This is a genomic window from Deferrisoma palaeochoriense (assembly GCF_054656955.1).
This window is the reverse complement of the sequence record NZ_BAAHXI010000010.1, coordinates 1-56,876: the sequence shown is the minus strand read 5'-3', so window position 1 is coordinate 56,876 and position 56,876 is coordinate 1. Positions and strand designations below refer to the sequence as shown.

Sequence of the window (56,876 nt, the reverse complement as noted above, 5' to 3'; positions counted from 1 at the left end):
ACCCGGGTCCCGAGCTCCAGGTGGGTGGCCGGGCCCCAGGCGAGGCCCGCGGCCGGAAACACGAGGATCAGCGCGAAGGCCGCGGCGATCCGGGCGAAAACGGGCATGGACGAAGGTTCCTGAGCGGGCGGCACACCGCCCGCGCGGTTCACTGGGTTCGGCAGGTCGGCGCGAAGTATAAAGCGGGTGTCCGGGGCGGTCAAAGCGGCCGCGGCCCGGCTTGACCCCCTTTCCCGGCCCCGACTAGAATCCCGCGCTTCCCGAAGCGTCTTTGCTCGCCGGCCGGGCGCGGCCGATTCGGCCCGGCGTCCGGATGGTTCACGGCGCCCCCGGCCGCCCTTCGCCCGGGCGGGGACGACGTCGTCACCAGCGCCCCCTGAAAAGCGGTCTGCCATGCCTGCCACCCCGTTTCGAGCCGATCTCACCACCCGCCTGGGTCCCCTGGAACTTCGAAACCCGGTCATCACCGCATCTGGCACGTTCGGGTACGGGGCCGAGTTCGCCGGCTACTGCGACCTGGGGCGGCTGGGGGGCATCGTGGTCAAGGGCCTGAGCCTCGAGCCCCGGCCCGGGAACCCGCCGCCCCGCATCGTGGAGACCCGCGCCGGCATGCTCAATGCTATCGGCCTCCAGAACGTGGGAGTTGAGGCCTTCGCCCGGGAGAAAATGCCGTTTCTGCGGGAGGTGGGCACCCCGGTCATCGCCAACTTCTTCGGAAACACCGTGGAGGAGTACGCCCGGTGCGCCGAGGCCCTGGACCGGGTCGAAGGCCTGGCGGCCCTCGAGGTGAACGTGTCGTGTCCCAACGTGAAGGCGGGGGGCATCGCGTTCGGCACCGACCCGGTCCTCCTCGGACAGGTGGTCAAGGCGGTACGCCGAGCGACCCGGTTGCCCCTGATCGTGAAACTGAGCCCCAACGTGGCCGACATCCGGCCCCTGGCCGAGGCCGCGGTGGACGCGGGGGCCGACATCCTGAGCGTCATCAACACGATCCCGGCCATGGCCGTGGACCTGGAGCGCCGCCGGCCCGCGCTGGCCAACGTGACCGGGGGACTCTCGGGTCCCGCGATCAAGCCGGTGGCCCTCCGGATCGCCTGGGAGGTGCTCCAGACGGTGGACGTGCCGGTGATCGGCATGGGGGGCATCTGGGACGCCCGCGACGCCCTGGAGTTCTTGTGCCTGGGGTGCCGGGCGGTGCAGGTGGGCACCGTGAACTTCGTAACGCCCTGGGCCGCGGTGGAGATCGCCGACGGGATCGGCCGCTACCTGGACGAGAAGGGCATCGGCCGGCTTTCGGAGTTCATCGGCACCTTCGAGGTGGGGCGATGAAGGGGCCGGGCCCGGGACCTTCCGAAACCCGGCGGTACTGCCGGTGGGTGGCCGACGACGAGCTGGCCCGCCGGTTCCACGACGAGGAGTGGGGCCGGGACCCGGGCACCGACCGGGCCTGGTTTGAGCTCCTGTGCCTCGAGGTGTTCCAGGCCGGTCTCTCCTGGCGGCTGGTGCTGCGGCGCCGGAAGGCGCTTCGGGAGGTCCTGGCCGGGTTCGAACCCGGGGTCCTGGCCGGCTGGGACGAGGAGGACGTGGGCCGGGCCCTGGGGGCCCCGGGCATGATTCGAAACCGCCGGAAGCTCGAGGCCGTGGTCCGAAACGCCCGGGCGTTTCTCGACGTGCTCGCCGAGGCCGGATCCTTCGGGGCCTGGGTGGACGGCCTTCTGGCCGCCGGCGGGGAGGACGCCGTGACCCGGGAGTTCCGGCGGCGGTTCCGGTTCCTGGGGCCCACGCTGGTCCGGAGCCTTCTGGAGAGCGCGGGCCGATTGCCGCTGCCCCACGATCCGGACTGTTACGCGGCGGGGGGCGGGGGGTGAGGCTTCCGGGGTTCCGGCGGTTCGAACTGCCCACCCTGGGTCGGTGGGTCGCCCTGAGCGCCTTGGTGGGCGTGGTGGCGGGCGCCGGCGCCATCGGCTTCTACTACGCCACGAATTTCGCCACCGAGTTCTTCCTGAGTCATCTGGCCGGGTACGCGCCCCCCGAGGAGGGGGTGGCCGACGGGGTCCGGATCGACTCGCTCGCCATGTCGTTCCGGTGGTTTCTGGTGGTCATCCCGGCCCTGGGGGGCCTGGTGTCGGGGTGGCTCGTGTACACCTTCGCCCCCGAGGCCGAGGGCCACGGCACCGACGCCGCGATCGACGCGTTCCACAACAAGGGCGGCCTCATCCGGGCCCGGGTGCCCATCGTGAAGACCCTGGCCTCGGCCGTGACCATCGGCACCGGCGGCTCGGCCGGCCGGGAGGGCCCGATCGCCCAGATCGGCGCCGGGTTCGGCTCGTTCCTGGCCACCCGGCTCGGCCTCACCCCGGGCGACCGCCGGGTGCTCCTCCTGGCGGGCATGGCCGGGGGCATCGGTGCCACCTTCCGGGCGCCCCTGGGCGGGGCCCTGTTCGCGGTGGAGGTGCTCTACAAGAACCCCGAGTTCGAGCACGAGGGGCTCATCCCCTCGATCATCTCCTCGATCGTTGCCTACTCCCTCTTCGGTGCCGTGACCGGGTGGGAGCCCCTTCTCGACACCCCCCGGTTTCGGTTCGACTATCCACCCGAGCTCCTGGTGTTCCTGGGGCTCGCCGTGGCCTGCGCGCTCCTGGGCTGGGTGTACGTTCGGGTGTTCTACGGGCTTCGCGACGCTTTCGCCCGGCTCCGGATGCCGGCGGCCCTCAAACCGGTGATCGGGGGGCTGGCCCTGGGGGTGCTGGCCCTGGGGGTGCCCCAGGTGATCGGTTCGGGGTACGGGTGGATCCAGGCCGCGCTCCACGGCCGCATGGCCCTCTGGGTCATGCTCGTGGTGTGCCTGGCGAAGATCCTGGCGACGAGTTTCACGATTTCCTCGGGGGGGTCGGGCGGCGTGTTCGCCCCGAGTCTCGTGATCGGGGCCATGCTGGGCGGCGCCTTCGGGCTCACGGCCGAGTCCCTGTTTCCCGCGCTGGTCCAGGACCCCCGGGCCTACGTGCTCGTGGGCATGGCCGGGTTTTTCGCCGGGGTCTCCAACACCCCGGTGGCGACGCTCATCATGGTGAGCGAGCTCACCGGAAACTACGGGCTCCTGGCGCCCCTCATGCTCGTGTCGGTGGCCGCCATGCTCACGGCCCGGGCCACCACGATCTACGAAAAGCAGGTGCCGGGCCGGGTGGACTCGCCGGCCCACCTGGGGGACCTGGTGGTGGACGTGCTCGAGGGGATCCGGGTGCGCGACCTGGAGGACCAGGGCCGCCGGCCCACCCCGGTCTCTGAGGACCTGCCGCTGCCCCAGATCCTGGAGTGCATCGCGGCCGCGGACACGGCCTACTACCCGGTGGTGGACCGGGACGGCCGGATGACCGGGATTTTTTCGGTGAACGACATCCGCCGGATCCTGAACGAGGACCTGCCCCCGAACCTCGTGATCGCCCGGGACATCGCCGTGCCCCGGGTGATCACGGCCACCCCCGACGAGCCCCTCTCCCAGGTGCTCCGGAAGCTCTCGAGCCGGGGGCTCGAGGAGATTCCCGTGGTGGACCCGGCCGATCCGGGCCGGGTGCTCTACATGCTCTCGCGCCGGTCCGTGCTCGCCCGCTACACCCGGGAACTCGAGCACCGGAAGGGGGTGTACGCCGAGGCGTAGGGGAGGGGGGTCAAGAAACAAGGGAGCGCTGCCGATCCCAAGGGAGAGGACCCCTTTACGGGAAGGAGCGGCGGAACATGGTGCGACAGTGGCTGGTTCGGGCGGCGCTTCCGGTCGTGGCCCTGGTCGTGGCCGGCCCGGCTGGGGCGTGGGGGCTTTCGGGGCTAGAGTCCGTGCGGGTGGAGGTGGCCGTGGAGGAGGGCGCCGACCCGTTGGACGCCGAGGTGGAACTCCTGCGGGCGCTCCAGGAGGCTGGCGTTTCCGCCGGCGCCGCGGCGCGGGCCCGGCTGCGGCTCGACCTCGTGCCCGTGGACGGCGGTTGGTCGGCCGGCCTCGTCCTCACCCAGCCCCTGTGCCTGGAGCGCGATCCCCTGCAGTGCGCCGACCAGCCCACCTGGGTCGAGGTGGCCACGGACCGGAAGGGGGCGGACCCGATCTCCCTCGTGGGAGAGGTGGCCGCGCGGTTCGTGGCGGCCTGGCGAAGAGCGAACCCGAGGGCCTCCGATTAGGCCGCTCCCTCCCTCACCTCCCGGGCCTTGCACTCGGCGCAGAGGTCCGGCTTCACCCACAGGCCCAGTTCGGCCATGAGCTGGGCCTCGCTGGTCCACAGGATGGGGCTCCCGCACCGGGCGCAGGGAACGTCCACGGGAGGGTGTTCCTTCAAGAACCCCTCGCAGCGGGGGCAGAGCCGCTCGGGTTCGGGCCGGCCCAGGCGCTCGTGGAGAAGCTGGTCGAACCGGGTGAAGGTCCAGGTGCCGTCGCACCCCTCCTGGCGGCACGGCACCTCCCGGTCGGCCAAGGCCTCGATCCGCTCCTGGCAGCTCGGGCACAGCCGCCGGGGGGGCTTCCGGCCCCGTCGTAGGTCGGCCAGTTGCTGGGCCGCGGTGTACGTCCAGGTGCCCTGGCACGCGTGCACCCGGCACGGCACCTCCCGCTCGGCGAGGCCCTTCAGGTCTTCCTGGCACCTGGCGCACCGCCGCCGGGGCGGCTCGGTGCCCAGGCCTTTCCGCTCTGCCACGAGTTGGGCGAACGCGGTCCAGGTCCAGGTGCCGTCGCAGCCCCGGACCGAGCAGGCCACCTCCCGCTCGGCGAGTTCCTTCAGCCGGTCCTGGCAGGCGCGGCACAGGCGCTTCGGTGGCTTGCGGCCGGCCTTCCGGTCGAGAAGTTGCTCGAACCGATTGTAGGGCACTTTTCCGTCACAGCCGGGCACCCGGCAGGGGAGTTCCTGGTCCGCGAGTTCCCGGAACTCCCGGTAGCACGCGGGGCACATGCGCTGGGGCGGCGGGCCGTCTCCGGCCGCGAGTCGCTCCTCGGCGCTCCACCGCCAGGTCCCGTTGCAGCCGGACACCCGGCAGGGCACCTCCTGGGCTCCGACCTCCTTGGCCTCCGTCCGGCAGGCCGGACACAGAAGCTCCCGGGGTTCGCGCCCTCGGACCTTCCAGACGAGTTGTTGGAACCGGGTCACCTTCACGGTGCCGTCGCAGCTCGGCCGGCTGCAGGGCCGCTCCTGGTCGGCGAGGTCCCGGTAGAGGGCCTCGCACCGGGCGCACATGCGGGGTCGGGGTTCCCGCTCCCCGCGCCGGAGGGCCTGAAGGACCTCCTCGGCCCTCTGGGTCCAGGTGTTCCGGCATCCCGGGACCCGGCAGGGGATCTCCCGGGGCTGCACGGCGGCGGTGAGAGAGACGCGCATGGTGAATCCCTCCCTGCCCTAACTCGAAGAGCCGGGCGGTTCGGTGATCCGGAGAAGGACGTCGGGCGATCCTGCTCCGCGTTGACGCTCCCCCGGGATCCGGAGCCGAAGCCCGGGCCGCGCCCCCGGGGGAATCCGCACCCGGAACCGCCGGATGCCCCCGGGGGCGGGGAGGGCGATCTCGATGGTTCCCCCTCTCTCTCGGGTTTCCCGGGGCACCGGCAGTTCGTACTCCAGCATGGCCCTCGGCTTCGGCCGAGGCAGGGCCGCCCGCACGAGCCGGCCCAGGAGGCCGGGTTTCCGGGGCAGCGCCTTTCGGGGCTTCGTCCGGGGCGTCTTCGGCGTTCGGGTTCCCGAAAGGGGCTGGAACAGACCGCCCAGCGGGCCGACAAACACGAATCCACCGAAGAACACCCCACCCCCGCCCCCGTGGAACACCCTCCGCAGGTACGCCTCGTCGAACCGAAGGCCCTGGCGTCCAAACTCCTGGGCCATCTGCCGGAACAGCGCCCCGAAGACGGGATGGGTGAACAGATCGCGAAAGAGATCCTCCGGCCGGAACCCGGGATCGAACTCCGGCCGGCCGCGGGCGCGGGCCTCGTCGTAGGCCCGCCGCCGGGCCGGGTCGCCGAGGACGGCGTAGGCCTCGGTCAGATCTTTGAACGCCTCCTCGGCCTCCCGGCTCCCGCCGTTGCGGTCGGGGTGGAGTTCGAAGGCCTTTCGCCGGTAGGCCCTGCGGATCTCCTCGGGGCCCGCGTCGGGCGGGACGCCCAGGATGGCGTAGTAGTCCTTCACGCCGAGTCGCCTCCCGGAGCGCACCTCGAAAAGAACTCGCGAAGGTGTTTCGCCGTCTCGTCCGGGTTCTCCAGGGGGGCCAGGTGGCCAGCCCTAGACACGACGGCCCATTGACCCTTCCGGGCGCGTGCGGCCATCTCTCGGGCCACCTCGGGCGGGGTCAGGGCGTCGTCGGCCCCCGCGAGGAACAGAAGGGGCCGATCGCACCGCTCCAGCACGTCCTCGTAAGAGCCCCGGTCCCGGATGGCCGCCACATCGCGGGCGAAGGCCTCGGGTCCCACGGCCTTGCCCATCTCGATCACGAGATCCTCCAGGGGACCGCCCAGGTGGTATGGGGCGAGCACGCTTGCGGCGAAGGTTCGAAGCACCTGGTCGAAAGCGCCCCGCCGGATGAGTTCGAGCACCTGGTCTCGTTTGGCCCGGCGTTCGGGGGTGTCGCCGAAGGCCGTGGTGTCCACGAGGGCTGCGGCCGCGACCCGCTCGGGCCAGCCGCGCAGTAGCTCAAAGGTGATGTACCCGCCCATGGAGAGCCCGGCCACGAAGGCCGAGGGGACGCCCAGTTCGTCGAGCACGTCCACGATGCGGGCGGCCGCCTCCCGCAGGCGTCCCGCCCCCCAGACCCTCGGGTACACCACACGCCACTCCGGGGCCAGCAACTGTCCCACCGGGCGCCACAGCCGCTCGTCACACCCCAGGCCCGGCACGAGCACGAGCACCGCTCCGTTTCCTTCGACGATCGCGTCCATGGCTCTTCCTGCTGGGCGGCTAAGAACATTCGGGATTCCTGCGGGCCTTACGGCCCGGGTCGCGCCTTGGAAGGCGCTCCCACACCGGGGCCCCCCTCTCGCTGCGTTATTGTCCTGCGTAGCGGGGCCCCGAAGGGGCCCTGGGGAGCATCCAACTGACACCGGGCCCGTCGCCCGCGTTTTGGGGGCAAGGGGCCTCCCGGAGCGCCGGGTGCGGCCTCCGAAAATGCCGCGCAGTACCTCCGTCGCTCGCACTACGAACCCGCCTCGTCTGGGCGAGTGGGCCATGGAACCACCGCCTGGGGCCTGGGCTGCGCGGCGGTTCGGGTGCCGGCACTCGCGCCCGGCCGGAGGGAGGTCCCTTGCCCCGCCCGCCAGCGCGTGCGCCGGCGCTCACGCGTGCCAATAGGTCGCGAACAGGCCGCGCTTCGCGGGTCACGGCAGCTTTCAACCTACACGATCCCGGGCTAAGATTCCAAGACCACTGGCGTCTGCCCCGTTCCCAACGCCCGGAGGGTCCGATGGAACCGCTTCCGCTCCTACGTCCCGAGTTCCCCGCGCTGCTCGTCCCGGTGGCGGGCCGGATGGCCGTGGCGTTCGTCTGCGGAGCCCTGGTGGGTTCCGAGCGGGAGTGGAAGGGGAAGCCGGCCGGTCTCCGGACGAACATCCTGATCTGCCTGGGGGCGGCACTCTTCACCATGGGTTCGGAGTTCATGGCCAAGTTCGTGGCCCACGCACCCCAGGAGTCCACCCGGATCGCGGCCCAGATCGTGACCGGTGTGGGGTTCATCGGGGCCGGGGCGATCCTGCGGAGCGGCCGGGGCGTCGTGGGGCTCACCACGGCGGCCACCATCTGGCTCGTGGCCGCGATCGGGGTCGTGGTCGGGATGGGGTACTGGCTCGTGGGGCTCATCACGGCCGTGATGACCGTGGTGACCCTGGTGGCCCTCGGCCGGGTGGAAAAGCGGCTCATGGGACCGTGCGACATGCGCACGGTCGAGATCGAGTTGGGGCCGGACCGTCCGGTGACCCTGGCCCGCCTGGAGGCCATTTTGGAAAGCGCCCAGTGGCCCACCCGGGTGGACAAGATCGAGTCCCACGACGGGGGCACCCGAGTGCGGTTCACCTACTGCGCCCGCCACCCCTCCCACCGCGGGATCCTCTGGGATTTGGGCCAAATCCTGGACTGATACCAAATTGCGTTCAAAGCTACCGTTTCCTGATTCGGCCCGGCAAGGGGCCTGGTGGAGCGCCGGGCGTGGCTCCTACAGTGGCCGGATGCCGCACTCACGCACGGCCGGAACCAGGCCCCTTGCCGGGCCCCCGGGCTGGGTGTCTGTTTGAACGCAACTTGGTATGAGGCCCTCGCCTACTTCTTCGGCGGCGCCTTCTCGATTTTGACCGCCGCCCGCATACCCCGGTCGGCGTGGCCCGGGATCGTGCAGGTGAGGGGATAGGTGCCCGGGGTCACGGCCACGAAGAAAAGCCGGAGAGTCTGGCCGGGATAGACCTCGAACGAGGTGAACCGCCACGCCTTGGCCTCCACCACCGCGGGCACCTCGGCCTTGCGGGCGGCGATGGCCCGGAGGAAGTCGGGGGCGGCGAAGTAATGCTTCTCGCGGCCCTGATTCACGATTTCCAGGATGTACGGTTTACCTTCACGGAAGGTGAGCACCTGGGGCTCGAACCGGTATTCCGTCATCTCCAGCCGGACCGTCTCGGCCTGGGTCCAGTCGGCGGCCTCGACCCAGGGGGTCGGGTCCTTCACGTAGCCCAAAGGGGCGCACGCTCCCAGGGCCAAAAGGCCTGTCAGCCCGACGAGCCAACACCGCGGCTTTGCCATCTGACACTCCTCCCGTCTCAAGAACGCCATCCAGACCGCCGCGGTCCCCTTGGGGGTCCTGCGGCCCGAGGTCGAAGTCACTCGCCGCCTCGCCCCACCGGCCAAACGGCTCCTGGAAAACGGTTACGGGGGTGGCAGGGCCCAGGAACGCCGCTCCACGACCCGAACGGGCACCGGGCCAATGTCCTCGAACGCCCGGGCCGGAAGACATGACTCGAACACCTCTAGGGTGAGCACGTTTCCCCGGAGCTGGGGACAGTAAAAGGTCAGCACCACCCCGTCGATCCGGCCGCTTTCGTAGAGCCCGGTCACGGCCGGGCGAAGGGCCCGGGCCAGGCGGTGGGCGAAGGCGCCGAGGTCCCGACGGTCGAACCGGCGGAACGTGACCTTGGATTTCGCGAGCACCACCAGTTCCCCGGTGTCTCCCAGCCACACCCCGGCCACATAATACAGCTCCCCACAGCCGGCTTGGAAGCACAGGGTCTCGAGCGGCGCTGCCCAGCCCCCGAGCCGGGGATCGATGTACACCGGCTTCTGGCTGAACGCCGCCGCGGCCGTTCCCATCGCGAGCGAGGCAAAAACGATCCCCCAACGAATCCATCCCATGACCAAACGCCCCTCCCCCCGCTGCGGATTGGGCACACGTCTCCTTCATACCCCTTCTAGGCGGGAATGCAAGGCGGTGGGGGTTACCGCCCCAGGGACTCGGCCCAGCGGCAAAACCGGAGAGCCCGGTAGGCCAGGGCCTCCCGGGCTTCGCACAGGGAAACGGACCGGAACGCCACCTCGTCGCCGGGAAGGGCCTGGGCCAGGAAGGGGAGGTCGGCGCGGATCACGGTGGCGATCTTGGGGTAGCCGCCGACGGTCTGACGGTCGGCCAGGAGCACGATGGGCCGGCCGTGGGCGGGCACCTGCACGGCGCCCCAGGCGATGCCGTCGGAGAGGATGTCGGCCGGGCCCGCGTGCTCGATCGCCGGGCCGTCGAGCCGGTAGCCCATCCGGTCGGCCTGGGCCGACACGACATACCGCGAACCCAGAAACGTCGAGATGCCCCGGTCGGTAAACCGATCGGCCTGGGGCCCGAGGACCGAGCGCAGGAGCAGGGGCCCGGAAGGTGGGCGGGGAAGGAACTCGTCCGGCGCCCTTGCCCCGGTTTTCCACGTCCGGCGGTGCTCCCCTCTGGGCACCGGCAGTTCGTCTCCCGGGGCGAGGGGCCGGCCGTCGAGGCCCCCGAGCCGGGCGGGCAGGTACGTGGACCGGCTGCCCAGCACCTCGGGCACCGCGATCCCCCCCGCCAGCGCAAGGTAGGCCCGGCAGCCCCACCGCCGCCCCGCCGTGCGCAGCCTCGCCCCGGGGGCGGCCCGAAACGAAGTGCCGGGCGCGAGCGGCACCCCGTCGAGTTCGAATCCCAGGTCCGCCCCGGACACCGCCGCCGGGGTTTCCACGAGGAACTCCGCCTCGAACCCGCCCAGGGTGATCTCGAGGGCGGCCGCGCTGGGGTTGTTCCCCGCGAGGACGTTCGCCACCGCCAGGGAAAGGGGATCCATAGCGCCCGACACCGGGACCCCCAGGTGCTCGTAGCCCCGCCGTCCCGCATCCTGGACCGTGGCCAGGGGGCCCGGCCGGAGGATCCGGAGGGCCGGCCGCACGCTCACGCTTCCGCCTCCCGCAGGCGAAAGAATTCCGCCTCGTCGATGGGCCGGAACCGCACGCCCATGCCCGGAAGGGCCCGGGCCGGCGGGTGGCGGCCGGGATCGAACATCCGAAGCGGCGTGCGGCCGATGATCTGCCAGCCCCCCGGGGTGTCGAGGGAGTAGACCCCGGTCTGGGGCCCGGCGATGCCCACAGACCCGGCGGGGACCCGGGTGCGGGGTTCCCGCCGGCGGGGAGTGTGGAGCCGGGGGTCGAGGCCACCGAGGAACAAAAAGCCCGGGGTGAAGCCCAAAAGATACACCCGGTACACGGGCGCGGCGTGAAGTTCCACGGCCTCCCGGGGGCTGAGCCCGTGGACCCGGGCCACCTCGTCGAGATCGGGGCCGTACTCCCCGCCGTAGCACACCGGGATCTCCACCACCTCGGCGGGGGACGCCTGGGAGTCGGGCTCGGGAAGGCGGGCGTAGGCCTCCTCGATCCGCAGGCACAGGGCCTCGAAGGAGATCTGCAGGGGATCGTACTCCACGAACACGGAGCGGTAGGCGGGCACCCGGGCGAGGACCCCGGGGACCGCCCCGAGGGCCTTGGTAAGCCCTAGCACCCGTTCGTGGATCGCCGGCGAGATGGCGTCGCCCACCTCGGCCGTGAGGGCCGTCTCCCCGCAGGGAAGTATCCGGGGGTTGGGCCAGGGCTGGCTCACCGGGCGGCTTCCTCCCCGAACACGGCGGCCAGCGGCTCCACCCGGACGCCGGCGGCCTCCAGGGCCGCCCGGACCCTGCGGGCGAACTCCGCCGCCCCGGGGCTGTCGCCGTGGATGCAGAAGGAGTCGGCCTCAATCGGGATCTCTTCTCCCTCAAGGGTTCGGACCCGGCGCTCCAGGCACATGCGGACGGCCCGGCGGGTGACCTCCTCGGGGTCCTTCAACACGGCCCCCGGGACGGAGCGCGGCACGAGCGTGCCGTCGGCCCGGTAGGCCCGGTCCAGGAACGCCTCCCGGGCCACCGGGAGGCCGGCCCCGCGGCCCGCCCGCTCGAGCTCCGAGCCGGCCAGGGCCATGAGGATGAGTCCCGAACCGGCGTCCCGGACCGCCTCGGCAACGGCCGCGGCGAGCTCGGGGTCCACCGCCGCGCGGTTGTACAGGGCGCCGTGGGGTTTCACGTGCTGGAGCCGAAGGCCCCGGGCCCGGACGAAGGCCTCGAGGGCCCCCACCTGGTAGAGCACCCAGTCGTACACCTCTTCCGGCGTGGCCTCGATGCCCCGCCGGCCGAACCCCAGGAGGTCCGGGTAGCCCGGATGGGCCCCCGGGGCCACGCCTTGCTCCGCGCAAAGGGTCACGGTGCGGCGCATCACGTGGGGATCCCCCGCGTGGAACCCGCAGGCGATGTTGGCCGAGGTCACGACCCCCATGAGCCGCTCGTCGTCCCCCTTGCGGTACGCCCCGAACGACTCCCCCATGTCGGCGTTGAGGTCGATTCGGACTGTCATGACCCCTCCTTCACTATTACTCCGGCGGCCGAATCGAAGGGCTTCGGGGCGTGGGGCCTGCTGGAGCGCCGGACGGAAGCCGGATGCCGCACTCTCACACGACCGGAAGCAGGCGCCACGCCCGGGCGGGCACCCGCGCCCGGCAATGCGTTTGAAGGCATTCGTATCCTCAAAGGCCCAGGTAAGCGGCCCGAAGCCGCTCGTCGTCCAGGAGTTCCCGGCCCGGCCCCTCCACCACGATGCGGCCGGACTGGATCGCGTACCCCCGGTCCGACAGCTCCAGCGCCTCCCGCACGGTCTGCTCCACCAGGAGGATCGTGACCCCTTGCCCCTTGAGCGCGGCCACGGTCTCCAAGACCTCGTCCACCAGTTTGGGGGCGAGCCCCAGGGAGGGCTCGTCGAGCATGAGGATCTTGGGGTCCGACATGAGACCCCGGCCGATGGCCACCATCTGCTGCTCGCCCCCCGACAGGGTGGCGGCCGCCTGGTTCCGGCGTTCCCGCAGCCGCGGGAACAGGTCGTACACCCGCTCCAGGGAGGCCCGGATCTTGTCCTCGTCCCGCACGATGTAGGCGCCGAGCTTTAGATTCTCCTCCACCGAGAGGGGGCCGAACAGCATCCGTCCCTCGGGCACGTATACAACCCCCAATCGGACGATCTCCTCGGTGGGGAGCCCCACGAGGTTTCGGTCCTCGAACCGCACCTCGCCGTCGGCCACCGGCGCCGCCCCCATGATCGCCTTAAGAAGCGTGGATTTCCCCGCCCCGTTTGCGCCCACCACGCAGACGGTCTCTCCTCGCTGAATCTGCAGATCAATGCCGTGGAGCACGGTGAGCTTGCCGTACCGGACCACGAGCCCTCGCACTTCGAGCAAGGGGGAACTCATGATGCGCCTCCCTCGAGGTACCGGGCGGCGTACTTCTCCCCCAGATAGGCCCGGATCACGGCCGGGTCGTGGGCCACCGCCTCCGGGGGGCCCTGGGCGATCACGCGGCCGGAGTCCAAGACGATCACCCTATGGCTCAGGTTCATCACGAGCTCCATCACGTGCTCGATCACGATCAGGGTGACCCCCAGTTCCTGGTGCACGTGGCGGATCGCGCCCATGAGATCCTGGATCTCCCCGGGATTCAACCCCGCGGCCACCTCGTCCAGCAGCAGCAGCCTGGGCTCCGTGCCGAGCGCCGTCGCGAGGGCCACGGTCTTCTGCCCGGCCACCGGCAGGTCCCGGATCGGAGTGCCGGCCAGGTCTGCAAGCCCCAGAAAGGACAGGAGTTCCCCGGCCTTCGCCCGTGCCTTCGAGGGGGAGGCGGTGCGGGCGAAGCAGCCCACCATCACGGTTTCCAGCACCGAGAGGTCGCCCGTGGCCACGAAGTTCTGGAACGTTCGTGCGATTCCGAGGCGGGCGATTTTGTGGGGCGGAAGCCCGGTGATGTCCCGCCCGGCGAACCGGACGGTGCCCCGGTCGGGCTTGTGAAACCCGGTGAGGCAGTGGAACAGGGTCGTCTTGCCGGCGCCGTTGGGGCCGATGAGCCCCAGGATCTCCCCTTCCGAGAGGTCGAAGGAGACGTCCTCGTTCGCCCGCAGGCCCCCGAACTCCTTGGTCAGGTTCCGGACCTCCAGGAGCGGTCTCATCCGGCGGTCTCCCGTTTTGCGCGGTAGCGCTCCACCATTCCCCAGATGCCCCGGGGTTCCACGGCCGACACCACCATGATGATGAGGGCGTAGAGGATCAGGTCCATCCCCACGAGGCCGGCCCGGGCGCCGAACCACTCCTTGAAGTAGCTCTTCAAGGGAATCAGGATCCCCGCCCCAATGATCGGGCCCCAGAGCGACCCGGCGCCCCCGAGCATCGCCATGAGCGCGATCAGGATCGAGAGATCCAGGCTCATGGTGTCCTCGGGTTCGATGTTCTTGATGTAGCAGGCGTGGAACGAGCCCACCAGGCTCACGAAGGCGGTGGCTATGGCATAGGTCTTCACCTTGGCCCAGTGGACGTCGATCCCCAGCGACCGCGCCATGTCCTCGTTGTCCTTGATGAGCCGCAGTTGATAGCCGAGCCGGGATTTACGAAACGCGTTCATGTACAGGACCCCGGCGAAGAAAAACACAAGGATCACGTAGTAGTAGTACACGTCGTCCTTGAAGATCAGGTGCCAGAAGTCCGGGGTTTCGAACCGGTGGGCCGGGATCTCGAGCCCCCGGGCCGCCCCCACGAAGTCCCACACCTCGAAAAGATCTTTGAGAACCAGCGACGCCGCGATCGTGGCGATGGCAAAGTAGTGCCCCTTGAGCCGGAACAGGGGGTAGCCGATGGCGAATGACCACAGGACCGAGAACCCCATGCCCACGGGCATCGACACCCAGAAGGGCACGTCCCAGCGCACGAGGCACACGGCGGTGGTGTAAGCCCCGATCCCCACGTACTGGGCCTTCCCCAGGTCCACCTGGCCGCCGTAGCCGCCGATGGTGTTCCAGCCCATCCCGTAGAGGGAGAACATCAGGAACTGGATCATCGTGGCCATGGCGAAGGACGACGCCGGCAGGAGCGGGAACGCCAGCAGGAACACCGCCACCACCCGGGATACCCAGCGCTCGGCGGGCCGAAAATCCGAAAAATCGAGGGCGGCCCTCAGTGCTTCCATCCGAACAACCCCCGCGGGCGGACGATCATGATGACGAAGTAGGCCAGATACACGAAGGTGTACTTGAACGAGGTGATCGGCACGTCGAGCATCCACTCCCACTCGGTGGCGTAGGACACGAAATCCCAGATGCCGGGGATCTCCATGATCAAGCCGACGACGATCCCGGCGGCCAGCGCCCCCGGCACGCTCCCGAACCCCCCGAGGGCGACGATGGTGAACGCGATCATCGTGAACAGGAGCCCCACGTACGGGTTCACGGCCCAGAAATTCACGATGAGGGCGCCCGCGATGGTTACCGTGGCACCCCCGATGCCCCAGGCCAGCGCGTTCATGCGCTCGGTGGGGATCCCCATATACCGGGCGGCCTGGGCGTTGAGCGCGGTGGCGGTGAGCGCTTTGCCCAGCCGGGTCCGGTTCATGAGGAGCCACACGGCGGCGAACGAAACCACCGAGAGCGCGGCGGCGGCGAGTTTGGTCGCGGGAACGATCACGCCCATGCCGAAATCCACGCTTTTCCCCACCAGAAGCCCGGTGTGGACCCCCCGGTCCTCGGACCCGAAAAAGAGCAGGGCCAGGTTGCGCAGAAAGAGCATCAGGCCGAAGGTGCCGAGGAGTTGGGCCACCATGGGGCCGCGCAGGAGAAACCGAACGAACCCCCAGTAGCACGCGATCCCCAGGAGGTACCCCACCACAGCGGCCACCGGGATGCCCACCAGGGGATCGAGCCCGGTGGCAGCCGCGGTGAGGAGCCCGGTATACATCCCCAACATCAGGAACTCGCCGTGGGCGAAGTTCACGATGTCCATGACCCCGAAGATGATGGTCAGGCCGAGCGCCACCAAGGCCAGCACCATGCCCAGCAGGACGCCTGCCACCAGAGAGCTGATCAAAATATCCATGGGCTACGCCGGTGCGAGAACGGGAGACCGCCGGGCACCCCGGCGGTCTCCACGGGGTTGGGGCCCTACTTCCAGCCCGGGAAGGGGTAGATCATGTCGGCCGTCGCCAGGTCGAACGGGTAGACGATCTCGAGGGTGATCTCCCCCTTGTCGTTCTTCTGATACTGGCCGATCAGGCCCGATCCGAGGACGTTCTGCCCCATCTCCGAGCCGGTGTTCTCGAAATCGATGCCGGCCCAGGGCACCACGAGCTCGGAGCCCGGGATCACGATCTCGTTGGCGGCCTTCTGGATGGCCTTGGGGTCGGTGGACCCGGCCTTGTTGAGCACGTGGTACCAGGCCTGGAGGCCGGTGAAGGCCCGGGCCGAGGCCCCGCCGAGGTCGTGGCCGGTGCGCTCCTTGTAGAGCTTGTTCACCTGGCCGGCCACCTTCTTCACCTCGGCGACCTTGGGCAGGAACACCGTGCGGGTCAGCACGCCCACGATGTCGTCTTTGAGGGTTTCGCGGAACTCGGGCTTCTCGAACCCGGCGTCCTGGCCCCAGATCACCTTGGGCGCGGCCCGCTGGGCCTTGAGGGTTTTGACCATGAGGATCGCGTCCGAGGTGTACGAGGCGAACAGATACACCCCGGCCCGGGACGCCTTAAGGGAGCGCACCTCGCTCGACAGATCGGCCGACTTGGCCGCGTACAGGATGGACTTTCGGACCTTGAACCCGTACTCCTTGGCGAGTTCCTCGATCAGCCCGGACACGTGGGAGCCCCATTCCGTCTTTTCGCAGGCCGAGGCGATGGTCCCGATCTCGTCCTTCGGGACCGCGGGCACGCCCCGCACCTTGCCCTCGGTCAGGCCTTTCAGGAGCTCGAACAGGTCCTTGGTGAACCAGCGGTCATGGGGGGTGGTGCGCCAGAACCACTTGAACCCGCGCTCCGTCAAGGCCGGCGACGTGGACGAGCCGTTGATCATGGGCACCCCGTACTGCTCGCACACCGCGCTCACGGTCTTCGTGACCGAGCTGTGGTAGCACCCCAGGATCCCGTCCACCTTGTCGTCGAGGATGAGCTTCTTGGCGAGGTCCGCGCCCAGGGTGGGGTTGCCCTCGTGGTCGCGGATCAGCAGTTCGATCTTCGCCCCGCCGAGACCGGGGATGCCCGCGGATTTGGCCATCTCCATGTCGATCCCGGGCATCACGTTGTTGATGATCTCGGCGGCGAGTTCCACCCCGGCCCGGAGCTCCCGGCCCGCCGCCGCGGCCCCGCCCGTGAGCGGGTAGATCACCCCGATTTTGACCACCTTGTCGGCCCCCCGGGCCGGCGCGGTCCAGAGGGGCGCGAGGAGCATGGCCGCCGAGAACAACAGGGTCGTGAAGAACGTTCGGGTTCTCATGTCCTCCTCTCCTTTCCGGCGCAGCGCGCCGCGTTCCGTGGGGGGCAACAGGGGCCCTTCCGAACCCACCGGCGGTCAAAAGACCGCCCACTCCCGGTCCATCCGGTCGGTCACCAGCATGCAGCCCGGCGCGTGGGTGATGGCGAGCTCGGGCCGGGCGTTTCGCAGCGCCACCTGGGGTGTGACCCCGCAGGCCCAGAACACCGGGACCTCCCCCTGCCGGATGTCCACCGGGTCCCCGAAGTCGGGGCGGGCGAGATCGGCGATGCCCAGGCCCGCCGGGTCGCCCACGCGGACCGGGGCCCCGTGGACCCCGGGGAACCGGGAGGTGATCTGGACCGCCCTCGGCACGAGGTCGGCGGGAATGGGCCGCATGGTGACCACGAGGTTCCCCCGGAACCGGCCCGCGGGCTCGCAGGGGATGCCCGTTTCGTACATGGGCACGTTCCGGCCCATCTCGACGTGCCGTACGGGGACCCCGGCTTCCAGCAGGGCCGACTCGAAGGTGAAGCTACACCCCAGGAGGAAGGTCACGAGGTCGTCCCGCCAGAGATCGCGGATGTTCTGAACCTCGTGGACCTCGGCCCCCCGAAACACCCGGTACCGGGGGCAGTCGGTCCGCACATCCGCGCCGGGGGCCAGGTAGGCCGGCTCGGTCTGCCCGGGTTCGAGCACCTCGAGCACGGGGCAGGGCTTGGGGTTTCGCTGGCAGAACAGGAAGAACTCGAACGCCCAGGCCGCGGGCAGGGTGACCAGGTTCACCTGGGTGTAGCCGGGGCACAGGCTCGCGGTGGGGGCGGTCCAGTCCCCGGACCGGCAGAGTCGGCGGAGTTCCCTGGGGGAGTTGGGGGTGGCCGAGCGCTTCACGAAACCCTTCCGATCGGGCGGAGGAAGGACGCGCCCCATTCATGACAGACGAAGGAATGGTTGTCAAGAAACGCAGTTTGACTGTGGGTCGCGGCGCCCCCCGCCGATCCGGGGCGACCGCGCCCGGCGATGTGTGATAGGATTCACAGCTCGGGGTGACGGACGCGGCCGGAGCCTATGTCGTCACCCGCAACGGACGAAGCAGCGACCCGTCGGTCGCGCCCGGACCGCGGCGGGAAGAAGAAAGAGCTTTACAAGACCGACCAGTCGGGAGTGATCCGCCCATGGAACTCTTCACGAAAGCCGCCCATCTCACGGCCCTGATCGCCTACGTTCTGGGCGCCCTCCTGTGCGCGGCCGCCCGGGAACGGAGGAACTCGGTCGGGAAGGTCGGCCTCGGTGCGGCCGTGCTGGGGTGGCTCGTTCAAGCTGGGCTCCTGGGGGTTCGGTGGGGGAAGGCCGGGTATCTGCCGGTCACGGGGCTCTTCTCCACGCTCCACTTCCTTGCCCTGTGGCTCGTGGGCATGGCGCTCTATTTCGCCTGGCGGTACCGGGCCCGGGGGCTCTTGCCCGGGGCCCTCGGGCTCGGGGCGGCGGCCCTGTGGGGGGCGTCCTACGGATCCATGGACCTCCAGCCCCTGAGCCCCGCGCTCGACACCCCGCTCTTTCTGATCCACGTGGCCACCTCGTTTGCGGCCTACGGGCTCTTCGGGCTCGCCGCGCTCGTGGGCGCCTACCGGGCCCTGGGGCTTTCGGGGTCCGGCCTGGGGGAGGAGCGCCGGATGCTCGACGAGTGCCTGTACCTGGGGTATCTCCTGTTCACCTGGTGCATGGTGGCCGGGAGCCTGTGGGCCTACCTGGCCTGGGGATCCTACTGGACCTGGCGGATCAAGGGGCTGTGGTCCACGATCGTGTGGTTTTTCTACTCGGCCGTGATCCACGTGCGCCACCGGCCGGCCTGGCAGGGGTGGCGGCTCAATGCGCTCACCATCGGCGGGTTCGGCCTGGTGCTCTTCACCTTCCTCGGGCTCGGGCTCCTGTTCGAGACCTCCCACCCGTTGCGGTAGGGGGAAAGGGCACCACGGAGTACCCGGAGAAAAGGGGGCAAAGGGTGGGACCCCTCCGGCCGGGACAGGCGGTGACGTTGGCCTTTGAAGGCTCTTGGCCGCCTAGCCGCCAAGCAGCCCAGCCGCCCAGCGGAACTCCCATCAAAGGAGCATCATCGTGAAACGCCTGCTCCAGAGCCTTTGGAACCTCGCCGTGGCTCCGGGCACGTTTGTGGTGCTGAGCGTGCTGTGGTGCCTGGACCTCGCGGCGGGGTCGATCCTTGCGTACCGGGCCGATCCCCGGTTCTGGATGAAGATGGACGCCGTGCCCTTCAACGTGTGGCTCCGGGAGGCGGCGCCGGCCCAGTGGCCCGGTTCGTGGTGGGTGTACGGCCTCGTCGTTCTGACCTACCTCGTGGTGGCGAGCCTCGTCCTTTGCACCCTGAACTGGTTCTGGCGGCGGCGCCAGGGGGTGCGAGGGCTCGCGGAGGTCCTCGTGCACCTGGGATTTTTGCTCATCTTCGTCGGGTTCGTGCTGGGCAGCGGGTTCGGTTCGCGGGCCCAGGGACTGCGGGTGCCGGTGGGGGCGGAGGCCGGGGCCGCGGGAACGCCCTACCGCCTCCGGGTCGAGGCCGTGGAGCCGGTGCCCGGACCGGACGGGAGGCCCTGGGACGTGCAGACCCGGGTCAGCCTGTGGCAGGGGGAGGCCAAGGTGGCGGAGGGTGCGGTGCGCACGAACCATCCCCTGATCCACGGGACCACCGTGGTGTATCCCCAGGGGGTGCAGACCGTGGTGCGGGGCGCCCGGGTGGCCACCACCCGGGGCACGGCGGAGGTTTCGGTGGGAGGGGAGGTGGAACTGGCCCCGGGGTTGCGGCTCGCCGCGGTGGGCGCCCTGAGCCCGGGAGAGCGATGGGGCCCGTATTTTGGCCCGGGGGTGCTCGTGGAGGTGCGCGCGGGCGGCGGTGCCGCGGGCCGGGTCTTCCTTGCTCCGGGCATGGGACCGACCCGGGTGGGGGACCTGGGGCTTCGGCTCGTGGACCTGGATCTCGAGCCCAACGGCGTGTACAACGTACACCAGGACCCAGGAGTATGGTTCGTGTTGGTGGGCGCGGTGCTCCTGACTCTGGGCACCATCTGGGCCGCCGCGCTCTACTTCGCCCGCCGGTCCCTGACCCCGGCCTAGCTCCCTTGGCGTTTAGCAAGAGATGTGAAGTATTGTTGCAGAAGAGCAGAAGACCCTTGTGCTTTTTGCTTCCTAGCTTCCTAGCCTTCTAGCTTTCTAGCCGAAAGGAGCCACTCCCATGACCCATCTCGACAAAGGAAAGTTCGCGAAGAAGCATCCGCCCGAACGAAAGCCCCGGCCGGAGGTGGCCGAGGCGGTGCGCAAGCGGGCCGAGGGAGGGGAGATCGCGTGCGCGGCGGCGTTCGCCGTGGCCGAGGAGTGCGGGGCGACACCGGCGGAGGTGGGGCTCGCCATCGACCTCCAGGAGATCTCGATCGTGAAGTGCCAGCTGGGGCTCTTCGGGTATCCGCCCAAGCGGAGCATCGTGGAACCCGCCGCGTCGGTGGATCCGGACCTGGAGGCCGCGATCCGGGCCGCCCTCGTGGACGGTCGGCTTCCCTGCGCCGAGGCGTGGCGCATCGCCGCCGAGCGGGGGATCGGCAAGATGAAGGTCTCGGAGGCCTGCGAGGCCCTCGGGATCAAGATCTCGTCGTGCCAGCTCGGCGCGTTCTGACCCTCGGTCCCCCGGCCCGGCGCATCGCCGGGCCGGGGAGAACACAAGATCTTGTGTTCGAGGCCACCAGAGCCACAGCACGTTGTGTTTTCTCCTTTACTTTCCCCCCCCGATCCCGTAGCATGCCGGCGTCGCCTCCTCCCCTGACGTCGGATGGAGCCGGATGAAGCTCAAAAAGCTCGACCTCTGCGGCTTCAAGACCTTCCCCGAACCCACCCAGATCGTGTTCCACGACGGCATCACGGCCGTGGTGGGGCCCAACGGGTGCGGCAAATCGAACATCATCGACGCGATCCGCTGGGTCATGGGCGAGACGAGCGCCAAGGGGCTCCGCGGCGACGCCATGACCGACGTGATCTTCAGCGGCAGCGACTCCCGGAAGCCCCTGAACCTGGCCGAGGTCACCCTGACCCTGACCGAGGTGGAGGGCGCGCTCCCCGAGAAGTTCGGCAACTACCACGAGGTGGCCATCACCCGGCGGCTCCACCGGTCGGGGGAGAGCGAGTACCTGATCAACAAGGTGCCCTGCCGGCTCCGGGACATCATGGAGCTTTTCATGGACACCGGCGTGGGGCGCCGGGCCTACTCGGTGGTGGAGCAGGGGCGGATCGACGCGATCCTGTCGGCGAAGCCCGAGGAACGACGGTCGCTCATCGAGGAGGCGGCCGGCATCACGAAGTTCCGGGCCCGCAAGGAGGAGACCCGGCGCAAGATGGAGCACGTCCGCCAGAACCTGGAGCGGATCGGGGACGTGATCGGCGAGGTGCGCCGGGAGATGAACGCCCTCAAACGCCAGGCGTCCCGGGCCGAGGCGTTCCGGAAGCTCCGGGCCCAGCGCCGGGAGGGGGAGCGGGCCCTCCTGGTGTTCGAGTGGTCCGGGCTCACCGAGCGCCTGGCCGCCTGCCGCGACCGGGTGAAGGGACTGGAGGCCCAGTTGGTGGAGGCCCACGCCGCCGTGAGCCGGACCGAGGCCGAGGTGGAGGCGGCGCGGTTCGCCCTCCTGGAGAGGGAGAAGGGGCTCGAGGGGGTCCAGAAGGGGGTGTACGAGGTCCGAAACCGGATCGCCCAGGCCGAGGAGCGCTCGTCCTTTCTGCGGCGGGAGATCGACGCCCTGGCCGAGCGGGCGACCGCGGCCGAGACCGAGGCGGCCGACCTCGTCCGGAGGCGGGAGGAGCTGGCGGCCGAGGCCGAGGCGGTCCGGCGGGAGCTCTCGGAGTTGGAGCAGAGCCTGGAGGGCCGGGAGGGGGTTCTGGAAACCCTGGAGGGGGAGCACGAGGCCGCCCTCGAGGCCCAGCGGGAGGCCGAACGGGCCCTGGAGGCCCGCCGGCGCGAGGTGCTCCAGGCGCTCTCCGAGGTCACCCGGCTGGGCCACGCCCTCGACCACGCCGCCCGGCAGGAGTCGGACGCCCAGCGGCGCCTGGCCGAGGCGAACCGGACCGAGGCCGAGGCCCGGGAGCGGCTGGCCGAGGTGGAGGCCGAGATCGAGCTCCGCCAGGGGGAGCTCCGCCGGGCCGAGGCCGCCCGGGACGAGACCGCGGCCGAACGGGCCCGGCTCGAGGAGGCCCTGCGGGCGACCCGTAGCCGGCGCGAGCAGGCGAACCGCCGCGCCGAGGAGCTGCGCCGGAAGCTCCACGGAGACGAGTCGCGGCTCCAGAGCCTGGAGCAGCTCAAGAATCGGTTCGAGTGGTACGCCGAGGGGGTCAAGGAGGTGCTGGCCCAGGCCCGGGCCACGGGCCGTAACGGGGTGCGCGGCGTGGTGGCCGACATTCTGGCCGCGCCGCCGGAGTACGAGGCCGCCCTCGAGGCGGCCCTGGGGGAGCGGCTCCAGTACGTGATCGTGGAGGATCCCGACCGGGGGCTGGAGGCCGTGACCCACCTCAAGGAGCGGCGGGCCGGCCGGTCAAGCTTCGCGCCGGTGGAGCTCCGGCCGGGCCTGGAGCCCGTGTTTCCCCCGGCCGGCGCGCCGGGGGCCCGGGGACGGCTCCTGGATCTCGTCGAGGTGGCCGAGGGCTACGAGGCGTTCGCCCGGGGGCTCCTGGGCGACGTGTTCGTGGTGGAGAGCCTGGAGCACGCCGTGGGGCTGTGGCGGCAAAACGGCATGCGGGCCACCCTGGTGACCCTCGACGGCGACACCGTGAGCCCCGAGGGGGTGATCTCGGGGGGCGCGAAGGCCGGGGAGCAGGCCGGGCTCCTCCGAAAGAACCGCGAGATCCGGGAGCTTCGCCGCACGGTCGAGGCGCTCCGGCGGGACCTGGAGGCGGCCGAGCAGGAGGTGGAAACCCTCGATGCCGAGGCCGCGCGTCTCGAGGCCGAGGGGGAGGCCGCCCGGGAGGAGGCCCACCGCCAGGAGCTCCAGGTGGTGCACCTGGCGCGGGACCTGGAGCGGCTCGCCGAACGGCGCGAGCGGCTGGTGGAGCGCTGCGAGGGGATCGCCTTCGAGCGCGAGGAGCTCCTCGAGGCTCAGGAGCGGTTTCGGGAGGAGCGGCTGCGCCTCGAGGCCGAGCGGCTCGAGGCGGCGGAACACCACCGGCGGGCCGAGGAGCAGGCGGAGGCGCTGGAGGCCGAGGTGGAGGCCCTCCGGGAACGGGCCCGGGTGCTCGGGGCCCGGGTGACCCAGCAGCGGGTGCGGGACGCCGCGGACCGGCAGCGGCACCGGGGGCTTCAGGAGCGGATCCGCACCCTCGTGACGAGCCTCGAGAACGTGGACCGCCGCCGGGAGAAGCTCGCGGCCGAGGCCGAGCGGGCCCGGGCCGAGCGGGCCCAGCGGTTCGAGGAACTCCGCCAGGTGCTCGCGTTTCTCGACGTCGCCCGGCGGGAGCTCGAGACCGCCGAGGGCTCGGCGCGGGAGGCGGCCGAGGCCCTCGACACGGCCCGCGCCCGGGTGGGGGAACTCGAAAAGGCCGGCGCGGCGGCCCGGGCCCGGCTCGGGGAAGTCCAGGAGGCCCACAACGCCGCCGCCCTGGAGCTTCGGGAGCGGGAGGTGGAGGCCCGGACCCTGGCCGAGCGGTTCCGGGAGAAGACGGGCGAATCCATCGACGAGGCCGCCCGGGAGGGCGTGCCCGAGGGGTTCGACCCGGAGGCCACCCGGGCGCTCCTGGAGGACCTCGACCGCAAGCTCGCGGGGTTCGGCGAGGTGAACCTGCTCGCCATCGAGCAGTACGAGGAGCGCAAGGAACGGTTCGAGTTCCTGGAGCGCCAGCGCGAGGACCTGGAGGGGAGCCTCCGGTCGCTCCAGGAGGCGATCCGGAAGATCGACCGGGAGAGCCGAAAGCGGTTCGGGGAGACCTTCGAGAAGGTCCGCGAGGCCTTCCGGGAACTCTATCCGAAACTCTTCCGGGGCGGGGAGGCCGAACTCGTCCTCACCGAGCCCGAGGACCTCCTCACCACGGGGATCGACATCGTGGCGCGGCCCCCCGGGAAGCGCCCCCAGAACATCAGCCTCCTGTCGGGCGGCGAGAAGGCGCTTACGGCCGTCGCGCTCATCTTCGCCATCTTCCAGGTGAAGCCGAGCCCCTTTTGCATCCTCGACGAGGTGGACGCCCCGCTCGACGAGGCGAACATCGGCCGGTTCACGGAGCTCCTGGCCGAACTCAAGACCCGCTCCCAGTTCGTTATCATCACCCACAACCGCTCCACCATGGAGGCGGCCGACCACCTCTACGGCGTCACCATGTCCGAACCCGGCGTGAGCCGGGTCCTCTCCGTCAAACTCCACGACGAAGCCCCGGCCGAGGCGGCCTGACAAAGCGGGGGCGACCCGACCCCGTCTCCGTGGGCTTTTCCCCGGACCCTGGGCCATCCGGATCGGCCGTGGTATGGTTCCCCCAGGTCGGGGCGAATGGGCTGTCGGCGGAAAGGTCGCGCGTGCCGGAACTGTGCCGCTTCTTTGGAATCGTGATTCGGATGTTTGCCGAGGTCGGGGAACCGCACCACGTCCCGCATTTCCACGCGTACTATCAGGACCACGTGGGCGTGTTCGGCATTGACCCGGTGGAGCTGGTGGCCGGGTTCTTGCCGCGCCGGCAGCGGCGGCTCGTGGAAGCGTGGGCCGAGCTACACCAGGAGGAGCTGATGGAGGACTGGCAGCGTCTGCAGCAAGGGCGACGCCCGTTTCCCATCGAGCCTTTGCGGTGAGGGTGACGATGACGCACGGCATTTACAAGGTGACCGAACTGGTTGTGGAGGGCCCGTACACCTTGCGGTTGCGGTTCGACGACGGCGCGGAGGTGACGATCGATTTTCGGCCCGTGTTGGAGGGGGAGGTGTACGGAGAACTGAAAGACCCAAAGGTGTTTCGGCAGGTTCGGATCGACCCGGAGGCGCACACCCTCGTGTGGCCGAACGGCGCGGATTTCGATCCCGAGACCCTTAGGAACTGGGACACGTACCTCCCGGCGCTCGCCGAAAGGGCGAGGCGCTGGGCGTCCCGGGCGGCTTGATGTGGAGGGCGGCACAATGACCGAGACGATCCAACGCTTTCTGGACGCCGTGGAGACCTGCGTGCGACCGCTGACGAAACCCGTGGGCATCCGGCTCGCCGCGGAAGGGGAGGCGGCCCCGCCCAAGACGAAGCGGCCGCTCGAGCACCTGAAACGGCGGATGACCGTGTGCCAGGGGCTCACGGCGGCCCGCACCCTGGGCTGGACCATGGCCTTCGGGGCGGACGACCACGGGTGCCCCATGCCCAAGGTGTTCGCCGGCCACATCCCCCCCGACCGGCTCCTGACCGGCCAGGTGGCCGATTTCTACCAGGCCGACCCCGAGGTGGCCCGGGCCATGGAGGCGAGCTACCCCCGCTGGCCCGAGGGGCGGTACCGGGAGATCTGGCTCGCCCCCCTGGACCGGTGCGCGTTCGAGCCCGACGTGGTGGTGGTGTACGGGAACCCGGCCCAGGTTCTGGCCCTGATCCAGGCCGCGAACTTCGGGGTGGGCACCGGGGTTCGCTCCGTGAGTTCGGGCCGGTTCGGGTGCTCGGCCTGGATCGCCGGGGTGGCCCAGTCGGGGGAGTGCACCTACCTCGTGCCGGGGCCGGGGGAGCGGGTGTTCGCGGGCACCCAGGACCACGAGATGGCGTTCGCCGCGCCCGCGGGCGCCCTGGACCGGGTGGCCGCCGGGTTGAACCACGTGCGCCGGGGCGGGGCCTACCGCTACCCCGTGCCCAACCTGGCGGCCCTGAGCGAGCCCCAGATGCCCCCCAAGTACTACGGGATCGACCCGACCCACGCCCCGGACTGACGGGACGGACCGAACCGAGGAAGGCGGTTTTATTTAATGAAACCGCCTTTTTCTTGACAAGACGGTTTGTGTGCGAAATATTGGGCCGGCCGGCGGGGGCGGAAAGGCGCGCGCATGGACGGGTCGGCCCGAGGGGGGAAGGGCGAGTGGGGGCACCGGGGCTGGTGGGTGCTGGGGAGCGCCGTGTTCGTCCTGTTTGCGATCGGGGCGGTGCGGTTCTCCTATGGGGTGCTCTTCCGGCCGATGATCAAGGAGTTCGGCTGGAGCCGGGAGGTGGGCTCCTGGGCCTACTCGGCGAACATGTGGTGCTTCGCCCTCACCATGCCCCTGTCCGGGGCCCTGTACGACCGGTTCGGGCCCCGCCGGCTCCTGGGGTTCTTCGGCGGGCTTCTGGTCGCCGGGGTCGCGCTATCCGCGGCGGCCACCTCCCTGGGGCCGTTGGTCGTGGGGTACGGCTTCCTGGCCGGGGTGGGGTTCGGCGGACTCGGCCCCACGCTCCTGGCGAGCGTGGTGGGGCGGTGGTTCGCGGGCCGCACGGGACTACTTATGTCGCTTGGGTTCGCCGGCATCGCGGCGGGCCAACTCACCCTGCTTTCCCCCGTGGCCTGGGCGGCCGAGGTTCTGGGATGGCGGTGGGCGCTGGGGGGCCTCGCCGTCCTCTTGATCCTCGCGGTGGGCCTGGCCCTGGTCTTCGTGCACGACGAACCCGCCGCGTTCGGCCTCGGCCGGGTGGGGGAGGGGAATCCGCAAGGCCCGCGGCCGTCGCCCGGTGGCGAAGGGGCCCGGATGGGCCGGGCCGGGGCGGTGGTTACGGCCGCGTTCTGGGTCATCTGCGCCGTCTACGCGATCTGCGGCTTCACCGACTTCCTCGTCGATCTCCACGTGGTCCCCCTTCTCCTCGACCGGGGCGGAACGCTCCTCGCCGGTGGCGCGGTCAAGGCGGTCATGGGGGCCGCCTCGTTCTTCGGGGTGCTCCTGTCCGGGTGGCTCGCCGACCGCATGGACGAGCGCGTTCCCCTGGCCGCGTCGTTCGCCCTGCGGGCCCTCATCTTCGCAGGGGTCCTTCTGCTCCCGGGGTTGGGGCCGGCCGTGGGGTTTGCCGTGTTGTACGGGTTTTCGTTCATGGCCTCGGCCCCCATCACCACGGTACTGGTGCGAAAGCGCTACGGGGTGGCGAACATCGCGCTGCTGACGGGCACCGTGACCTTCGTCCACCACGCCGCCGGCGGACTGGGTGCGTTTCTGGGAGGCGCGGTGTTCGACCGGTTCGGCTCCTACGGGGCGGCCCTGGCCCTGGCCGGGGCGCTCTCGGCCGCGGCGGCCGGGCTCAGCCTGGCGATCTCCCGGGCCCGGGGGGAGGGCGCGGGGGCCGCCTAACCCGGCCCGCCCCCGCGCAAAAAGGAGAGATCCGTGCTGTTTCGGGAGTGCCTGTGTTTCGCGCTGGGCAAGGTGACGCGCCAGATGGCCCGCGCCTACCGCGAGCGGCTCGAGCCCTACGGCCTCACCCAGCCCCAGTTTTTCCTCCTCATCGCGCTCTATGAGGAGGACGACATCCCCATCTCGCGGCTCGCCGAGGCGGTGGCGCTCGACAAATCCACCCTGACGGGCATCCTCGACCGGCTGGAGCGCGACGGGCTGGCCGAGCGGGTGCCCACCCCGGAGGACCGCCGGGTGGTCCACGTGCGGCTCACCCCGAAGGCCCGGGCCCTGGAGGGGGAGTTGCGGCGGATCTACGAGGAGACGAACCGGGCGTTTCTCGTCCGGCTCACCGACGAGGAGCGCCGGGTGCTGGACCGGGTGGTGGCGAAGTTCGAGGAGGTGCCCCATGGGTGAGCGGCGGGTCCACTACGGCTGGGTCGTCATCTTCACCGGGCTCCTCGTGACCATTGGGGCCCACGGGTTCGGCCGGATGTCCTACACCCTGATCCTGCCGGCCATGAAGGACGGGCTCGGGTTCACCTACACCCAGTTGGGGCTCCTCGAGATGGGGAACTTCGTGGGGTATCTGGTGATGGCCCTGGTGGGGGGCATGCTGGCCGCCCGGTTCGGGCCCCGGCGGGTCATCGCCTCGGCCCTGGTCCTCATGGCGCTCACCCTCGCCGGCATGGGGGTGGCCCGGGGGTTCGGGTTCGCCCTGGCCATGCGCACCCTCACGGGGCTCGGGAACGGGGCGGCCTACGTGCCGGCCATGGCCCTCGGGGCGGCGTGGTTTGCGCTTCGGCTCCGGGGGCTCGCGACCGGGATCGTGACCGCCGGGATCGGGGCGGGCACGATGATCGCGGGGCTCATCGTGCCGCCGATCCTCAAGGCCGGCGGCCCCGAGGGCTGGCGCACGGCCTGGTTCGTGCTGGGGGCGGCGGTTCTGGCGATCGCGGCGGTGGCTGCGGCGCTCCTTCGCACGAGCCCGGCCGAGGTGGGGCTTCGGCCGATCGGCGAGGATCCGGCGGTCGCGCCGCCCGCCGGCACCCCGGGAGGGCGGGCCCGGGTGCTCCAGTGGGGGCTCGTGTACCGCCAGCGAAAGGTCTGGTACCTGGGGTTCGTGTACTTCATGTACGGGTTCTCCTACATCATCTACGTGACGTTCTTCGTGGCCTACCTCGTGAAGCAGCGGGGGTTCGGCACCGGGGAGGCGGGGGGGCTGTGGGCGCTGGTGGGGGCCCTGAGCACGTTCTGCGGGCTTTTGTGGGGCGGCATCTCCGACCGGATCGGCCGGGCCCGGGCCACGGCCCTGGCCTACACGGTGCTCGCCTTCGCCTACGGGGTGTATGCGCTGAGTTCGGGCCGGTTCGGCCTCTACCTTTCGGCCGTGGTGTTCGGGGTGACGGCCTGGAGCGTGCCGACGATCACGGCCGCGGCCGCCGGCGACTACGTGGGGCCGCGGCTTGCGCCCGCCTGCCTCGGGTTCATCACGCTCTTTTTCGGGATCGGCCAGGCCCTGGGGCCGGCCGTGGGCGGCGCCCTGGCCGACCGCACCGGGAGTTTCGTGGCCGCGTTTGCCCTGGCGGCGGGCGTGTCCCTTTTGGGCGCCGCGCTCTCCCTGCGGCTTCCCCGGGCCGAGGGTGCGGGCCCATGAGCGCCGCCGAGCGCCCCGGCCGGCTGCCCCTGGGGCCGGTGCTGATCCTCCTGGGGCTGTCCCTGCTCTGGGGCGGCAACATGGCCGCCATCAAGATCGCGGCCCGCGACGTGGCCCCCGTGTTCCAGGCGGGGGTGCGCTCGGCCGTGGCGGCCGGGTGCCTGTGGGTGTGGATGCGGGTGGTGGGCCTCCCGGTCTTCCCGAGCCGGGCCGCCCTGGGGCACGGCGTGGTGGTGGGAGCCCTGTTCGGCCTGGAGTTCGGAGCGATCTACCTGGGGCTCAACTACACCTTTGCCTCCCGGGCCTACGTGTTTCTCTACACGCAGCCGTTTTTCACGGCCCTGGGCGCCCATTTCTGGCTCGGAAACGACCCCATGGACCGGCGGAAGGCCTTGGGTCTCGTGCTCGCGTTCGCCGGGGTCGTGGTGCTGTTCGGGAAGGACTGGGGCGAGGTGACCCTGCGGACCCTGCCGGGGGACCTCCTGCTGCTCTCGGCCGGGGCGCTGTGGGCCGCCACCACGCTCTACATCAAGCGGTATCTGACCGCGGTGGCGGTGCCGCTGCAGACCCTGTTCTACCAGGTCGGGTTCTCGGCGCCGCTCCTGTTTCTCCTGAGCGCCCTCCTGGAGCCCGCGCCGGTGCGGGGCGCCTCCGCGGCCGGGTTCCTCGCCCTGGCCTACCAGTGCGTGGTGGTGGCGTTTCTGAGCTATCTCGTCTGGTTCGAGCTCGTGCAGCGGTACCCGGTGAGCCTCCTAGCGGGGTTTACGTTCTTCACCCCGGTGTTCGGGGTGCTCGTGAGCGGGGTGTGGATCCTGCGCGAGCCGATCACCGCCGCCGTGTTCGTGGCCCTGGCCCTCGTGAGCGCCGGCATGGTGCTCGTGAACCGTCCCCGCCGGGCGGCGGACCTGCCGGTTCCGGAGTGAAGCGGGGCGGCTACGCGGCCAGGCGGCTGAAACCCTTTGGGATTCCAGAGTCACCTCCCTGCCCGGCCCGCGGGTCCCAACTCGGCTCTCCGCCAGCCCCCCACCCATGAGAGGCCCCGTTAGAAAGGAGACTGACCATGCGTAGTCGCTGGCCCACCCTGGGCACCGTGCTCAAGATGCATGCGCGCCACCACCCCGACCGGCTCGGGTGCGCCGACAAGAACCGGAGCTTCAGCTTCAACCAGTGGAACGAGCGGGCTTGCCGGCTGGCGAACGCGCTCGCCGGCGCCGGCGCGGGGTACGGCGAGCGGGTGGCCATGCTGGCCTACAACCGGGTGGAGTGGATGGACCTGTACGCGGCCTGCGCCAAAGGGGGGCAGATCGCGGTGCCCGTGCTCTTCCGGCTCGCGCCGCCCGAGATCGAGCACGTGGTGAACCACTGCGAGGCCCGGGTGTTCCTGGTGGAGGCGCCGTTCGTGGAGGCGGTCGAAAGCCTTCGGGACCGGCTGCCCACGGTCGGCACCTACGTGTACCTGGGCGACGGCCCCGCGCCGGCCGGCTACGTGGGGTACGAGGAGTTCCTGGCGAGGGGCCGGCCGGACGAGCCGGACCGGCTGGTGGACGCGGCCGATCCCTGGACCATCCTCTACACCTCGGGCACCACCGGAACGCCCAAGGGCGTGGTCCGGTCCCACGAAAGCTACGTGGCCCACTACCTCCTGAACAACGTGAACACCGGGGTACGGCCCGACGACAAGCCCCTCCTCGTGATGCCGCTGGCCCACGTGAACTCCATCTATTACTCGTTCTGCTACACCTACGTAGGGGCGCCGGTGGTCGTGTACAACGAGCGGAGCTTCGACCCCGAGGATCTCCTGCGCACCATCGCGGCCCACGGCGTCACCTTCACCTCGCTGGTGCCCACCCACTACGTGATGATCCTCGATCTCCCCGAGGCGGTGCGCTCCCGGTACGACGTGGGCTCCATCCGCCAGCTCCTGGTCTCCTCGGCGCCCGCCCGCCGGGAACTCAAGCTCGCCATGCTCGAGTACTTCCAGGGCGTGGAACTCTGGGAGGCGTACGGGTCCACGGAAACGGGGCTCGTGACCCTGCTCCGGCCTGAGGAGCAGTTCGAGAAACTCGGGTCGGTGGGCCGGGAGATCTACGGCATCGACGAGATCCGGCTTCTGGACGACGAGGGCAACGAGGTGCCGCCGGGCGAGGTGGGGGAGCTCTGGGCCCGCACGCCCCATATGTTCACCGAGTACTGGAAGGACCCCGAGCGCACCCGCAACGCCTTCCGGGGCCCGTGGTTCAGCCCGGGCGACATGGCCCGCCGGGACGAGGACGGCTACTACTATTTGGTGGACCGGAAGGCCAACATGATCATCACGGGCGGGGAGAACGTGTACCCTTCGGAGGTCGAGGCCGTGGTGGCCCAACACCCGGCCGTGCGGGACGTGGCCGTGATCGGGGTGCCCGACCCCAAATGGGGGGAGGCGGTGAAGGCCGTGGTGGTGCTCCGGGCGGGGTTTGCGGCCTCCGACGCGCTGGCCCGGGAGATCCAGGAGTTCTGCAAGGGCCGGATCGCCGGGTACAAGCGGCCGAAGATCGTGGAGTTCATCGCCGAGCACGAGATGCCCCGCACGGCCACGGGCAAAATCCTGCACCGGGTGCTCCGGGAGCGGGCCCGGACGGGGTAGGGGGGCAAGGAGCGACGGCCGGAGGTTGTTACCACGGAGGGCACGGAGGACACGGAGACTCAAGGGCCCTGGGGTTTCCGGCCGCGTCCTGATGGCGGACCTTCAGACCGGCGACCGAAGACCGACGACCGAAGACCGACGACCGAAGACCGAAGACCGATCTTCCTCGGAGGGAACGATGCGCATCGAACGACCGGCGGTGGTGGGGGTGGGGGCCACGGGCACCGTGCTCGCGGCGGCCCTGTTGGAGACGTGCCCCGAGACGATCCTCGTGGTGTCCAGGCCGGAAGCGGCCGAGGCCCTGCGGGCCCGGGGGCTGCGGGTGACCGGTGCGGTGGAGAAGGCGGTGCGGGTCGGGGAGGTGGTGGTGGGACCGGAAGGTCTCGCGGGCCGCGGGGCCGACGCCGTGTTCCTGTGCACCAAGACCTACGACCTCCCCCGGGTTCTGGACGCCCTGGAACCCGCGGTCCGGCCCGGGGAGACCGCCGTGGTGAGCTGCCACAACGGCCTCGGCACCGAAGACGACGTGGCCGAACGGTTCGGCGCGGAGAGCGCGTTCCGGATGGTTCTGAACTACGGGTGCGCCCGGCGCGGGCCCGGCGAGGCCGAGGTGGCGTTCTTCAACCCCCCGAACCATCTGGGGGCCGTGTCGCCGGCGGGCCGGGAGCGGGCGGCCGCCCTGGCCGGGGCCCTCACGGCCGGGGGGCTGGCCACCGAGGCCGTGGACGACATCGGCCTTTCCGTGTGGAAGAAGATGGTCATGAAGTGCACCATGGCCCCGATCTGCGCCCTGGCCGACATGACGCTCCGGGAGGCCCTCACGTCGCCGCCGAGCCGGCGGGTGGCCGATGCCTGCTTCCGGGAGGTGCTGGCCGTGGCCCGGGTCCTGGGATACGACCTCGGGGAGGAGTACCTGGCCCAAGTGGTGGCCTACCTGGAGAAGGCCGGGGTCCACAAGGACTCGATGTGCCACGACCTGGCGGCCGGAAAGCCCACCGAGATCGAATACCTGGGCGCCCGGGTCGTGGCCTACGGCGAACGCCACGGAATCCCCACCCCCACGTACCGGGTGCTCACCGACCTCGTGAGGGCGCTGGAGCAAAGCCGCCGCGGGGAGAAAGGCGGCTGACGGCCGAAGGCCGAGAATTATTCCACCACGGAGGGCACGGAGGACACGGAGGGGGGTGGAGGCGTTCCCGGGCCCTTGGGCCGGGCGCGGGAACGGAACCGCCGGGACCTTGCCCGGTGTGGGAGCGCCCTCCAAGGCGCGACTCGGGCCGTAAGGCCCGAAACGGCCGTGTCACAGCCCGGTTGGACCCGAGGGACCGTAGACGGTAGACCGCAGACTGTGGACCGAAGCTGCCGGAGGCGAGAGCGTGCGGGAACTGTGCGAGAACGTCTGGAACGTGGGTCATCCCCTCTTCGACGTGTACCTGGTGCGGGGCGGGGAGAGGGCCGCCCTGGTGGAGGTGGGGATCTCGGCCGTGGCGGGCCGGGTGGTGGGGAACCTCGAGCGCCTGGGCGTGGAGCCGGATCTCCTGGTGGTCACCCATCCCCACACCGACCACGTGAGCGGGCTTCGCCCTCTGCGGGAGCGCTACCCGGACGCCCGGGTCGTCGTGGCCCCCGGCGCCCGGGAGTTTCTGGCCCATCCCCGGGCCGCCGCCGGGTTCGGGGCCGAGGACCGGTTCATGGCCGAGGCGCTCCGGAGCCGCGGGGAGGACGGGGTGGGGGCCCCCGAGGCGGAACCGCCGGATCTTGGGGATGCCGACGTGTCCGCCGAGGGGGCTCGGATCGATCTCGGCGGGCTCACCCTGGAGTTCTGGGAGGCCCACGGCCACTCGCCCGGAAATCTCCTGATCCGTATCCCGGAGCGAAACCTGATTTTCGCCTCCGACTCCCTGGGGTTCCGGTACGGGGACGGCGGGTTCATGCCGCTGTTCTTCACCGGGTACGGCCCCTACCTGGAAACCCTGGCGCGGATCCGGCAGGCGGCGCCCGAGATCGTGGCCCTGGGGCACCAGGGGGCGCTGGCGGGAGAGGCGGCCCGGGACGCCCTGGCCGCGGCCGAGGGGGCCGCCCGGAGCCTGCGGGACCGGGTGCTGGCCCACGAGGGAACCGACGAGGCCCTGGCGGAGGCCCTTTTCGCCGAGGTGTACCGGGACGAGCTCACCTGCTACAGCCCGGAGAACATCCGGGCCTGCTGCGGGCTTTTGGTCCGCCGGGTGAGGCAGGGGTAGCAATCAGAAGCATCGTCGGATACGGGTGGGGGACTGGCTCCGACCGGGTGCGAGTGCGGCACCCATTTCGCCGCGCCTTCTCATGCCGCCGTCAGCCCGGTGGGCCGGGGCACGGGCAGCGGAAGTTCCGAACCTTCCAAAGCAATCCAAGCCTGGTGGGGCGCGGCGACGTGAGGGGCCGCACCCGGCTCTCCACCAGCCCCCCACCCGCGGGTTTCCGTAGCGACCACGGGGACCTGACAATCCTTCCGTTGGTGTTGGTGGTAGCCACGTCCGCGCGTCTACCCGCGGATCCGTTCCGCGTGGCCGGCCCACTCCCGCTCCCGCAGCACGTTTTTGCGGATCTTCCCGGTGCTCGTTTTCGGGAGGTCGCAGAACTCGAACGCCTTCGGGCATTTGAAATGGGCGAGCCGCTCCCGGCAGAACGCCCGGAGTTCCTCGGCCGTCAGGGTGACCCCGGGCTTGGGGGTTACGAAGGCCTTGGGCACCTCGCCCCAGGTGTCGTCGGGTACCCCGATGACGGCCACCTCGGCCACTCCGGGGTGCTTGTAGAGCGTGTTCTCCACCTCGATCGTGGAGATATTCTCCCCGCCCGAGATGATGATGTCCTTCTTCCGGTCCTTGAGTTCGATGTACCCGTCGGGGTGGACCACGGCGAGGTCGCCGCTGTGGAACCACCCGCCCCGGAACGCCTCGGCCGTGGCCTCGGGTTGGCGGAAGTAGCCGAGCATCACGTTGTTGCCCCGCATCACCACCTCGCCCAGGGTCTGGCCGTCCGCCGGCACGTCTTCCATGTGCTCGTCCACCACCCGCAGGTACACCGCATGGGTGTAGGCCACCCCCTGGCGGGCCTTGCGCCGGGCCCGTTCCTCGAGGGGAAGCTCGTCCCACTCCGGGTGCCAGGCGCACACGGTGTGGGGGCCGTAGACCTCGGTCAGCCCGTACACGTGGGTGATCCGGGCTCCCATCTCCTCCACCTGGCCGATCAGGGTGGGGCTGGGCGGGGCGGCCGCCGTGACGATGTGCACGGGCCGGGCGAACCGGTAGTCGGCGGAAGGCCGCGCCGCCACCAGCATCCGGAGCACCGTGGGGGCGCCGCACAGGTGGGTGACCCCCCACCGGTCGATGAGGCGGTACGCCTCGGCCGGGTCGAACCTCCGTTGGCACACGTGGGTACCGCCCACGGCGGTCACGGCCCAGGGGAAGCACCATCCGTTGCAGTGGAACATGGGCAGGGTCCAGAGGTACACGCTGTAGGCCGAGAGCCCGGTCTCCACGATCTCCCCGAGGGCGTTCAGCGCCGCGCCCCGGTGGGAGTACACCACCCCCTTGGGGTTTCCGGTGGTGCCCGAGGTGTAGTTGATGGAGATGGGGGCGGCCTCGTCGGTCACCCGGAACCCCACCGGCTCGGAGGAGGCGGAAGCGAGGAAGCCCTCGTACTCCGGACTCTCCGGCGCCCAGGTCTCCCCTTCGGCCTTCGCGTCGGCGACGTGGACCACGAGCCCCGGGAACCCCTTGATGGCCGGCCGGACCCCGGCCGCGAGTTCCAGGTCCACGAGGAGCACCTTGGGCTCGGCGTGGCCCAGGATGTAGGCCACCTCGTCGGCGGACAGCCGGGTGTTGATGGCCACGAGAACCCCTCCGGCCTTCGGGACCCCGAAATGGGCTTCCAGCATGGCCGGCACGTTGGGCAGCAGCGCGGCCACCCGGTCGCCGGGTCCGACCCCGGCGTCCCGGAGGGCCCGGGCCAGGGCGTCGCACCGCCGGCCGAACTCCCCGTAGGTCCAGACGCGGTCGCCGTAGACCGCAGCCGGCCGCTCCCGGAACACCCGGGCGCTTCGTTCGAGGAAATCCAGGGGGGTGAGGGGGGCGAAGTTGGCGTCGTGGAACTCCATGGAAACCTCCCGATCGCGTCGTGACCCGGCGGGGGAACCGCGGGTGGACGGAGGCCGGTGCACGGGGGGCCCGCCAACCCGTCCGTCGGCCCAGCCGGCCGGCCCGATTCCTAGGTCTGCCTCTCCACCTCCTGGGGCGGCCGCCGCCACCGGGTGCGAAAGCCCACGAGGCCGAAGAGCCGCCGGCTGCGGTGGTGCCGAAAGATCTCCTCCAGCGAGAGGTGGGGGTCCCGGTCCGGGGTCTGGAGGTAGGCCCGGATCGCGTCGATCCGGCGCACGAGCTCCTCTTCGGCGGCGGCCCGGAGCTCGGCCTTGAGCTCCAGGATCTCCTGCTTGAGCTCCCGGGGCGGGGGCTCCCCCCGGTACTTGCGGAGTTTGTACCGAATCCGGGTCTCCACCAGCCGCTCCAGCTTCTCCTCGTAGTCCTCGCCGAGCCAGAGCACCTCGGGCACCAGATCGCCGAAATGGGTCACCCCCAGGATGTCCTTGCCCTGCTCCCAGTAGGCCAGCAGGTAGTCGGTCTCCAGATCGCGATAGTTCTGCAACGGCATATACATGCGACGAAGATGTTGCAGGACTTTCTCGGCTTTTTTCTTGTGCCCCCCGATGATCACCGAGCTGCCCACCTCGCCCCGTTTCACCCCCTTGGTCCAGGGGGCGCCCGTGATGCCGAAGTCGTTGGCGACCGGCAGGTGGAGGAGTGCCGAGAGGGTGTTGATGGCGAGCGCGTAGCCGGCCGACGGGCCGCCCACGGTGTAGGAGGCGGAGAGGAGCTGGTGGTGGATGGTGTAGCGGTCCAGGAACTCTCCCAGGACCCGGGGGACGTTGATCCGGGGGGCGAGGCTCTGGAGGTAGTTCTCCACCAGGGTGAAGGCCTCCTTGGCCGACTGCTGGGTCATCTGCACCGCCATGTCGAGCTCCGCGGCGTTGGGGGCCGAACTCGAAACGGCGCCGGTCACGAGCACCTTCTCCGGGGAGAAGTTGTACATGAGGCTCGTGGCGATGGGCAGGAGCATGCCGGTCACGTCGTTGGCGCCCACGCCGATGATGAACCCCACCTGGGGCTCCTGGCTGAGCTCGGCCCCCAGGAACTCGTCGAGCTGGACCTTGCCCTTTTTCGTGGGGCTCTGGCCAAGCTCCTGGCGGGCGGCCGCCAGGTGGGCCCGGGTGAGGGGGTAGTCCTCGGGCCGCTCGATGCCGTCCAGGAGCCCCAGCAGGTCGTAGTAGTGTTTCAGGAATTCCAGGGGCCGGGCCTTGAGGTCGGACCGGATCGTGTGGGGGGCGTCCACCGCCTCGAGGATCCCGGCCAGGGTCTTCAGGTTGAACTTGACGAAGTTCTCCTTGGCCTCGTTGGGGGCCTCCACCAGGGCCCGGAGCCGGAGGATCACCTCGAACTCGGTGCGCCGGAGCCCCACGGCCTTTTCCACGAACGCCGCGAAGTCCGCCGGCGTCTGGGACACCGGGGCGGCCGCCTCGTAGAGGGCCGCCAGGTCGAGCCCCGGCCCCAGGGGCACGCCCTCGAGCCGTTTCTCGAGGATGCCCAGGATGTCGGCCTTTCGCAGGTGGCCCGTGACCTCCAGGGCCTTCAGCCGCTTCGAGCGCACCAGGGCCGGGTCGAGGATGTCGAGCCGGTTCGTGGTGAGCACGGTGAACACGCGGTTCAGGGGCACCTCGCCGTCGATGATGTTCAGGAATTTGTTCGTGATCTTGTCCTGGGGGCTTCCGCCCGAGGCGCTCCGGCGGGGGGCGATGGCGTCGGCCTCGTCGAAGAACACCACGGCCGGGGCGATCATCTTGGCGATGTCGTACACCCGCTCCAGGTTCTGGACCGTGCCGTCGATGGGGTTCGCCGGGTCCATGAGATCGGTGGGCCGCACCGAGATGTCGTGCACGTCGCGGTTCTCGCTGAGCCAGGCCCGCACGAGGAAGGTCTTGCCGCTCCCGGGCGGCCCGCTCAGCACCACCCCCTTCTCCTCGGCGGCCCCGTAGTAGAGGCAGTTGTTGGCCATCTCGGAGAAGAGGTTCTTGATCTCGCCCACGTATTCGTCCCACCCCACCCGGCGGTCCATGCGGTCCACCACCCGCTTGTAGAGGTCGCCGTAGGCGTTACGGGCCACCTGCTCGAACGCGGTGCGCATGAGCATGGGGTCGTCGAGGTACCCGGGCCGGAAGTCCCCCTTGATCTCGATGACCGAGTGGACGAGTTTTCGCACGTAGGCCGGGGTGAGCTTGAGGGCCCGCTCGGTAAAGAGCGGCGCCATACGCTCCACGGCCGCCGCGAGGTCCTCGGGGGTCACCCGGCCGGGCGCCGGCCCGGGCCCCACGGCGATGTCGTTTCGCCTCAGTTCGATCCGGATCACCTCCCGGAGGTTCTCGGGCTCCTGCCAGAACTCCGAGACCTCGATGATCCGGCCCTTCTCCACGAACCGCCGGTAGATCGCCGCGTCGATCCGCTCGGGCTGGTCCGTGGTGGCCACCAGGAGGCAGTCGCGCCGGCCCTGGATGATCTCGTCCAGGATGATGTTCGCGGTGTCCACCAGGGTCTGCTGCTGGCTCGCCACGGCCGCCCCCCGGTCGTCGGCCCGGCCGAAGGCGGCGTGGGCCTCCTCCACGTGGCGGATGGAGGTGCGCCGGGGGTCGCCCATGGCCTTGCGGAAGAAGTTCCCCGGTTCGCCCGCCAGGGCCGTCTGGTAGTCGTTGGGGGTGACCACGCTGTAGTCCACCCAGATGCCCTGTTCCTCGAGTTCCGCCAGGTGCCGCCCGATGCGCTTCTGGAACACCCGGCGCACCACCGGCGTGCGGGCGAGCGCCCGGTAGAACCGGAGCTTCCGGCGGCGGTGGATCTCCTCGGCAAGCGTCGGATCCACGGCTTCCAAGGTGCGCCAGAACGGCTCGTCGCGGAGCCGCTCCTCCTTCTTGAGCTTGAGGTCCACCTCGGGCCGTACCTCGTCGCGGAAGATCACCTCCTCGATCGCCTGGGTCACGGTGGCCGACTTGCCGCTGCCGCTCGGGCCGATCACCAGCACCAGCGGGGCCTTGGGGACCTCTGGGTCCTTGAGGTACTCCTTCCGGAGGAACGCCCGGTAGAGCTTCTCGAACAGCCGGCGCATCGGCTCGGGCACGAACACGTCCGAGAGTTCCCGGTCCAGGAGCCACAGGAGGTAGTGGTAGTCGCTGGCGCTCACCTCCTTTTCCAGGATCCGGTTCCAGGCCTGCCGGGGATTCGTCTCGCCCGAGAGCTCGAACCGCCGCTGCCAGTCCGTGAGGATGGCCGGGTCCTTGAGGGTCCGGAAGGCCCGGGGAGGCTGCGGCACGAAAAGGGACACCAGGCCGTCCAGGGCGGCGTTCACGAGGCCGGTGGGGGGCTTGTACTGGTGGAGGCGTGCCCGCATGAACGCCTTGGTCTCCTGGGGCCAGGAGGCCACCAGGTCCTCTATCTCCCGGATGCGCGCCTCGGGGAGGCGCACCGTGCGCACCTGGCGGGTGAGGCGCTTGGCCATCTCAGGGCTCCTGGGCCGGGGGCAGGGTGAGGGCCGGCGGAACCTGGGTGTTCTGGATCACCACGGTGTTTCGGCCCCCGGGGTTTTTCTCGTAGGCCGTGGCCCATTTCTGCTGGGCGAGGAAGTGCAGGAGCGCCACGTCCGTGGACCCGTCGGGCCGGCCCACCGTGCGCTGGAGCTCCCGGATGCTCTCGGTGTAGGCCCGGTAGAGCTTGCGGATCCGGCTCGCCTCCTGGTCGGCCGCGTAGTTCTCGGCCTCGGCGATGAGTTCCCGGCGCTTCTTTTCCTCGGTGGCCTCCACCAGCTTGTCGCCGAACCGGGTCTCCTTGAGCACGAAGCTCACCACCTCGATCCCGTACTTCTCCTCCAGGGTGGGCCCGCCCTCGTTCACGGGCCGGCTCTTGAGCGCCCGGTAGATCTCCTCCTTGATCCGCTCCCGGTCGCTCACCAGCCGGTCCACCTCCTGGGCCTGGAGAATGTCCTTCACGATCCCGTCGTAGTCGGCCTGGAGGAGCCGGTGGGCCTCCAGGTTCTCGATGGCCCACTGGTGGAGATCCCGGATCCGGTACGTCATGACCCCGGAGGCCCAGATGGCCACGTTCTCCTTGGAGATGATCCGCATCGGCTCCGCCTGGCCGCCGAGGTGCATCTGCTGGTTCATGAGCGGCACCTCCTGCTCGATGCGGGTGAAGTAGGGGAGCCGCACGTGCCAGCCCACCTCGGTCACGGCCCGGCGCTCCCCGCCGAGCTTTTCCAGGACCACGGCGTAGTTGAGCTTGACCTTGTAAAGGGTCTTGCTCGCGTACACGAGGGCCACGGTCCCGTACACGAGCCCCACCAGGAGGCCGATACCGAGGGTGCGGCGGATGGCGGTGCGCACGAACGCGCGGCGGACGAACTTGGCGCTCGGTTCGTTGGACATCTGCGAGACCTTTCCGAAAGCTGTTTGGGCCGGAAATGGCGCGATGGGAAGTGAGGCTAGGACAAGGATAGAAGATTTTCTCGTGAAGGCAAAACGCGGTTAGCGAAAAAAGCGGTTCGTCCCTGACATCCGGGGCAGGAACGGGGTGGGCACGGGATGGGAAAAGGATTGGCCTCGGCGTACCCAGAATGGGAAATGGATTTCCACTTCAGGGCTCCGAACGGCCGGAAATCGAGGGCACGGGTCCTGCGTGAGGTGGGAATGGGAAGCGGCTTTCCCATGCGACCGCCGCGGGGTGGAACGGCCCCCGCCGCAGACCGGGAGGATGCACGGTGACACGGATGCTCTTGGGGAGCGCCCTCGCCGGAGGGGCGCTCGGGACCCTCTGGACCCGGGGAGTCCATCTGTCCGAGACCCAGATGCTCCTGCTCCTCGGGGCCGTCCTCGTGATCGGGGCGGCCCGCGTGAAGCGCCGACTGGGGGTCGAGGAGGCGTAGAGACCGTGGCCCGGATTCTCCTTTGTTCCCGTTGCTACGCGATCCGGGGCTGCGAGAACGGCCGAACCCGCCACTGCGAGCGCTGCACGGCCCACGACTGTCCGCTCCTGCCGGCCCCCACCGTGGCCGCCGGCGAATGCCCCGCCTGCCGTGGGGCGGACTCCATTCCCCCCGACCCGGCCTCCCCCGAAACCTACCCCTCGCCCCGGGCGGGGAGAGCGTAAAGGGCGCCCACCTCACTGCCCCCCGCGGAGGATGATCGTGCCCGGGGGTTCCCCGGAACCGGGCCCTTCGCCCGGGAATTCCCCGCCGCCTGAAGATCCCGTGCCCGTGATCGGGACGGTGACCGTGGGTTCGTCCGGGTCGGAACTTTCGATCGTAAGCGTGGTCGTCTGTTCCCCCGCCTGGGTCGGGTCGAACCCCACCGTGACCGAACAGCGGTGGGTCGGCGGCAGGGTCGCCGGGCAGTCCTCCACGACGCCGAAATCCGGAAGGTCGGGATCCAGGTAGATGTTCAGGACTTCAAGGTCTGTGTACCCTGTGTTTCGGACGGTGAACGTTTCATGGGCCTGGAGGACTCCGATCAGCACGGACCCGGCATCCCAGGACGGCGGGGTGACCTCGATGTACGGGTCGGTGTGGGCCTGGGCCTCGGTCTCGGTTTCCGAGCAGCCCGTCTCCGCCGTGACCGCGGCCGCAAGTCCGGTGGCGTCTGACGCCGCTGGCGCCACCTCGACGGGGCGGGCGGTCAGTTCGCCTGCCACCCCCTGGGCCGCCGTGTCCTCCACCTGGACGTCAGCGTACCCCGCCAAGGAGCACGACGCGCCGACGTTTCCGATTTCGTCCACCTTCAACACCCAGCCGTCCCAGTACCCCGCCCCAAACGACCCCGTGAAGCCCGAGGCGAAGGCGGCCCCGTCGGTGAAGAGGTCCACGGACTCCGCCCTTTCAGAATCGCCCCCGCCGTAGATCCGGGACCACACGATTGCACCATCCGCATCGAGCCGCAGGAGCCAAAGATCCCCCGGGTCGGAGGCGTCTTGTGCGAACCATCCCCCGACGAGGAACCCGCCATCGTCCGTCGGTTCCACGGCGTTGGCCTCCCCGAACGCGCCGGGCAGGCCGTAGGCCTTCTGCCACAGAACGTTCCCGTCGCCATCGAGCCACAGGACCCAGAGGTTCTCGGTGCCCGGGCCGAAGGAGTAGGTGAGGCCCGCCACGACATAGCCACCGGCAGGTACCGCCCGAACCGCCCAGGCGTGGTCGTAGTCCGACCCTCCGTAGCGTTTCTGCCACTCGATCCCACCCGATGAGTCCAGCTTCACGACGAGAGCGTCACAACCCGCTTCGCTCGGGGCGCAGGTGAGCCCGGCCGCCACGGCGCCCAGGTCCGGCGTCGGGTCCACGGAATAGAGTTCATCCACCTCGTCGGTTCCGTACGCCTTCTGCCAGACGAGGGTCCCCTCGGCATCGAGCTTTAGGACCCAGACGTCGTCTCGTACCACGCTGTTCATGCCGGCGAGGAGGAGCCCCCCAACTGGGGTTTCCGCGATCTCCCATTTGTCATCGTAGTCGTCCGGGTGACCGCCCAGAACCGTTTGCCAGAGGGGGTTCCCGAATCGGTCCACTTTCCACACCCAAAGGCCGTACCCATCGTCCCCCTGGGCGAACCAGGACCAGGTCCCGCCGACCACGGCGTATCCGCCGTTCGATGTGGGGATGGCCGCATAGGCCCTGTCGTAGTTCGCGCCTCCGTAGGTCTTGCTCCAGATCACGTTCCCCGAAGCGTCGAACCGCACGAGCCACGCGTCGGTGTCGCCCGCCCCGAAGGATTTCGTCCGGCCGGCGGCGATCAGGCCGCCGTCGGGCGTGCCCCGGATGGAACTGAGTTCGTCGTCGGAGGCCCCGCCGTAGGTCCTGGCGAAGGAGGCCAGCGGCTCGGCCGGCGCCGGAACGGCCACCTGAACCTGCACGGTTTCGTCACCGCCGTTGGAGGTGATCGTCAGGTCGTGGGAGTAGGTCCCCTCGGCGAGGCCGGTGCGGTCGGCGGTCAAGACCACATCTACCCGGCCCTCCGGCGCGAGTTGGCCCGAGGCCGGCGATACGCCGAGCCAGCCTGGAAGTTCGCCGCTCACCGACCAATCCACGGTTTGGGTTTGGCTCAGGTTTTCCATCGCGAAGCCGGTCGTGAACGAGGTCGTCCCGAAGTCCACCACCGTTGGGCTCACGTACAGGAAGGGGGTGATGCCCGCGCCGGAAAGGGTTCCCGTGACCACCGGTTCGTCCGGGTCGTCGGAGGAGATCCGGACCTCCCCGGTCACCACATCGGTTCCGGTGGGGGTAAAGGAGACCGTGATCGTGCACATCTGGGAGAACCCGCCCGTGAACGGCGGGACCGGGTCGGTGCACCCGTTGGACACGAGGGCGAACGCGGGCGCGCCCGTCACGCTCACGTCCCCCACGTGGAGGTCCACGACGCCTTCGTTCTTCACGGTGATGTCCCACGTACGCGTACTCCCGATGGGCACCCCGCCGAACACGGCGTTCGCGCCGATCACCGAGATGTCGGGTTCTTGGGGAACGCTCGCCGTTCCCGTGATGGGGATCTCCACCACGGGTTCGTCGGGGTCGTCGGTGGTGAGGGTCAGGGTGGCGGTGGAGGTGCCCTCGCTGGTTCGCGCGAACCCGATCCCCACCGAGCACGTCTCCCCCGGCCCCAGAGTCAGGGGCGGGCTGCAGGCGTCGTCCGGGTCCCACCGGTAGAAATCGCCGGATTCCGGCGAGAGGGTGATGTCCGAAATCGTGAGGTCCGCATCACCTTCGTTGCACACCTGGACCCGGTTTGTCACGTTCCACCCGGGACGGATCTCAAACTCGAGGGCCGAAGGATCCACCGCGATGTCGGGCAGGGGTTCCACGGACACCACCACCATCACCGGCATGCTGGGATGGTTGGGGTCGTTGGACGTGACGTACAGGGTGTACACGTGGTGCCCCCGTTCGAGGCCGGACCGGTCCACCGAGAGCGTCACCTCCGCCGCCTCCCCCGGGGGCGTGGTGCCCTCGGTCGCGGATGCGGTGAGCCACTCGGGCCAGGGTTCCCCCTGGTACCAATCCTCGCCCAGGGTCCACGTGAGGTCCGCCGTCCCCTGGTTTTCGATCCGCAGGATCTTCGTGAACTCCCGGGCCGAGAAGGACACGTCGCTCACGGAAACGGCCGGAAACGCCTCGCTGACATGGACCATGAGGGGGACCGCCAAGCGAGGGGTGTACGGATCGTCGCTCTCGACAACCAGGGTGGCCCGGTACTCGCCGGGTTCCGCGGCCCCGGCAAAGAGGACGTCGAGCCGGATTTCTTCGTCCCCCCCGGGGGCCAGCGTCAGGGGGAGGGAAGGGGCAAGGTCGAGCGAAAAGCCCGTATCACCGGTGAGTTCTATCGCCTGGATCTCCAGATCGCGAGCCGGCGGAACGGCCTCGTTTCGCAGCCGGACCGAAACGCTGGCCCCTTGGTCCGGAAGCAAGGTCCCCAGGTCCACGGCGGAAGGCTTCACACCGATCACCGGGCGGGCGAGAAACGCTTCGGCTCCCGCGCCGAAGAACCCAAACACCTCGCCCGCCCCCCGACGCACGTCGTCCGCCTCCGCGGCGTCCGGCACGTCGGCGCCCGCATCGACCACGACGAGATCGGCGCCCACATTGGGCGGAAGATCCACGACGGCCACGGCGGCCCCGAACCGGGGGGCCAACGCCGAGCTGTCTCCCGAGCCCAGGTACGCGTAGTCGTCCCCGTTCGCCAGGTGGGGCGCAGCCGAAGAAGCCGTCTGCCACGAGCGCGTCTCGAGGTACAGCAGGTTATGCCCTGGGGCTCGCCACGGGGGTGAGTCGCTCCCCCACAGGATCCAGACCCGCCCCGGGTTCTCGTCAGCCCGGTCCCCCGGGGCGCCCACGACCAGATCCGAGAACCCGTCCCGGTTGAGGTCGCCGGAACCGAAGGCGTAGCCGAGTCGTACGAATCCGTTCGAGCCGTGCGCCGTGAGGTCGGCCGCCTGCTCCACGTTGGCTACCGCCCCGGACGACAGCGCGTCGTTGGTGGCCTCCAGCAGATACACCCGGCCGGCGTGCTCGCGTTCCAGGTCGAGAGGACCGAGGGCCATCCGCAACGGCGCTTCGGGGGCGCCCACGATCACCTCAGCCCGGCCGTCCCCCGTGAGATCGCCGGCGTGGACCACGCTACCGAACCCGGTATGCCCGGTGTCGGACGCGACGGCCGGGCCGAGCAACGCGGCGTCCTGGTCCCCCCCGGCCTGGGCGTCCGCGTACAGGGTGCCGCGGAGCGCGGAGCCGGGAGGGGCGAACCAGGACCGGCCCCGAAACAGGTAAACCGCTCCCTCCCGCGCCTCGGGGGAATCGGAGGACGTGAGCGCGGCGTATCCCGGCGCCCCGACCGCGAGGTCACCCAGGCCGTCCCCGTCCACGTCGGCCACCGCCACCGCGGCGCCGAACCCGTCCGCCCGGCGTTCGGCCACCTCTCCGCCGACATAGGAAACCACGGCAGAGAAGGGCTCGATCGCGCCCTCGATGGTCGCCACGTACGGGAACATCGCGAGTTCATCCGGGAGGTTCACGGTCTTGTCTGGCAGGGTGAACCCCCACCCGCGGATCACGTACACCCGTCCGGGGCCGGGGTCGGGCTCGACCTCGGTTCCCGGAACCGATGGCGCCCCGAGCACCAGGTCCCCCCGCGCGTCCGAGGACCCGACCCGGCCCACCGCCACGGCCTCGCCCAGCTCCCGTCCGGCCGCCCCCACGAAGCGCACGTCGTACTGGTCCAAAGCGAACTCGTACCTGCGCTCCCAGGAAGGGCGACCGAACATCACGTAGGCCTTCCCCGGGAGGTGTCTTCCCTCGGGATCGAGCAGGGTGCCGTGGGTGCCCGTGTCCGGGTTCCGATCGGTGGACCCGATGACCAGGTCGTCGATGCCGTCCCCGTCCAGGTCCCCTGCGGCCAGCGCGTTGCCGATCCGTCTCGTGTTGCGGGTTTCGGGGTCCAGGTCCCGGGAGTCCCCCAGGATCATCACGTCCCAGGAGTTCTCGTCGCCGAGATCCAGACCGCCCCAGCCCTCGGTTTTCCCGAACAGGACGAACACCGCTCCGAACTCGTAAACGTTGGTGTACGTCGGCACGCCCACGGCCAGGTCCGGGAGTCCGTCGCCGTTGAAGTCTCCCACGGACACCGCCCTGGGGCTCATGAAGGCCCGGGGACCCGTGAGGCTTACGTTGGCGTCGTCCGTACAGCGGTGGGGAAGCACGGTGAAGACACCGGTGGTGCAGCGCGACCCCGGGCAACTCGGGTCGGGGCCCACCCCGAGCGTGAAGGGATGGTCCCCCTCCGGCAGCGACTCCCCAGGCTCGGTGAACCAGGCAAGCCCCCACCTTTCGTCGAAATCTCCCGCGAACGGCACAGGATCCGCCTGCCAGACCTGTGCGGTGTTCAGATCCGTCAGGACCACATCTTCCGGATAGGGGGTGAAGTAGTTCCCCTCGACGTAAAGGCGGTCGCCTGGGAACAGCCCCGGGTTCAGGACGTTCGCTTCCGGACTCATGTTGGGGCTGGGTTCGAGAAAGATCGGGTCGCTCAGCCGCCATCCGGCACTGGTGGTGCCGATCTTCACTTGCACCCATCCGGGCTTGATGTAACCCAGGTACGGATTGGCGTAGAGGCGGAACTGGTCGTACCCCGCAGCGCCCGGGTACTTGGTGGTGTCCGATCCCGATCCGGGGTTCCAGCGCACCGTGAGGGCCCGCGTGCTAAAGCCCTTTCCGGTGATCGTCCAATATCCGTAGTCGTACGAAACCCCGAAGGTGGTGTGGATGAGGTTGTCGCAGGCGGCTACGTGGTCGGCGCACAGGCCGTCGAGCATCGACGCGTAGTCGTCGAGTTCGCAGCGATTGATGTCGAACTCGGGGTCGTAGCAGGTATCGAACAGCCGGCACGAGGGGTGCGTGGGATCATCGGCGCACAGGGTTTCGATATAGCTTGTGTATTCTGCCATGGAGCAGAGGTGGACACCGTCTTTCGTGCACCGGTTGTACGGCACGGTGTCCACGTACACGTCCGGGGTCCACTCGCCGATCGACTCGATCCGGGGCTTGTCGAGCACCTCCGCCGTGTGGACCGGGGGATAGTCGGTGCCCCATTCCTCGCACGTGTCGTCGACTAGGTTGAGGCACTTCGTACGGTCCGGGTAACTGAAGGGACCGCAGGATGCCCTGATGTCGAGTTCGACGATGCCCGGCTGAGAACTCGCGGTCAGGGTGTGACGCTCCGCCGCGGTGGGGGTGTCGACCGTGACCAACCCGTGTCCGGCCGCCACGTCTACCGTGAACGGCAGGAGGATATCGACGTCCGTGGGGCCGGCGCCGCTGGGCCAGAGGATTTCGGCGACGATGCGTAGCGTGAGATCCCGAAGCAGGTCCTCCAACTCGTCTTCCAGGTCCACTCCCGCGAACGTCTTGACGAGCCAAAGCACACCGAATGGGTCCGGGATGTCTACGTGGAACGTGTCTCGTTCGTCGAGTAAGGCACGGAACGGTCCGCTGGTCAGGTTTACGTACACCTCCATCTCGTGGGCCCATTCGGTATAGAACACGTCGTTCGCGAGGCCGGGGACCGGATGGTTCACCACGACCTTCCATTCGCTTGGGTACTGCGGGACCGCGGCCTGGACGATCGCGATTGCGGTGTCCAGGACCGAGAGGAACGCATCCACGATCCCGTCGACAGCCGCGACCACCGCGTGGGCTTCCACGAGAAAGGGGATGGCGCTGCAGGCCGGAACGATGCCGATCGCACAGGAGACGGCACTGAGCGTCAATAGCCCGTCGATGGCACCCTTGGTGGCGTCGAGAACCCCGTTCAGGACTCGAATCGGCTCTCGGATGTCCCGCAGCGTCTCTACGACCTCCGCCACGACGCACGGGGTCGGTGGTTCGGCCCCACCGTCCGGAGCCGACCGGGCGGCCCGGCTGACCGCCTCGGCAAGGCGCGCCAGGCGTCTATTGGCGTCCCGAACCTCTTGAAGCGCCTCCTGAAATGCCTCGCTTGCGAAAATGGCCTCGATGTACCCCCGCACGCGGGGGTCGGCGACCGTTCCAAGGCGTTCCTCCAGCGTTCGGAGCCCCTCGCCGAGAGTGGCGAGCCCCTGTTGGAACCCTTGGAGATCCTCCTGGGACAACCACGGGCCCCCGACCTCTCCCAGAAGAGCGCTCAACTCGGAGATTTGCTCTATGCCGAGGTCCAGGAACTCATCGGCTTCCGATACGTCCGGGGTTGGATCGGATAAGGGATCGATGGAAAAGGCTAGGCTCGGGGAGGCTTCGTCCCCTCGGATCACTAAAACCTCAGCGTCTCCGGCGTTCAGAAACGCGAACGGGACGGCGGTCCGGATCTCGGTGTCGGTGACGTTCAGGACGGGAGCCCTGACCACCAGTGGTTCGGCGTCCTCCTGTTCGGGAGTCCAGGCCTTGGATCGGAAATAGACCTGGAGCGTTTCGGCATGCGTCCCGAAACTGCTTCCTCTGAGCACTACGATCGCGCCCGCTGGACCGTGTCCGGGTTCCGCTGCATCGAGCGCAAGGGTACGGGTGGAGACCCTGGTGACGGTTACGGCAGTCGGGGGGCTCGTGACTCCGCGGAGGGTCGCTGTGACCCGGATCTCGTTTCGTCCCTCTGCGAGAGCGACGGGGACCTCGGCCCATCCCACTGCGGCGGTCGAGGACACGCGGCGGGCCAGTCGGACGTTCTCCACCTCCAACTGCGCTCCGGGGAGGGTGACGACCCGCAGCGAAATCTGATCCGTTGACGCAACGGGGTCGGGCGGAGCGATGACCGGGGGCCCGACCGCGGTGATGGTCGTGGTCTTTTCAGCCGTCGCGCCGTGCTCGTCCGCCACACGAAGGGTCACGGTGTAAATGCCTTGCGCCCTGTACTCGTGGGATACCTGAGTTCCGGTGGCGGTTTCGCCGTCACCGAAGTCCCACGAGCAGTTGACGGTGCCCCCGTCGGGGTCCGAAGAAGCGGAACCGTCGAACGCAACCGTGAGCGGCGCTAGCCCTGCCGTGGGGCGAGCCGAAAACTCCGCTATTGGCGGCCGATTCTTCACCCGGTCTCCTCCGCCTCCACCTCGCCCGCCGCAGGCGGAAAGGAGGAGCGAAAGACCCACTGAAAGGACGAGAGCGAAGGAGAAGAGAGGGGAGGACCAAGGGCGGCGCATGACCGAACCTCGCCGAGTTGGGGACGCGTTTTCCCCACCCGAGGCGCATGGCCCGCGCCCTCCTTGGGGACGGGTGCGAAGGCGGCGTCCAGGCGACACGCGCTTTGACCGAGGGCTTCCCTGCCGGCCCGGGAAAGCCGCAAAATGGCGAGACAAAGCGTACCGGGCGGGTCTAAAAAGTCAATGGTTTTAATAAAATAGAGAGCGTTGCAGTTCGAATTTGGACTCCGGAGCACGCCATCCCCCATCTTCGGCCCGATGTCGTCCTTTTGCGCCGGAAGCCGGTGTGGTAGCCTCCCCGGTCCCGTTTCGGACGAACATGTTGGCCTCCGCGGTGGGGTGGGTAGCCAATCTGCCTGGCCGCCCCGCCCCCTAGCTAAAGAGGCACATCGAGAAGGCCCGCGTCAGCGGACCGAGAGAGGGAAACCGATGGGATTTCGCTGTGGGATCGTGGGGCTTCCCAACGTGGGGAAGTCCACCCTGTTCAATGCGCTCACCAAGGCCGGGATCGCGGCCGAGAACTACCCCTTTTGCACCATCGACCCCAACGTGGGGGTGGTGCCCGTGCCCGACCCGCGGCTCGACCGGATCGCGGAGATCGTGAAGCCCAAGCAGGTCACGCCCACCACGATGCAGTTCGTGGACATCGCCGGGCTTGTGGCCGGGGCGAGCAAAGGCGAGGGGCTGGGAAACCAGTTCCTCGGGCACATCCGGGAGACCGACGCCGTGGCCCACGTGGTGCGGTGCTTCGAGGACCCCGACGTGGTGCACGTGGCCGGGTCGGTGGACCCCCTGCGCGACATCGACGTGATCGAGACCGAACTGGCGCTGGCCGATCTCGAAACCGTGGAGCGGGCCATCACCCGGGTGGAGCGCCGCGCCAAGTCCGGGGACAAGGAGGCCCAGGCACGGCTGGCGGTCTACGAGCGGCTCCGGCAGACCCTGGGGGAGGGGCGGCCGGTGCGGGCGCTCTCGTTTGGGGGCGAGGAACTCCGGTTCGTACGGGAGCTTCACCTCATCACCCGTAAGCCCGTGCTCTACGTGGCCAACGTGGACGAGGAGGGGCTCCGGGGCAACGCCCAGGTGGAGGCGGTCCGCCAACGGGCCGCGGAGCAGGGGGCCGAGGTGGTGGTGGTGTGCGCCGCGATCGAGGCCGAGATCCTGGAACTCGACCCGGCCGAGCGAGACGAGTTCCTGGCCGATCTGGGGCTCGAGGAGCCGGGTCTGAACCGCGTGATCCGGGCCGGGTACCGGCTTTTGGGTCTTCACACGTTCTTTACGGCCGGCCCGAAGGAGGCCCGGGCCTGGACCGTGCGAATCGGGGCCACGGCGCCCGAGGCGGCCGGCGTGATCCACACGGATTTCGAAAAGGGGTTCATCCGGGCCGAGGTGATCGCGTACGAGGACTTCGTGGCCCACGGGGGAGAGCAGGGGGCCAAGGAGGCCGGCAAGTGGCGCCTGGAGGGCCGGGACTACGTGGTTCAGGACGGCGATGTGATCCACTTCCGGTTCAACGTGTGAGGCGGTTCGCCAACTTGACGCCGGCGCGGGGCGATCTTACCAACAGTTTCCAGGTAACTTCGGCTGGGACGCTGGGAAGCTAGGACGCTAGGACGCCAAAATCCTTTGGGATTCCAGCGTCAGCGGCTGTCCCAACCTGTGGGAGCGGTTGCCGTATCAGGGGCCAGAATTCAGAAGTCAGAGGTCAGAGCCCCTCCTGTCCTCTGTCGTCTGTCCACTGACTCCTGACACGGTCGCCGCGCGGCCGTGAGCGCGAAGTTATTGCTCCTGAGAACAGACCGCGCCTCGCGGCCTACGGAGCTTCCATGGTACTGCCGGCGGCGGGTGGGCACTGGTTCCGGCCGCGCCCGGCTCTCCACCAGCCCCCCACCCGCTGGTTTCCGTAACAAGACGGGGAGTTGACAACACTTCCGTTGGTGTAAGTACTGAAGCGTCCGCACGTCCCAACGTCCGAACGTCCGCAGGGGAACCGAAATGGACGTCACGCGCGATATTCTCTATTACTCCGCGGAGATGGCCCGGAAAATCGGGGCCCGGGCCGTGGTGGTATACGCCGACGTGTTCCCCGGCCTCGGGGCCCTCCGGGAGTTCGTGGAGGGGGAGCCGGACGTCTCGTTCGTGCTCGTGAGCCGGGGGGCGAGCTCCGGCGCCGTGGAACGGGACAACGTGGAGTGGGTGCGGGTGCCCGGGATCCGGCTCACCCGGCTCGGCCAGGTGAAGATCGCCGTGCTCCTCGGGTTCTCCCGGGGGCTGTTCCAGCGGGGCGATCGGCTCATCTGCCTGACCGGAATAGCCGGGAGCGGCGCGCTGGACACCATCGTGTTCATGGAGGTGGGGGAGGAGTTCGAGATGTTCGCGGCCACGGGGGCCGAGGAGATCTCGAGCCACGTGAACCCCGAGGTGTTCGAGCGGGTGTTGGACATCGCGGTGGCGCTGGGCTACGAAGGCCGGGAGGGGAAGCCCGTGGGCACCACCTTCGTGATCGGCGACACGGACAACGTGCTCGCCCGGTCGACCCAGATGGTGCTGAACCCGTTCCGGGGCTACCCGGAGGAGGAGCGAAACATCCTCGACCCGGCCCTGGAGCCCACGATCAAGGAGTTCGCAGCCATCGACGGCGCCTTCGTGATCCGGGGCGACGGGCTCGTGGAGGCGGCCGGGGTGTACCTGCGGCCGGAACAGGCCGGGGAACCCCTGCCGCGGGGGCTGGGCACCCGGCACAACGCGGCGGCCGGCATCACGGCCGTGACCAAGGCGGTGGCGGTCACGGTGAGCGAGTCCACCGGCACGGTCACGGTGTTCCGGGACGGAAAGATCCTGATGGAGGTGGAGCGACCCCGACCCATCGGGGAGTGGGGGCCCCGGGAGGACCGGCTGTTCCCCGGGTTGCGAACCCAGAAGGAGGGGTAGGCCCGGTTCGGACCGAAGGCCGCGGGCGGGCGCCACCTGACCGTTGACCGAGGGGGAGCAGGAAAAGAAAAAGGGCCCCGAAGGGCCCTTTTGTACGATCTGGCGTTCGGTGCCTGGCTAGGCGCAGCCGCCCGAGCAGCCCCCGCAGTCGGGGGTGTCGCAGTCGCTGGCCTGGAACATCGCGGCCATCTCCTCGGGCCGGGGCTTACGGACCTCGGCCACGGTGACCTCGAAGTGGAGCCGTTCCCCGGCCAGCGGGTGGTTGAAGTCGGCCACCACCACGTCGTCCCGGACCTCGTTCACCCGGAACACCACCGGGCCGTGGGGCCCGCGGGCCTCGAAGCCCATGCCGGGTTCGATCTCCATGTCGGCCGGGAAGTTCTCGCGGGGGATCTCCCGGAGGAGGTCCTGGCTCGGGAGGCCGTAGGCATCCTCGGGCTCCACCGTGACCTTCTTCGTCTGGCCTTCCTCCATGCCGCGGAGTTCCCGCTCCAGGCCGGGGATGATCTGGTTCTTGCCAAAGATGAACCCCAGGGGCTCACCCGGTTCCGACTTGTCCACCACCTCACCCGAGTCGAGGGTCAGGGTGTAGTCGATCGCCACGTACAGGTTCTCTTCTGCCTTCATGCTTCTTCTACCTCCAGAAAAAAGTTTTCCCGGCCCCCGAATCTCGGGGAGACCGGGATTGTGTAGGGGGCAGCCTACCCTTCGGCCGGGACCCTGTCAAACCGAATCGGGAAAAAAAGGCGACGCGGGCGAATTTTTTTCGCGCCGCCCCCGGGTTGAGGAGGCCCGGGGGCTTCTGTTACAGTCGCCGCCCTGCCCGAAAGCCCGGCACGAACCCCACACCGCGAGGAGGTAGGCCATGCCCGTTGCCCAGCGCGTGCGAGCGGCCCTGGAGAGGGCCTCCTGGATCCGGAAGATGTTCGAGGAGGGGGCGAGGCTGAAGCAGGAGTTCGGCCCGGAGAACGTGTTCGATTTCAGCCTCGGGAACCCCAACCTGGACCCGCCGGAGAGGTTCCGGGAGGTATTGAAGGAACTGGTGGAGGACGATCCCCCGGGGTGTCACGGGTACATGCCCAACGCAGGGTTCCCCGACGTGCGGGCCGCGGTGGCGGCGTACGTCTCGACGGAGCAGGGGGTGGAGCTCTCTGCCGACCACATCGTCATGACCGTGGGGGCCGGGGGCGCCCTGAACACCGTGTTCCGGGCCATCCTGGATCCCGGCGACGAGGTGGTGGTGCCGCGGCCCTACTTCGTGGAGTACAACTTCTATCTGGAGAACCACGGGTGCACGCTGACCACCGTGCCCACCACTGAGGCCTTCGATCTGCGGCTCGACGCCCTCGACGATGCGATCGGGCCCAAGACCCGGGCGGTTCTCATCAACTCGCCCAACAACCCCACGGGCAAGGTATACGACCGGGCCAGCCTGGAGGCCCTGCGGGACCTCCTGGACCGCAAATCGGCGGAACTGGGCCGCCGGATCTACCTCATCTCGGACGAGCCGTACCGGAAGATCGTGTACGACGGGGTCGAGGTGCCGCCCGTGCTCGAGATCTTCCCCCACGCGTTCGTATGCACCTCGTACTCCAAGGACCTGAGCCTCCCGGGGGAGCGGATCGGGTACGTCGCCGTGAGCCCCCGCATGGACAACGTGGAGCTCGTGGTGGGGGCCCTCACCTTCACGAACCGGGTGCTGGGGTACGTGAACGCGCCGGCCCTGATGCAGCGGGCGGTCGCCCGGCTCCAGGGGGTCACGGTGGACCTGGGGTTCTACCGCCGGAACCGCGATGCGCTCTACCAGGGGCTCGTGGACGCCGGGTACGAGTGCCCCAAGCCCGAGGGCGCGTTCTATCTCTTTCCCAAAAGCCCCATCCCCGACGACGTGGCGTTCGTGAAGGAGCTCCAGAAGGAGAACATCCTGGCCGTTCCGGGAAGCGGGTTCGGCGGCCCCGGCCATTTCCGGCTCGCTTACTGCTGCTCCTACGAGACGGTGGAGCGGAGCCTCCCCGGCTTCCGCCGCGCCCTGGAGAGGGTGAAGGCTTGAGGAGTTTACGCCTCGCCACGAGCTGCGGGCGATGAAGACTGGGGGGGCCTGGCTTCCCAGCCTTCTCGCCTTCCGGCGCATTCACGAAAGGTTTACCCCATGCCTGAGCCGCAACCCCGCGGCCACTTCGGCCCCTTCGGGGGCCAGTACGTGGCTGAAACCCTGATGCCGGCCCTGGAGGAGCTCGAAGCGGCCCTGGAGGCCGTGCGCCGCGATCCGGGGTTCTGGGACGAGTTCCGGGCCCTTCTCCGGACCTATGTGGGCCGGCCGACCCCGCTCACCCCGGCCCACCGCCTCACCGAAGCCTTCGGCGGGGCCCGGGTGGTGTTGAAGCGGGAGGACCTCTGCCACACCGGAGCCCACAAGATCAACAACACCCTGGGCCAGGTGCTCTTGGCCCGGCGGATGGGCAAGCGCCGGATCATCGCCGAGACCGGGGCCGGCCAGCACGGGGTCGCCACGGCCACGGCCGCGGCGCTGTTCGGCCTGGAGTGCGCCGTGTACATGGGTGCCGAGGATGTGCGGCGCCAGGCCCCCAACGTGGAGCGAATGCGGCTCCTGGGGGCCGAGGTGGTGCCGGTGGAAACCGGGAGCCGCACCCTCAAGGACGCCATGAACGAGGCGATCCGGCAGTGGGTCACCCACGTGGAGACCACCTTCTACGTGATCGGATCGGTGGCTGGGCCCCACCCGTACCCGGCCATGGTCCGGGACTTCCAGCGGGTGATCGGCGAGGAGACCCGGGCCCAGTGCCTGGAAAACCACGGGCGGCTCCCCGACGCGGTGATCGCGTGCCTCGGGGGCGGGTCGAACGCCATGGGCATGTTCGCCCCGTTCCTGGACGACCCCGTGGACCTGGTGGCCGTGGAGGCGGCCGGGGAGGGCATGGAGACCGGGCGGCACGCCGCGGCGATCGCGGCGGGCCGGGTGGGGGTGCTCCACGGGATGAAGTCCTACTTCCTCCAGGACGCCGACGGCCAGATCCAGGAGGCCCACTCCATCTCGGCCGGCCTCGACTACCCCGGGGTGGGCCCCGAGGTGGCGGAGCTCGCCCGCTCGGGCCGGATCCGCACGGTCACGGCGACCGACGCCGAGGCCCTGGAGGCGTTCCACCTGCTGGCCCGCACCGAAGGCATCCTGCCGGCCCTCGAAAGCTCCCACGCCCTCGCCCGCACCCGGGACCTGGCCCGGGAGGTGGGGCCGGGAGGGCTCGTGGTGGTGAACCTCTCGGGCCGGGGCGACAAGGATCTCGCGACCGTGCTCGCCCGCGGGAAGGGAGGTGCGGCATGAACCGGCTCGAAAGCCACCTTCGGGACCGCCGGGGGGCCGGCCGGAAGCTCCTCCTTCCGTTTCTCACGGCCGGCTACCCCGACCGGGGCACCTTCGTGGATCTCCTTCTGGCCTGCCAGGCGGCGGGCGCCGACGCGGTGGAGGTGGGGATCCCGTTCTCCGACCCCTCGGCCGACGGGCCGGTGATCCAGGAGGCGAGCGCGCGGGTGCTCGCGGCCGGCCTGCGGCTCGACCACGTGTTCGAGGACGTGGCCGCGGCCCGGTCGCGCGGGCTCACGGTGCCGGTCCTGTTCATGACCTACTACAACCCGGTCCTGGCCCGGGGGCCCGAACGGTTCGCCCGGGAGGCCCGGGCGTGCGGGGCCGACGCCGTGCTCGTGGTGGACCTCCCGTGGGAGGAGAGCGCCGAGTTCCTGCCCCTGGCCCGGCGGGAGGGGCTCGACACGGTCCTCCTGGTGGCCCCCACCACGCCGGAGGAGCGGGTGGCCCGGATCGTGGGGAGCGCGTCGGGGTTCGTGTACTGCGTGAGCGTGACCGGGGTCACCGGGCAGAAGCGGCCCGTGGAGGAGGCGGTGGGGGAACTCGTGGAGCGGGTGCGGCGGCACACCGACCTTCCGGCCCTGGTGGGGTTCGGGGTGTCGGACCCGCCCTCGGCGGCGGCCCTGGCCGCGCGCTCCGACGGGGTCATCGTGGGGAGCGCGCTCCTGCGGGAGCTGGAAGGGCGCTCGGGCGGGCCGGCCGTCGAGGCGGCCGAGGGGTTCCTGAAGGGCCTGCGCGCGGCCCTCGGAGGCTGAACCTCCGGTGCCGCGAACCTTGCAAACCCGCCCCGCGGTGGGCATTCTAAGAAGACCCCGCACCGGGCGGGGAAGGTCACTCCAAAGGAGGGGAGGGCGAACGCCATGAAGATCCGGGACGTCCGAAGAGGCTACGTCACAGGCACCACGGCCACCGGCCGGCCGCGGCGGGAGATCCAGGTGGAGGAGGTCACCGGGATCGGCGGTGCGGTCGACCGGGTGGACGTGTCGAGCCGCGGCCGGGAGGTCCAGAGGGCCCGGTTCCTCGCCCTTTCGGCACCCGAGATCCGGGCGGACCTGGTGGAGGCCATCGAGGCCGAGATCCGGGAGGGCCGCTACCGGGTAACGGGCCGGGAGGTGCTCCCGCGACTGCTGCGGGAGCACGCCTGGGGCATGGAAGAGAGGATCCGCGCCTACGCCGAGTAGGTGGCAAGGCGGGATGCGATGGTCCGTTGACTGCAGACCGTCGACCGCTGACCGTGGACCGTAGACCGATTTTTTCCCGTGTCCCCGCGCCCGCCTCCGTTTCCGCCCCCGGCGGACGGCGCCCCTCGGCGAAGGAGGTGGAGCCATGCCCATGTATCCGTACCACTGCCCCAAGTGCCAGAAGGACTTCGACGTGGAGATGCGGCCCACGGAGGTGGGCAAGCGGCAGGTCGAATGCCCCACCTGCCACGAGAAGAAGGTGACCCGGGTCTACACCGGGTTCTTCGCGAAAACGAGCCGCAAGGCATGAGCCACCGGAGCGGGCGCGGCGGGTTGGACAGGGCGCCCCGCCGGCGGGGATCTCCGAGCTGCCGAGGCAGGCCGCCGTGCCTGCCGTTTTTGTGGGCTCGGTCCGATACCAGGTTGCGTTCAAAGCTACCGTTTCCTGATTCGGCCCGGTAAGGGGCCTGGTGGAGCGCCGGGCGTGGCTCCTACAGTCGCTGCATCCGGCACTCAGCCTAGCCTTCCTCGCCGTGAACCCACCAACGGCTTGGCAACGTTCGCGTTTCCGCCGTACATGAAGCCGCCGGGCTGAGTGCCGGATGCAGCGTAAGCCGGATGCCGCACTCACGCACGGCCGGAACCAGGCCCCTTGCCGGGCCCCCGGGATGGG

General features: G+C 69.8%; 48 protein-coding genes and 1 pseudogene (1 of these 49 running past the window's edge). 28 read left to right on the top strand and 21 right to left on the bottom strand.

Annotated elements, in window-relative coordinates:
* Positions 1-107, bottom strand: the beginning of a protein-coding gene (locus tag ACYQ8L_RS04625; RefSeq protein ID WP_459940601.1) for a zinc dependent phospholipase C family protein. 877 nt of this gene lie to the left of the window's left edge; the window shows 107 of its 984 coding nt (coding positions 1-107); it begins with the start codon at positions 105-107; its stop codon lies beyond the left edge, outside the window.
* 286 nt (positions 108-393) lie between these two features.
* On the opposite strand from ACYQ8L_RS04625, the gene ACYQ8L_RS04620 reads away from it, so the two are divergent.
* The 4 genes from ACYQ8L_RS04620 to ACYQ8L_RS04605 all read left to right on the top strand — a co-directional run bounded on the left by ACYQ8L_RS04620 (position 394) and on the right by ACYQ8L_RS04605 (position 4,164).
* Entirely contained in the window at positions 394-1,329 is a 936-nt protein-coding gene (locus tag ACYQ8L_RS04620) for a dihydroorotate dehydrogenase (protein WP_459940600.1), read from the top strand.
* Positions 1,326-1,868: a DNA-3-methyladenine glycosylase I gene (locus ACYQ8L_RS04615; protein WP_459940599.1), complete on the top strand. Its 543-nt coding sequence runs from the start codon at positions 1,326-1,328 to the stop codon at positions 1,866-1,868. The genes ACYQ8L_RS04620 and ACYQ8L_RS04615 overlap by 4 nt, the downstream gene beginning before the upstream one ends.
* Entirely contained in the window at positions 1,865-3,655 is a 1,791-nt protein-coding gene (locus ACYQ8L_RS04610) for a chloride channel protein (RefSeq protein WP_459940598.1), read from the top strand. The genes ACYQ8L_RS04615 and ACYQ8L_RS04610 overlap by 4 nt, the downstream gene beginning before the upstream one ends.
* Positions 3,656-3,732: 77 nt before the next feature.
* Entirely contained in the window at positions 3,733-4,164 is a 432-nt protein-coding gene (locus ACYQ8L_RS04605; RefSeq protein ID WP_459940597.1) for a hypothetical protein, read from the top strand.
* Here ACYQ8L_RS04605 and ACYQ8L_RS04600 read toward each other — a convergent pair.
* From ACYQ8L_RS04600 to ACYQ8L_RS04590, 3 genes are read right to left on the bottom strand one after another with little or no spacing between them, the layout of a single operon-like run.
* The gene (locus tag ACYQ8L_RS04600) at positions 4,161-5,345 is read right to left on the bottom strand and encodes a hypothetical protein (protein WP_459940596.1); all 1,185 of its coding nucleotides are present in this window, start codon (positions 5,343-5,345) and stop codon (positions 4,161-4,163) included. The genes ACYQ8L_RS04605 and ACYQ8L_RS04600 overlap by 4 nt on opposite strands.
* 18 nt (positions 5,346-5,363) lie before the next feature.
* Positions 5,364-6,140 (bottom strand): J domain-containing protein, encoded by a 777-nt coding sequence (locus tag ACYQ8L_RS04595; RefSeq protein ID WP_459940595.1) that lies wholly within the window; start codon positions 6,138-6,140, stop codon positions 5,364-5,366.
* Complete coding sequence (locus tag ACYQ8L_RS04590; RefSeq protein WP_459940594.1) at positions 6,137-6,886, bottom strand: alpha/beta fold hydrolase; 750 nt, start codon at positions 6,884-6,886, stop codon at positions 6,137-6,139. Before ACYQ8L_RS04590 ends, ACYQ8L_RS04595 begins: the two co-directional genes overlap by 4 nt.
* A gap of 521 nt (positions 6,887-7,407) precedes the next feature.
* Here ACYQ8L_RS04590 and ACYQ8L_RS04585 point away from each other — a divergent pair.
* Complete coding sequence (locus tag ACYQ8L_RS04585) at positions 7,408-8,076, top strand: MgtC/SapB family protein (RefSeq protein WP_459940593.1); 669 nt, start codon at positions 7,408-7,410, stop codon at positions 8,074-8,076.
* Positions 8,077-8,255: 179 nt separating this feature from the next.
* Here the strand turns inward: ACYQ8L_RS04585 and ACYQ8L_RS04580 are convergent, their stop codons facing one another.
* From ACYQ8L_RS04580 to ACYQ8L_RS04530, 11 genes are all read right to left on the bottom strand, one after another.
* Positions 8,256-8,729, bottom strand: a complete 474-nt coding sequence (locus tag ACYQ8L_RS04580; protein ID WP_459940592.1) for a cupredoxin domain-containing protein — start codon at positions 8,727-8,729, stop codon at positions 8,256-8,258.
* Between the two features lie 123 nt (positions 8,730-8,852).
* Entirely contained in the window at positions 8,853-9,335 is a 483-nt protein-coding gene (locus ACYQ8L_RS04575; protein WP_459940591.1) for a hypothetical protein, read from the bottom strand.
* Positions 9,336-9,418: 83 nt separating this feature from the next.
* Entirely contained in the window at positions 9,419-10,384 is a 966-nt protein-coding gene (locus ACYQ8L_RS04570; RefSeq protein WP_459940590.1) for a 5-oxoprolinase subunit C family protein, read from the bottom strand.
* Positions 10,381-11,082 (bottom strand): 5-oxoprolinase subunit PxpB, encoded by a 702-nt coding sequence (gene pxpB / locus ACYQ8L_RS04565; RefSeq protein WP_459940589.1) that lies wholly within the window; start codon positions 11,080-11,082, stop codon positions 10,381-10,383. Before pxpB ends, ACYQ8L_RS04570 begins: the two co-directional genes overlap by 4 nt.
* Complete coding sequence (locus tag ACYQ8L_RS04560) at positions 11,079-11,867, bottom strand: LamB/YcsF family protein (protein ID WP_459940588.1); 789 nt, start codon at positions 11,865-11,867, stop codon at positions 11,079-11,081. The genes pxpB and ACYQ8L_RS04560 overlap by 4 nt, the downstream gene beginning before the upstream one ends.
* A 169-nt stretch (positions 11,868-12,036) precedes the next feature.
* Positions 12,037-12,753, bottom strand: coding sequence for an ABC transporter ATP-binding protein (locus ACYQ8L_RS04555; RefSeq protein WP_459940587.1), 717 nt, complete (start codon positions 12,751-12,753; stop codon positions 12,037-12,039).
* The gene (locus ACYQ8L_RS04550; protein ID WP_459940586.1) at positions 12,750-13,502 is read right to left on the bottom strand and encodes an ABC transporter ATP-binding protein; all 753 of its coding nucleotides are present in this window, start codon (positions 13,500-13,502) and stop codon (positions 12,750-12,752) included. The genes ACYQ8L_RS04555 and ACYQ8L_RS04550 overlap by 4 nt, the downstream gene beginning before the upstream one ends.
* Complete coding sequence (locus ACYQ8L_RS04545; protein WP_459940585.1) at positions 13,499-14,512, bottom strand: branched-chain amino acid ABC transporter permease; 1,014 nt, start codon at positions 14,510-14,512, stop codon at positions 13,499-13,501. Before ACYQ8L_RS04545 ends, ACYQ8L_RS04550 begins: the two co-directional genes overlap by 4 nt.
* Positions 14,500-15,414, bottom strand: a complete 915-nt coding sequence (locus ACYQ8L_RS04540; protein WP_459940584.1) for a branched-chain amino acid ABC transporter permease — start codon at positions 15,412-15,414, stop codon at positions 14,500-14,502. The genes ACYQ8L_RS04545 and ACYQ8L_RS04540 overlap by 13 nt, the downstream gene beginning before the upstream one ends.
* Positions 15,415-15,479: 65 nt before the next feature.
* Positions 15,480-16,799, bottom strand: a complete 1,320-nt coding sequence (locus ACYQ8L_RS04535; RefSeq protein ID WP_459940583.1) for an ABC transporter substrate-binding protein — start codon at positions 16,797-16,799, stop codon at positions 15,480-15,482.
* Positions 16,800-16,874: 75 nt separating this feature from the next.
* On the bottom strand, positions 16,875-17,666 hold the full coding sequence (locus ACYQ8L_RS04530) for a putative hydro-lyase (RefSeq protein WP_459940582.1): 792 nt from the start codon (positions 17,664-17,666) through the stop codon (positions 16,875-16,877).
* A 284-nt stretch (positions 17,667-17,950) separates the two neighbouring features.
* Here ACYQ8L_RS04530 and ACYQ8L_RS04525 point away from each other — a divergent pair, with 284 nt between their 5' ends.
* From ACYQ8L_RS04525 to ACYQ8L_RS04460, 14 genes are all read left to right on the top strand, one after another.
* Positions 17,951-18,733: a cytochrome c biogenesis protein gene (locus ACYQ8L_RS04525; RefSeq protein WP_459940581.1), complete on the top strand. Its 783-nt coding sequence runs from the start codon at positions 17,951-17,953 to the stop codon at positions 18,731-18,733.
* Positions 18,734-18,890: 157 nt separating this feature from the next.
* Positions 18,891-19,898, top strand: a complete 1,008-nt coding sequence (locus ACYQ8L_RS04520) for a cytochrome c biogenesis ResB family protein (protein ID WP_459940580.1) — start codon at positions 18,891-18,893, stop codon at positions 19,896-19,898.
* Between the two features lie 118 nt (positions 19,899-20,016).
* The gene (locus ACYQ8L_RS04515; RefSeq protein WP_459940579.1) at positions 20,017-20,451 is read left to right on the top strand and encodes a hypothetical protein; all 435 of its coding nucleotides are present in this window, start codon (positions 20,017-20,019) and stop codon (positions 20,449-20,451) included.
* A gap of 163 nt (positions 20,452-20,614) precedes the next feature.
* A complete protein-coding gene (gene smc / locus ACYQ8L_RS04510) occupies positions 20,615-24,193 on the top strand; it encodes a chromosome segregation protein SMC (RefSeq protein ID WP_459940578.1) in 3,579 nt (1,192 codons plus the stop codon).
* A 122-nt stretch (positions 24,194-24,315) separates the two neighbouring features.
* The gene (locus tag ACYQ8L_RS04505) at positions 24,316-24,585 is read left to right on the top strand and encodes a DUF4160 domain-containing protein (RefSeq protein ID WP_459940577.1); all 270 of its coding nucleotides are present in this window, start codon (positions 24,316-24,318) and stop codon (positions 24,583-24,585) included.
* 8 nt (positions 24,586-24,593) lie between these two features.
* Positions 24,594-24,890: a DUF2442 domain-containing protein gene (locus ACYQ8L_RS04500; protein WP_459940576.1), complete on the top strand. Its 297-nt coding sequence runs from the start codon at positions 24,594-24,596 to the stop codon at positions 24,888-24,890.
* A gap of 16 nt (positions 24,891-24,906) precedes the next feature.
* Positions 24,907-25,686 carry a DUF169 domain-containing protein gene (locus ACYQ8L_RS04495; protein ID WP_459940575.1) on the top strand — a complete coding sequence of 260 codons (780 nt, stop codon included), beginning with the start codon at positions 24,907-24,909 and terminating at the stop codon, positions 25,684-25,686.
* A 114-nt stretch (positions 25,687-25,800) separates the two neighbouring features.
* Positions 25,801-27,063, top strand: a complete 1,263-nt coding sequence (locus ACYQ8L_RS04490) for an MFS transporter (protein WP_459940574.1) — start codon at positions 25,801-25,803, stop codon at positions 27,061-27,063.
* A gap of 33 nt (positions 27,064-27,096) precedes the next feature.
* Complete coding sequence (locus tag ACYQ8L_RS04485; protein ID WP_459940573.1) at positions 27,097-27,519, top strand: MarR family winged helix-turn-helix transcriptional regulator; 423 nt, start codon at positions 27,097-27,099, stop codon at positions 27,517-27,519.
* Positions 27,512-28,759, top strand: coding sequence for an MFS transporter (locus tag ACYQ8L_RS04480; RefSeq protein ID WP_459940572.1), 1,248 nt, complete (start codon positions 27,512-27,514; stop codon positions 28,757-28,759). Before ACYQ8L_RS04485 ends, ACYQ8L_RS04480 begins: the two co-directional genes overlap by 8 nt.
* Positions 28,756-29,682, top strand: coding sequence for a DMT family transporter (locus ACYQ8L_RS04475; protein ID WP_459940571.1), 927 nt, complete (start codon positions 28,756-28,758; stop codon positions 29,680-29,682). Before ACYQ8L_RS04480 ends, ACYQ8L_RS04475 begins: the two co-directional genes overlap by 4 nt.
* Positions 29,683-29,819: 137 nt before the next feature.
* Positions 29,820-31,385: an AMP-binding protein gene (locus ACYQ8L_RS04470; RefSeq protein WP_459940570.1), complete on the top strand. Its 1,566-nt coding sequence runs from the start codon at positions 29,820-29,822 to the stop codon at positions 31,383-31,385.
* Between the two features lie 178 nt (positions 31,386-31,563).
* Positions 31,564-32,514, top strand: coding sequence for a ketopantoate reductase family protein (locus ACYQ8L_RS04465; protein WP_459940569.1), 951 nt, complete (start codon positions 31,564-31,566; stop codon positions 32,512-32,514).
* A 247-nt stretch (positions 32,515-32,761) separates the two neighbouring features.
* Entirely contained in the window at positions 32,762-33,625 is an 864-nt protein-coding gene (locus ACYQ8L_RS04460; protein ID WP_459940568.1) for an MBL fold metallo-hydrolase, read from the top strand.
* Between the two features lie 281 nt (positions 33,626-33,906).
* Here the strand turns inward: ACYQ8L_RS04460 and ACYQ8L_RS04455 are convergent, their stop codons facing one another.
* From ACYQ8L_RS04455 to ACYQ8L_RS04445, 3 genes are all read right to left on the bottom strand, one after another.
* Positions 33,907-35,520 (bottom strand): acyl--CoA ligase family protein, encoded by a 1,614-nt coding sequence (locus ACYQ8L_RS04455; protein WP_459940567.1) that lies wholly within the window; start codon positions 35,518-35,520, stop codon positions 33,907-33,909.
* Positions 35,521-35,630: 110 nt separating this feature from the next.
* Positions 35,631-39,020: an AAA family ATPase gene (locus tag ACYQ8L_RS04450; protein WP_459940566.1), complete on the bottom strand. Its 3,390-nt coding sequence runs from the start codon at positions 39,018-39,020 to the stop codon at positions 35,631-35,633.
* 1 nt (position 39,021) lies between these two features.
* Positions 39,022-39,942 carry an SPFH domain-containing protein gene (locus ACYQ8L_RS04445; RefSeq protein WP_459940565.1) on the bottom strand — a complete coding sequence of 307 codons (921 nt, stop codon included), beginning with the start codon at positions 39,940-39,942 and terminating at the stop codon, positions 39,022-39,024.
* A 332-nt stretch (positions 39,943-40,274) separates the two neighbouring features.
* On the opposite strand from ACYQ8L_RS04445, the gene ACYQ8L_RS04440 reads away from it, so the two are divergent.
* A complete protein-coding gene (locus tag ACYQ8L_RS04440; RefSeq protein ID WP_459940564.1) occupies positions 40,275-40,439 on the top strand; it encodes a hypothetical protein in 165 nt (54 codons plus the stop codon).
* Between the two features lie 5 nt (positions 40,440-40,444).
* Complete coding sequence (locus tag ACYQ8L_RS04435; protein ID WP_459940563.1) at positions 40,445-40,663, top strand: hypothetical protein; 219 nt, start codon at positions 40,445-40,447, stop codon at positions 40,661-40,663.
* A 12-nt stretch (positions 40,664-40,675) separates the two neighbouring features.
* Here the strand turns inward: ACYQ8L_RS04435 and ACYQ8L_RS04430 are convergent, their stop codons facing one another.
* Positions 40,676-47,674 (bottom strand): choice-of-anchor D domain-containing protein, encoded by a 6,999-nt coding sequence (locus ACYQ8L_RS04430; RefSeq protein ID WP_459940615.1) that lies wholly within the window; start codon positions 47,672-47,674, stop codon positions 40,676-40,678.
* Positions 47,675-48,355: 681 nt separating this feature from the next.
* Positions 48,356-48,712 (bottom strand): annotated as a pseudogene (locus ACYQ8L_RS04425) (PKD domain-containing protein); the annotation flags it as partial.
* Positions 48,713-49,141: 429 nt separating this feature from the next.
* Between ACYQ8L_RS04425 and ychF the strand changes: the two are divergent.
* Complete coding sequence (gene ychF / locus ACYQ8L_RS04420; protein WP_459940562.1) at positions 49,142-50,233, top strand: redox-regulated ATPase YchF; 1,092 nt, start codon at positions 49,142-49,144, stop codon at positions 50,231-50,233.
* A gap of 474 nt (positions 50,234-50,707) precedes the next feature.
* Positions 50,708-51,643 carry a DNA integrity scanning protein DisA nucleotide-binding domain protein gene (locus ACYQ8L_RS04415; protein WP_459940561.1) on the top strand — a complete coding sequence of 312 codons (936 nt, stop codon included), beginning with the start codon at positions 50,708-50,710 and terminating at the stop codon, positions 51,641-51,643.
* Between the two features lie 117 nt (positions 51,644-51,760).
* On the opposite strand, the gene ACYQ8L_RS04410 is transcribed toward ACYQ8L_RS04415, so the two are convergent.
* Entirely contained in the window at positions 51,761-52,270 is a 510-nt protein-coding gene (locus ACYQ8L_RS04410; protein ID WP_459940560.1) for an FKBP-type peptidyl-prolyl cis-trans isomerase, read from the bottom strand.
* 238 nt (positions 52,271-52,508) lie between these two features.
* Here ACYQ8L_RS04410 and ACYQ8L_RS04405 point away from each other — a divergent pair, with 238 nt between their 5' ends.
* From ACYQ8L_RS04405 to ACYQ8L_RS04385, 5 genes are all read left to right on the top strand, one after another.
* Positions 52,509-53,693, top strand: coding sequence for a pyridoxal phosphate-dependent aminotransferase (locus ACYQ8L_RS04405; protein ID WP_459940559.1), 1,185 nt, complete (start codon positions 52,509-52,511; stop codon positions 53,691-53,693).
* Between the two features lie 99 nt (positions 53,694-53,792).
* The gene (gene trpB / locus ACYQ8L_RS04400; RefSeq protein WP_459940558.1) at positions 53,793-54,983 is read left to right on the top strand and encodes a tryptophan synthase subunit beta; all 1,191 of its coding nucleotides are present in this window, start codon (positions 53,793-53,795) and stop codon (positions 54,981-54,983) included.
* Entirely contained in the window at positions 54,980-55,777 is a 798-nt protein-coding gene (gene trpA, locus ACYQ8L_RS04395) for a tryptophan synthase subunit alpha (RefSeq protein ID WP_459940557.1), read from the top strand. The genes trpB and trpA overlap by 4 nt, the downstream gene beginning before the upstream one ends.
* A 105-nt stretch (positions 55,778-55,882) precedes the next feature.
* On the top strand, positions 55,883-56,203 hold the full coding sequence (locus ACYQ8L_RS04390) for a flagellar biosynthesis anti-sigma factor FlgM (RefSeq protein ID WP_459940556.1): 321 nt from the start codon (positions 55,883-55,885) through the stop codon (positions 56,201-56,203).
* A gap of 145 nt (positions 56,204-56,348) precedes the next feature.
* On the top strand, positions 56,349-56,513 hold the full coding sequence (locus ACYQ8L_RS04385) for an FmdB family zinc ribbon protein (RefSeq protein ID WP_459940555.1): 165 nt from the start codon (positions 56,349-56,351) through the stop codon (positions 56,511-56,513).
* The last annotated feature ends 363 nt before the right edge of the window (positions 56,514-56,876 follow it).

What these genes read in the sequence shown, in the direction of transcription:
- ACYQ8L_RS04525 (WP_459940581.1), top strand. Translation starts at nt 17,951, where the DNA reads ATGGAACTCTTCACGAAAGCCGCCCATCTCACGGCCCTGATCGCCTAC.
- ACYQ8L_RS04560 (WP_459940588.1), bottom strand. Translation starts at nt 11,867, where the DNA reads ATGACAGTCCGAATCGACCTCAACGCCGACATGGGGGAGTCGTTCGGG.
- ACYQ8L_RS04500 (WP_459940576.1), top strand. Translation starts at nt 24,594, where the DNA reads ATGACGCACGGCATTTACAAGGTGACCGAACTGGTTGTGGAGGGCCCG.
- ACYQ8L_RS04515 (WP_459940579.1), top strand. Translation starts at nt 20,017, where the DNA reads ATGACCCATCTCGACAAAGGAAAGTTCGCGAAGAAGCATCCGCCCGAA.
- ACYQ8L_RS04470 (WP_459940570.1), top strand. Translation starts at nt 29,820, where the DNA reads ATGCGTAGTCGCTGGCCCACCCTGGGCACCGTGCTCAAGATGCATGCG.
- ACYQ8L_RS04535 (WP_459940583.1), bottom strand. Translation starts at nt 16,799, where the DNA reads ATGAGAACCCGAACGTTCTTCACGACCCTGTTGTTCTCGGCGGCCATG.
- ACYQ8L_RS04620 (WP_459940600.1), top strand. Translation starts at nt 394, where the DNA reads ATGCCTGCCACCCCGTTTCGAGCCGATCTCACCACCCGCCTGGGTCCC.
- ACYQ8L_RS04495 (WP_459940575.1), top strand. Translation starts at nt 24,907, where the DNA reads ATGACCGAGACGATCCAACGCTTTCTGGACGCCGTGGAGACCTGCGTG.
- ACYQ8L_RS04540 (WP_459940584.1), bottom strand. Translation starts at nt 15,414, where the DNA reads ATGGATATTTTGATCAGCTCTCTGGTGGCAGGCGTCCTGCTGGGCATG.
- ACYQ8L_RS04475 (WP_459940571.1), top strand. Translation starts at nt 28,756, where the DNA reads ATGAGCGCCGCCGAGCGCCCCGGCCGGCTGCCCCTGGGGCCGGTGCTG.
- ACYQ8L_RS04600 (WP_459940596.1), bottom strand. Translation starts at nt 5,345, where the DNA reads ATGCGCGTCTCTCTCACCGCCGCCGTGCAGCCCCGGGAGATCCCCTGC.
- ACYQ8L_RS04445 (WP_459940565.1), bottom strand. Translation starts at nt 39,942, where the DNA reads ATGTCCAACGAACCGAGCGCCAAGTTCGTCCGCCGCGCGTTCGTGCGC.
- trpB (WP_459940558.1), top strand. Translation starts at nt 53,793, where the DNA reads ATGCCTGAGCCGCAACCCCGCGGCCACTTCGGCCCCTTCGGGGGCCAG.
- ACYQ8L_RS04390 (WP_459940556.1), top strand. Translation starts at nt 55,883, where the DNA reads ATGAAGATCCGGGACGTCCGAAGAGGCTACGTCACAGGCACCACGGCC.
- ACYQ8L_RS04550 (WP_459940586.1), bottom strand. Translation starts at nt 13,502, where the DNA reads ATGAGACCGCTCCTGGAGGTCCGGAACCTGACCAAGGAGTTCGGGGGC.
- ychF (WP_459940562.1), top strand. Translation starts at nt 49,142, where the DNA reads ATGGGATTTCGCTGTGGGATCGTGGGGCTTCCCAACGTGGGGAAGTCC.
- ACYQ8L_RS04480 (WP_459940572.1), top strand. Translation starts at nt 27,512, where the DNA reads ATGGGTGAGCGGCGGGTCCACTACGGCTGGGTCGTCATCTTCACCGGG.
- ACYQ8L_RS04385 (WP_459940555.1), top strand. Translation starts at nt 56,349, where the DNA reads ATGCCCATGTATCCGTACCACTGCCCCAAGTGCCAGAAGGACTTCGAC.
- ACYQ8L_RS04580 (WP_459940592.1), bottom strand. Translation starts at nt 8,729, where the DNA reads ATGGCAAAGCCGCGGTGTTGGCTCGTCGGGCTGACAGGCCTTTTGGCC.
- ACYQ8L_RS04575 (WP_459940591.1), bottom strand. Translation starts at nt 9,335, where the DNA reads ATGGGATGGATTCGTTGGGGGATCGTTTTTGCCTCGCTCGCGATGGGA.
- ACYQ8L_RS04605 (WP_459940597.1), top strand. Translation starts at nt 3,733, where the DNA reads ATGGTGCGACAGTGGCTGGTTCGGGCGGCGCTTCCGGTCGTGGCCCTG.
- ACYQ8L_RS04415 (WP_459940561.1), top strand. Translation starts at nt 50,708, where the DNA reads ATGGACGTCACGCGCGATATTCTCTATTACTCCGCGGAGATGGCCCGG.
- ACYQ8L_RS04490 (WP_459940574.1), top strand. Translation starts at nt 25,801, where the DNA reads ATGGACGGGTCGGCCCGAGGGGGGAAGGGCGAGTGGGGGCACCGGGGC.
- ACYQ8L_RS04405 (WP_459940559.1), top strand. Translation starts at nt 52,509, where the DNA reads ATGCCCGTTGCCCAGCGCGTGCGAGCGGCCCTGGAGAGGGCCTCCTGG.
- ACYQ8L_RS04465 (WP_459940569.1), top strand. Translation starts at nt 31,564, where the DNA reads ATGCGCATCGAACGACCGGCGGTGGTGGGGGTGGGGGCCACGGGCACC.
- ACYQ8L_RS04555 (WP_459940587.1), bottom strand. Translation starts at nt 12,753, where the DNA reads ATGAGTTCCCCCTTGCTCGAAGTGCGAGGGCTCGTGGTCCGGTACGGC.
- ACYQ8L_RS04455 (WP_459940567.1), bottom strand. Translation starts at nt 35,520, where the DNA reads ATGGAGTTCCACGACGCCAACTTCGCCCCCCTCACCCCCCTGGATTTC.
- ACYQ8L_RS04450 (WP_459940566.1), bottom strand. Translation starts at nt 39,020, where the DNA reads ATGGCCAAGCGCCTCACCCGCCAGGTGCGCACGGTGCGCCTCCCCGAG.
- ACYQ8L_RS04545 (WP_459940585.1), bottom strand. Translation starts at nt 14,512, where the DNA reads ATGGAAGCACTGAGGGCCGCCCTCGATTTTTCGGATTTTCGGCCCGCC.
- smc (WP_459940578.1), top strand. Translation starts at nt 20,615, where the DNA reads ATGAAGCTCAAAAAGCTCGACCTCTGCGGCTTCAAGACCTTCCCCGAA.
- ACYQ8L_RS04585 (WP_459940593.1), top strand. Translation starts at nt 7,408, where the DNA reads ATGGAACCGCTTCCGCTCCTACGTCCCGAGTTCCCCGCGCTGCTCGTC.
- ACYQ8L_RS04590 (WP_459940594.1), bottom strand. Translation starts at nt 6,886, where the DNA reads ATGGACGCGATCGTCGAAGGAAACGGAGCGGTGCTCGTGCTCGTGCCG.
- ACYQ8L_RS04615 (WP_459940599.1), top strand. Translation starts at nt 1,326, where the DNA reads ATGAAGGGGCCGGGCCCGGGACCTTCCGAAACCCGGCGGTACTGCCGG.
- ACYQ8L_RS04410 (WP_459940560.1), bottom strand. Translation starts at nt 52,270, where the DNA reads ATGAAGGCAGAAGAGAACCTGTACGTGGCGATCGACTACACCCTGACC.
- trpA (WP_459940557.1), top strand. Translation starts at nt 54,980, where the DNA reads ATGAACCGGCTCGAAAGCCACCTTCGGGACCGCCGGGGGGCCGGCCGG.